41 protein-coding genes, 1 other RNA gene and 1 pseudogene are annotated in these 54,959 nt (G+C 72.0%); 17 read left to right on the top strand and 26 right to left on the bottom strand.

What is annotated here, in order from left to right; all coding sequences use genetic code 11:
* Positions 1-282: 282 nt before the first annotated feature.
* The 3 genes from ACWCPM_RS28755 to ACWCPM_RS28745 all read right to left on the bottom strand — a co-directional run bounded on the left by ACWCPM_RS28755 (position 283) and on the right by ACWCPM_RS28745 (position 4,209).
* Positions 283-1,443 carry a uroporphyrinogen-III synthase gene (locus ACWCPM_RS28755; protein WP_450979169.1) on the bottom strand — a complete coding sequence of 387 codons (1,161 nt, stop codon included), beginning with the start codon at positions 1,441-1,443 and terminating at the stop codon, positions 283-285.
* Between the two features lie 120 nt (positions 1,444-1,563).
* Positions 1,564-2,949, bottom strand: coding sequence for a nitrate/nitrite transporter (locus ACWCPM_RS28750; protein WP_450979168.1), 1,386 nt, complete (start codon positions 2,947-2,949; stop codon positions 1,564-1,566).
* Between the two features lie 294 nt (positions 2,950-3,243).
* Positions 3,244-4,209 (bottom strand): LysR family transcriptional regulator, encoded by a 966-nt coding sequence (locus ACWCPM_RS28745; RefSeq protein WP_450979167.1) that lies wholly within the window; start codon positions 4,207-4,209, stop codon positions 3,244-3,246.
* Between the two features lie 83 nt (positions 4,210-4,292).
* Between ACWCPM_RS28745 and ACWCPM_RS28740 the strand changes: the two genes are divergently transcribed.
* The gene (locus ACWCPM_RS28740; protein WP_450979166.1) at positions 4,293-5,552 is read left to right on the top strand and encodes an MFS transporter; all 1,260 of its coding nucleotides are present in this window, start codon (positions 4,293-4,295) and stop codon (positions 5,550-5,552) included.
* 94 nt (positions 5,553-5,646) lie between these two features.
* Here ACWCPM_RS28740 and ssrA read toward each other — a convergent pair.
* The 5 genes from ssrA to ftsE all read right to left on the bottom strand — a co-directional run bounded on the left by ssrA (position 5,647) and on the right by ftsE (position 9,582).
* Positions 5,647-6,015: a transfer-messenger RNA gene (gene ssrA, locus ACWCPM_RS28735) on the bottom strand.
* A 146-nt stretch (positions 6,016-6,161) separates the two neighbouring features.
* Entirely contained in the window at positions 6,162-6,641 is a 480-nt protein-coding gene (gene smpB, locus ACWCPM_RS28730) for an SsrA-binding protein SmpB (protein WP_450979165.1), read from the bottom strand.
* A gap of 62 nt (positions 6,642-6,703) precedes the next feature.
* The gene (locus ACWCPM_RS28725; protein WP_450979164.1) at positions 6,704-7,867 is read right to left on the bottom strand and encodes a S41 family peptidase; all 1,164 of its coding nucleotides are present in this window, start codon (positions 7,865-7,867) and stop codon (positions 6,704-6,706) included.
* A gap of 67 nt (positions 7,868-7,934) precedes the next feature.
* The gene (gene ftsX / locus ACWCPM_RS28720; protein ID WP_450979163.1) at positions 7,935-8,852 is read right to left on the bottom strand and encodes a permease-like cell division protein FtsX; all 918 of its coding nucleotides are present in this window, start codon (positions 8,850-8,852) and stop codon (positions 7,935-7,937) included.
* A 40-nt stretch (positions 8,853-8,892) separates the two neighbouring features.
* Positions 8,893-9,582 (bottom strand): cell division ATP-binding protein FtsE, encoded by a 690-nt coding sequence (gene ftsE / locus ACWCPM_RS28715; protein WP_450979162.1) that lies wholly within the window; start codon positions 9,580-9,582, stop codon positions 8,893-8,895.
* Positions 9,583-9,810: 228 nt separating this feature from the next.
* On the opposite strand from ftsE, the gene ACWCPM_RS28710 reads away from it, so the two are divergent.
* A complete protein-coding gene (locus ACWCPM_RS28710) occupies positions 9,811-10,002 on the top strand; it encodes a hypothetical protein (protein ID WP_450979161.1) in 192 nt (63 codons plus the stop codon).
* An 88-nt stretch (positions 10,003-10,090) separates the two neighbouring features.
* On the opposite strand, the gene ACWCPM_RS28705 is transcribed toward ACWCPM_RS28710, so the two are convergent.
* The 4 genes from ACWCPM_RS28705 to ACWCPM_RS28690 form a co-directional block, all read right to left on the bottom strand.
* Entirely contained in the window at positions 10,091-10,690 is a 600-nt protein-coding gene (locus tag ACWCPM_RS28705) for an LPXTG cell wall anchor domain-containing protein (protein WP_450979160.1), read from the bottom strand.
* A gap of 299 nt (positions 10,691-10,989) precedes the next feature.
* Entirely contained in the window at positions 10,990-12,096 is a 1,107-nt protein-coding gene (gene prfB, locus ACWCPM_RS28700; RefSeq protein ID WP_450979159.1) for a peptide chain release factor 2, read from the bottom strand.
* A gap of 194 nt (positions 12,097-12,290) precedes the next feature.
* The gene (locus ACWCPM_RS28695) at positions 12,291-13,523 is read right to left on the bottom strand and encodes a serine/threonine-protein kinase (RefSeq protein ID WP_450979158.1); all 1,233 of its coding nucleotides are present in this window, start codon (positions 13,521-13,523) and stop codon (positions 12,291-12,293) included.
* Between the two features lie 109 nt (positions 13,524-13,632).
* Complete coding sequence (locus tag ACWCPM_RS28690) at positions 13,633-15,333, bottom strand: serine/threonine-protein kinase (protein WP_450979157.1); 1,701 nt, start codon at positions 15,331-15,333, stop codon at positions 13,633-13,635.
* Positions 15,334-15,676: 343 nt separating this feature from the next.
* On the opposite strand from ACWCPM_RS28690, the gene ACWCPM_RS28685 reads away from it, so the two are divergent.
* Together ACWCPM_RS28685 and ACWCPM_RS28680 are read left to right on the top strand one after the other, a co-directional pair.
* On the top strand, positions 15,677-19,375 hold the full coding sequence (locus tag ACWCPM_RS28685) for an FHA domain-containing protein (protein WP_450979172.1): 3,699 nt from the start codon (positions 15,677-15,679) through the stop codon (positions 19,373-19,375).
* 500 nt (positions 19,376-19,875) lie between these two features.
* Positions 19,876-20,562, top strand: a pseudogene (locus ACWCPM_RS28680) (glycosyltransferase family 2 protein); the annotation flags it as partial.
* A 645-nt stretch (positions 20,563-21,207) separates the two neighbouring features.
* On the opposite strand, the gene ACWCPM_RS28675 reads toward ACWCPM_RS28680, so the two are convergent.
* Positions 21,208-21,621, bottom strand: coding sequence for an organic hydroperoxide resistance protein (locus ACWCPM_RS28675; protein WP_450979171.1), 414 nt, complete (start codon positions 21,619-21,621; stop codon positions 21,208-21,210).
* A gap of 121 nt (positions 21,622-21,742) precedes the next feature.
* On the opposite strand from ACWCPM_RS28675, the gene ACWCPM_RS28670 reads away from it, so the two are divergent.
* Positions 21,743-22,228, top strand: a complete 486-nt coding sequence (locus tag ACWCPM_RS28670) for a MarR family winged helix-turn-helix transcriptional regulator (protein ID WP_450979156.1) — start codon at positions 21,743-21,745, stop codon at positions 22,226-22,228.
* Between the two features lie 129 nt (positions 22,229-22,357).
* Positions 22,358-23,338 carry a UDP-glucose 4-epimerase GalE gene (gene galE, locus ACWCPM_RS28665; protein ID WP_450979155.1) on the top strand — a complete coding sequence of 327 codons (981 nt, stop codon included), beginning with the start codon at positions 22,358-22,360 and terminating at the stop codon, positions 23,336-23,338.
* Positions 23,339-23,386: 48 nt separating this feature from the next.
* On the opposite strand, the gene ACWCPM_RS28660 is transcribed toward galE, so the two are convergent.
* A complete protein-coding gene (locus ACWCPM_RS28660) occupies positions 23,387-24,013 on the bottom strand; it encodes a TetR/AcrR family transcriptional regulator (RefSeq protein ID WP_450979154.1) in 627 nt (208 codons plus the stop codon).
* Positions 24,014-24,192: 179 nt separating this feature from the next.
* Between ACWCPM_RS28660 and ACWCPM_RS28655 the strand changes: the two genes are divergently transcribed.
* Both ACWCPM_RS28655 and ACWCPM_RS28650 read left to right on the top strand, forming a co-directional pair.
* A complete protein-coding gene (locus ACWCPM_RS28655) occupies positions 24,193-25,122 on the top strand; it encodes an ABC transporter permease (protein WP_450979153.1) in 930 nt (309 codons plus the stop codon).
* Positions 25,115-25,972: an ABC transporter ATP-binding protein gene (locus ACWCPM_RS28650; RefSeq protein WP_450979152.1), complete on the top strand. Its 858-nt coding sequence runs from the start codon at positions 25,115-25,117 to the stop codon at positions 25,970-25,972. Before ACWCPM_RS28655 ends, ACWCPM_RS28650 begins: the two co-directional genes overlap by 8 nt.
* Positions 25,973-26,094: 122 nt before the next feature.
* On the opposite strand, the gene ACWCPM_RS28645 is transcribed toward ACWCPM_RS28650, so the two are convergent.
* On the bottom strand, positions 26,095-31,020 hold the full coding sequence (locus ACWCPM_RS28645; protein WP_450979151.1) for an NAD-glutamate dehydrogenase: 4,926 nt from the start codon (positions 31,018-31,020) through the stop codon (positions 26,095-26,097).
* A 576-nt stretch (positions 31,021-31,596) separates the two neighbouring features.
* On the opposite strand from ACWCPM_RS28645, the gene ACWCPM_RS28640 reads away from it, so the two are divergent.
* The gene (locus ACWCPM_RS28640; RefSeq protein WP_450979150.1) at positions 31,597-32,163 is read left to right on the top strand and encodes a DJ-1/PfpI family protein; all 567 of its coding nucleotides are present in this window, start codon (positions 31,597-31,599) and stop codon (positions 32,161-32,163) included.
* Positions 32,164-32,253: 90 nt separating this feature from the next.
* Here ACWCPM_RS28640 and ACWCPM_RS28635 read toward each other — a convergent pair whose 3' ends face one another.
* Positions 32,254-32,919, bottom strand: a complete 666-nt coding sequence (locus tag ACWCPM_RS28635) for an HAD family hydrolase (RefSeq protein ID WP_450979149.1) — start codon at positions 32,917-32,919, stop codon at positions 32,254-32,256.
* A gap of 304 nt (positions 32,920-33,223) precedes the next feature.
* Entirely contained in the window at positions 33,224-33,739 is a 516-nt protein-coding gene (locus ACWCPM_RS28630) for a DUF6912 family protein (RefSeq protein WP_450979148.1), read from the bottom strand.
* Positions 33,740-34,066: 327 nt separating this feature from the next.
* Between ACWCPM_RS28630 and ACWCPM_RS28625 the strand changes: the two genes are divergently transcribed.
* On the top strand, positions 34,067-34,561 hold the full coding sequence (locus tag ACWCPM_RS28625; protein WP_450979147.1) for an Rv3235 family protein: 495 nt from the start codon (positions 34,067-34,069) through the stop codon (positions 34,559-34,561).
* 111 nt (positions 34,562-34,672) lie between these two features.
* Here ACWCPM_RS28625 and secA read toward each other — a convergent pair whose 3' ends face one another.
* Positions 34,673-37,483, bottom strand: coding sequence for a preprotein translocase subunit SecA (secA, locus tag ACWCPM_RS28620; protein ID WP_450979146.1), 2,811 nt, complete (start codon positions 37,481-37,483; stop codon positions 34,673-34,675).
* Positions 37,484-37,833: 350 nt separating this feature from the next.
* Here secA and ACWCPM_RS28615 point away from each other — a divergent pair, with 350 nt between their 5' ends.
* Positions 37,834-38,412, top strand: coding sequence for a GNAT family N-acetyltransferase (locus ACWCPM_RS28615; RefSeq protein ID WP_450979145.1), 579 nt, complete (start codon positions 37,834-37,836; stop codon positions 38,410-38,412).
* 76 nt (positions 38,413-38,488) lie between these two features.
* Positions 38,489-39,691: a winged helix-turn-helix domain-containing protein gene (locus tag ACWCPM_RS28610; protein WP_450979144.1), complete on the top strand. Its 1,203-nt coding sequence runs from the start codon at positions 38,489-38,491 to the stop codon at positions 39,689-39,691.
* 91 nt (positions 39,692-39,782) lie between these two features.
* On the opposite strand, the gene ACWCPM_RS28605 is transcribed toward ACWCPM_RS28610, so the two are convergent.
* From ACWCPM_RS28605 to mtnA, 8 genes are all read right to left on the bottom strand, one after another.
* Positions 39,783-40,541: a response regulator gene (locus ACWCPM_RS28605; protein ID WP_450979143.1), complete on the bottom strand. Its 759-nt coding sequence runs from the start codon at positions 40,539-40,541 to the stop codon at positions 39,783-39,785.
* A 208-nt stretch (positions 40,542-40,749) separates the two neighbouring features.
* A complete protein-coding gene (gene hpf, locus ACWCPM_RS28600; protein ID WP_450979142.1) occupies positions 40,750-41,442 on the bottom strand; it encodes a ribosome hibernation-promoting factor, HPF/YfiA family in 693 nt (230 codons plus the stop codon).
* Positions 41,443-41,471: 29 nt separating this feature from the next.
* Positions 41,472-41,606, bottom strand: coding sequence for a hypothetical protein (locus ACWCPM_RS28595; protein WP_450979141.1), 135 nt, complete (start codon positions 41,604-41,606; stop codon positions 41,472-41,474).
* Positions 41,607-41,754: 148 nt separating this feature from the next.
* Positions 41,755-42,624 carry a ComF family protein gene (locus ACWCPM_RS28590; protein WP_450979140.1) on the bottom strand — a complete coding sequence of 290 codons (870 nt, stop codon included), beginning with the start codon at positions 42,622-42,624 and terminating at the stop codon, positions 41,755-41,757.
* 466 nt (positions 42,625-43,090) lie between these two features.
* A complete protein-coding gene (locus tag ACWCPM_RS28585; RefSeq protein WP_450979139.1) occupies positions 43,091-44,929 on the bottom strand; it encodes an LpqB family beta-propeller domain-containing protein in 1,839 nt (612 codons plus the stop codon).
* Positions 44,919-46,997: an MtrAB system histidine kinase MtrB gene (gene mtrB / locus ACWCPM_RS28580; RefSeq protein ID WP_450979138.1), complete on the bottom strand. Its 2,079-nt coding sequence runs from the start codon at positions 46,995-46,997 to the stop codon at positions 44,919-44,921. The genes ACWCPM_RS28585 and mtrB overlap by 11 nt, the downstream gene beginning before the upstream one ends.
* 1 nt (position 46,998) lies before the next feature.
* Positions 46,999-47,688 (bottom strand): two-component system response regulator MtrA, encoded by a 690-nt coding sequence (gene mtrA, locus ACWCPM_RS28575; RefSeq protein ID WP_218969519.1) that lies wholly within the window; start codon positions 47,686-47,688, stop codon positions 46,999-47,001.
* A gap of 185 nt (positions 47,689-47,873) precedes the next feature.
* On the bottom strand, positions 47,874-49,031 hold the full coding sequence (gene mtnA / locus ACWCPM_RS28570) for an S-methyl-5-thioribose-1-phosphate isomerase (protein WP_450979137.1): 1,158 nt from the start codon (positions 49,029-49,031) through the stop codon (positions 47,874-47,876).
* Between the two features lie 140 nt (positions 49,032-49,171).
* On the opposite strand from mtnA, the gene ACWCPM_RS28565 reads away from it, so the two are divergent.
* Genes ACWCPM_RS28565 through ACWCPM_RS28545 form a run of 5 tightly spaced genes read left to right on the top strand, consistent with a single transcriptional unit; the run spans position 49,172 to position 54,836 of the window.
* Complete coding sequence (locus tag ACWCPM_RS28565) at positions 49,172-50,527, top strand: glycerophosphoryl diester phosphodiesterase membrane domain-containing protein (protein ID WP_450979136.1); 1,356 nt, start codon at positions 49,172-49,174, stop codon at positions 50,525-50,527.
* Between the two features lie 4 nt (positions 50,528-50,531).
* Entirely contained in the window at positions 50,532-51,350 is an 819-nt protein-coding gene (locus tag ACWCPM_RS28560) for a DUF4129 domain-containing protein (protein ID WP_450979135.1), read from the top strand.
* Positions 51,347-52,537: a DUF4350 domain-containing protein gene (locus tag ACWCPM_RS28555; protein WP_450979134.1), complete on the top strand. Its 1,191-nt coding sequence runs from the start codon at positions 51,347-51,349 to the stop codon at positions 52,535-52,537. Before ACWCPM_RS28560 ends, ACWCPM_RS28555 begins: the two co-directional genes overlap by 4 nt.
* Positions 52,537-53,526, top strand: coding sequence for an AAA family ATPase (locus ACWCPM_RS28550; RefSeq protein ID WP_450979170.1), 990 nt, complete (start codon positions 52,537-52,539; stop codon positions 53,524-53,526). The genes ACWCPM_RS28555 and ACWCPM_RS28550 overlap by 1 nt, the downstream gene beginning before the upstream one ends.
* Positions 53,526-54,836, top strand: a complete 1,311-nt coding sequence (locus ACWCPM_RS28545) for a DUF58 domain-containing protein (protein ID WP_450979133.1) — start codon at positions 53,526-53,528, stop codon at positions 54,834-54,836. The genes ACWCPM_RS28550 and ACWCPM_RS28545 overlap by 1 nt, the downstream gene beginning before the upstream one ends.
* Positions 54,837-54,959: the final 123 nt, after the last annotated feature.

Raw genomic sequence — 54,959 nt, 5'->3', positions numbered from 1 at the left:
CGGGGGGTTCGGGTTACCTCGGTGGCGGGCTGGCGGGGGGGCTGCCGGGGGGCCCCCCCCCCGGGGAGGGGAGACGCCGTCGTGGGCGGGCACGCGCCTCACCTGGGGACTGCGAACCGGTCGGCGCTCATCCGCGGCGCCATCGGGGCCGATCGCGCGGTTCCCCGCGCCCCCAGGAGACGGCAGCGGACAAGCGTCGGCCGATCACCGCCCCCCAGGAGACGGCAGCGGACAGGCGTCGGCCGGTCGCCGCCCCCCCCCAGGAGACGGCGGCGGGCCGGGTCAGTCGTCGGCGTACTTGGCGTCGGCCGCCGGGTCCAGGGCGAGCCGGTAGCCGCGCTTGACCACGGTCTGGATCAGTTTCGGCGCGCCGAGGGCCGACCGCAGGCGGGCCATCGCCGTCTCCACGGCGTGTTCGTCCCGGCCGGCACCGGGCAGCGCCCGCAGCAGCTCGGACCGGGCGACCACCCAGCCGGGCCGGCGTGACAGTGCGCGCAGCAGCGACATACCGGCCGGCGGTACGGACTTGAGGTCGCCGTCCACGAGGACCGCGTGGCCCCGGATCTCCACCCGGTGCCCGGCGACGGGCAACGCACGGGCGCGGGCGGGCAGTTCCCGGCACAGGAGCTGGACGAGCGGACCGAGCCGGAAGCGTTCGGGCTGGACGGTGTCGACGCCGCGGGCCTGCAACGGCAGCGCGGTGACCGGGCCGACGCAGGCGGGCAGCACGTCGTGGCGGAGGGCGGCGAGCAGCTCGGCGAGCAGCCCCCGCTCCTCGGCGCGGGACAGCAAGGACGCGGCGGCGGGCGCGCTCGTGAAGGTCAGCGCGTCGACGCCGCGCGCCACCGTGGCGTCGAGCAACCGGTCCACGGGCGCCACGTCCTCCGGCGGCATCCACCGGTAGACGGGCACGCCGACCACCTCGGCGCCGCCCGCCCGCAGCGACTCCACGAACCCGGGCAGCGGCTCGCCGTGCAACTGCACGGCGATGCGCCGCCCGTCGACGCCCTCCTCCAACAGCCGGTCGAGCACCTCGGCCATGGACTCCGAGGACGGCGACCAGTCCTCGGTCAGCCCCGCCGCCCGGATCGCGCCCTTCACCTTCGGCCCACGGGCGAGGAGTTCCACGCCGCGCAGCCGGTCGAGCAGCGTCTCGCCGAGCCCCCAGCCGTCGGCGGCCTCGACCCAGCCCCGGAAGCCGATGGCGGTCGTCGCCACCACCACGTCCGGCACCCGGTCCAGAAGGTCCTCGGTGGCGGCCAGCAGCTCGCTGTCGTCGGCGAGGGGCACGATCCGCAGGGCCGGCGCGTGCAGCACCGCGGCGCCGCGCCGCTGGAGCAGCGCCCCCAGCTCGTCGGCCCGGCGGGCGGCCGTCACGCCCACGGTGAACCCGGCGAGGGGCCCGTGCTCCGCCTGATCCGGTCGCTGCTGTCGCTCGTGCATCACTGGCTCTCGTCCCGCACTCGAGTCGTTCCCGCCCTCATGTCGTCGCCCCTGGATGCCGATCGAGCCTGTCAACGACGCGTGACAGGCTCGGTTCGGTGCGATGTCGACGGTGTTACGTCACACCTCGGCGTAGCTGAGCTGCGGCTTCGCCTCCGTGGCGGCCCGGGTGGCGGGTTCCTGAGCGGCCGGGCGGCGAAGGTATACGGCCCAGGTGACCACGAAGCAGAGGCCGTAGAAGACCAGGAAGGCGACGAAGGCGGCGGTGCCGGAGCCCGCGCTCAGGAACGACTGCCGGAAGGCCAGGTTGATCCCGAGCCCGCCGAGCGCGCCCACCGCGCCGATGAGCCCCATGGAGGCGCCGGACAGCCGCCGTCCGTAGGCCGCGGCCTCCTCCCCTTCGAGTCCCATGGCGAGGGCCTTGTTGTGGAAGATGCCGGGGATCATCTTGTACGTCGACCCGTTGCCGAGCCCGCTCAGCACGAACAGCGCGATGAACGCGGCCGTGAACAGCGCCAGCGACTCCCCCATGCTCGCCAGCACGACCACGCCGGTCGCGGCGGCCATGCCGACGTAGTTCCACAGCGTGATCCTGGCGCCGCCGTAGCGGTCGGCGAGCGCGCCGCCCACCGGCCGGATCAGCGAGCCGAGCAGCGGGCCGACGAAGGTGACGTACGCGGCCTGCAGCGGCGTACGGCCGAACTGGGTCTGGAGGACCAGGCCGAAGGCGAAGCTGTAGCCGATGAACGAGCCGAAGGTGCCGATGTAGAGGAAGGACATGATCCAGGTGTCAGCGGCCCGTACGGTCTCCTTGGCGGCGCCCGAGTCGTTGCGCAGCGACGCGATGTTGTCCATGTACAGCGCGGCGAGCACCGCGGCGACGACGATCAGCGGGATGTAGATCCCGAGCAGTACCCGCGGGCCGCCGCTCGCGCCGATCACGGCGAGGCCGACGAGCTGCATCACCGGCACGCCGATGTTGCCGCCCCCGGCGTTCAGGCCGAGGGCCCAGCCCTTCTTCCGCAGCGGGAAGAAGGCGTTGATGTTGGTCATGGACGAGGCGAAGTTGCCCCCGCCGACACCGGCGAGCATCGCGCAGACCAGGAAGGTCGTGTACGAGGTCCCCGGCTCCATGACGAGGAAGGCGGCGACGGTGGGGACGAGCAGCAGACCCGCCGAGACGATCGTCCAGTTCCGGCCGCCGAAGACGGCGACCGCGAAGGTGTACGGCACACGGACCGCGGCGCCGACCAGCGTGGCCATCGAGACCAGGAAGAACTTGTCGGCCGGGGTGAGGCCGTACTCCGGGCCCATGAAGAGCACCATCACCGACCACAGGGTCCAGACGGAGAACCCGATGTGCTCGGAGAGCACGGAGAAGAGCAGATTGCGGCGGGCGACCCGCTCCCCGGTCTCCTGCCAGAAGGTCTCGTCCTCGGGATCCCAGTCCTCGATCCAGCGGCCTGACCCGCCGCCGGGTGCGGGGGGTGTACTCGGGGCTGTCATGACGCCTCCACGGTGCTCCGGGCTCGGTGGTGCCGCGCTGAGTGGCTGAGTCCCGAAGGTAGGGAGGGCGCGTTTCCGGTCTGTGGCGGTGGGTGACCGGAAGGGAACTTTGCTCTCACCCTGGGCGGGGGTGGGGTGAGAGGTCGCCCCGGGCCGGTCCGGGAACGGCTGCCCTTGAGCCCCCGCGCGGCACCGCCCGGCGCCGCGCCGTACGGTCCCGCCGCGAACGGATGTCCCGGCGTCGCGCCGCAGGGGCGGTCTTTTACAGGGGGCGCGTGCCGATTCCGCCCCGCCTCAGTCTCCGCGGGCGGCCCGGTCCGACGCCGGCAGCCAGGCGCCCTCGGGCAGCCGCAGCCATCCCTCCTCGGCCGCCATCTCGGCGGCCGCCCGCCACAGTGCCTGAAGCGCGGGATGCGTCAGCCCCTTGCGCCACACCATCGACACCGGCGACAGGGGAACGGGGTCGACCAAGGGCCGCCGTACCGTCCCGGGCATCGCCGGGAAGTCCACCACGGCGAGCACCGGGCACCGCGTCCTCGCCATCACCCGCTGGAACTCCTCGTCGCCCACCGCCATCGGCAGAGGCGGCGCCGGCTCGATCCCCCGTCCCTCGAACAGCCGCCGCGCGAGATCGGTCCACTCCGGCGTACGCGGGTTCCCGGCCCCGGCGTACACGCTCTCCCCCGCCAGCGCGGCCAGCGGCACCTCCGGCAGCGACGCGAGCCGGTGGTCCTCCGGCAGCACGACCGCCATCGGTTCGTAGCGGACGATCCGGTGCTCCAGCTGTCTGCGCAGCACGGCGTCCAGTCCCGCGAACCGCCCGAACGACACATCGATCCGGCCCGCCAGCAACTCCCCCGCCGCCCAGGTCAGCCCACTCTCGTAGCGGGCCATCAGCTCCTGCTCCGGGGCGAGCTCGCGGGCCCGGAGCAGCACCCGGCGCGGGGTGCCGAGGCCGGGCGAGTTCAGGTCCACCAGCAGGGGCCTGGCCTGCCCGAACGCCGCGAGCAGCGCCTCCTGCGCCGCGAGCACCCGGCGGGCGTGGGGCACCAGCCGCTCACCGTCCGCCGTCAGCGTCACCTGCCGGGTCGTGCGGACGAAGAGCTCGGCGCCCAGCTCCCGCTCCAGTCGGCGCACGTCCCGGCTCAGCGCCTGCTGGGCTACGTACAGCCGGGACGCGGCGCGGGTGAAGTGCAGTTCCTCGGCGACCGTGACGAAGGCGCGCAGGAGCCGCGGGTCGAGATGGGCGGGTGCGGACATGACGAGAACTTACAACAGAGGTGCGTGAATCGAGCCGGACAAAGTGTTGGACCTCTTGATCGTCCGTGGGTGACGGTTGCCCGATGCCGTACGCGACGTCCTCCCGCATACCGGGCCCCTACCGCCGTCTGTTCGCCCACCCCGGCACCCGCGCCTTCACGCTGGGCAACCTCGTCGCCCGCCTGCCGATGGGCATGTTCAGCGTCAGCGCGGTCATGATGATCGCCGGTTCCCGCGGCTCGTACGCCCTCGCCGGCGCCGTCACCGCGACCGGGCTCACCGCGACCGCCCTGGTCGCGCCCTGGGTCGCCCGCCTCGTCGACCGGCACGGCCAGGCCCGCGTCGCCGTTCCCGCCACCCTCGTGGCGGTCCTGGGCAGCCTGGGCCTCGTCCTCTGCCTGCACCACGACGCCCCGGTCTGGACCCTCTTCGCCGCCTACACCGCCACCGCGACCACCCCCAACATCGGCGGCATGTCGCGCGCCCGCTGGGCCCACCTGCTCCGGGGCGACCCCGACGCCCTGCACACCGCCAACTCCTTCGAACAGGCCGCCGACGAGCTGTGCTTCATGCTCGGCCCGGTGCTCGCGGCCCTCCTCTGCGGGACGCTCTTCCCGGAGGCCGGCACACTGACCGGGAGCGTGCTGCTGCTCACCGGCACGCTCCTGTTCACCGCCCAGCGCGCCACGGAACCGCCCGTGGCACCCCGCACGAAGGCCCCCTCTCCGCTGCGCTCCCCCGGTATGCCGGCGCTGCTGGCCGCGCTCCTGGCCACCGGAGCCGTGTTCGGCGCGACGGAGGTGGTGACGGTCGCCTTCGCGGACGCTCAGGGTCACCGCACGGCGGCGGGTGTCCTGCTCGCCCTCCAGGCGGCGGGCTCGTGCGCGGCGGGACTGGTCTTCGGCACGCTGAGGCTCAAGGCGCCGGCCGACCGCCGCCTGTCCTGGTGCCTGGCCGCGATGGCGGCCCTGCTGGTCCTCCCCCTGCTGGCCGCCACCGTCACCTCCTCCCTCCTCGCCCTCGCCCCCGCCCTGCTCCTCGCCGGGATGGCGACCGCCCCGACGATGGTCACCGGCATGGCACTCGTCCAGCGGCACACCCCCGCCGACCGCCTCAACGAAGGGATGACCCTCGCCGTGACCGCCCTCCTCGGCGGCGTCGCGGCAGGCAGCGCGCTCGGCGGCTGGACGGTGGAGCGGACGGCGACGGTGACCGGTTACGGCATACCGGTCACCGCCGCCGCCCTCGCCCTCGTCATCACCCTCGTGTCCCGCGCCGCCCGCGGCTCCCGAGGGGTGCCCGGAGTGCCTCAGCCGAGCCCCCAGGCGAGCCCCAGCCGGTAGGCGGCCGTGAACGACCCCTCGATATAGAGTCGGGCTCCATAAAAACGACCAGAGCCCGGTGGTTGGAAACCACCGGGCTCTGGTCGCATGGAGATTGTGGAGATGGCGGGAATCGAACCCGCGTCCAACGGTGCGGAATCAGGGCTTCTCCGTGTGCAGTCCGCTGCGCTTTTCTCAGCCCCGAAGATCACGCGGACAAGTCTCCGACGGGCTCAGTCACTGTTTGGTTTCCCTCTTCACCCCGTGACCGGGATCAAGGTTTAGTCCCCTAGCTGATGCCAGGATCCGGGTCGGGAACAGCCCCGGGCTGACACTTCGCAAGTCGCTACTTAGGCAGCGAGGGCGAAGGAATCGCGCTTGGTATCGGCGATTATTGGTTTCGGCCTGTGGTTTACGAGATCATGGCCGCTTCCTCGACACGCTTCCCCTGCTTCGACAGCCGCTGTCGAAACCGATCATCCCCATGTTGTTTTTTCAAACTGCCCACACCCTCTGTGGGGTGTGGATGCCATCGTACGGGATCACCCTCCGCCGATGCCACCGTTTTCCCAGCGGTCACCCCGCCGTCGTACCGGGTTCGGCGCGGCCCGGCGCCGGGGCCTTCCCCGCTCAGGCCCGCTGCTTGCGCCGCACCGCCGACATGGCCCGGTCGGCCTCGCGGCGGTCCTGCTTCTCCCGCAGGGTCTGCCGCTTGTCGTACTCCTTCTTGCCCTTGGCCAGCGCGATCTCGACCTTGGCGCGGCCGTCCTTGAAGTACAGGGCGAGGGGCACGACGGTATGACCCGTCTCTCCCGACTTGGACGCCAGCTTGTCGATCTCCTCGCGGTGCAGGAGCAGCTTGCGCTTGCGCCGGGCGCTGTGGTTGGTCCAGGTGCCCTGGCTGTACTCCGGCACATGCACGTTGTAGAGCCACGCCTCGTGGTCCTCCAGCTGGACGAAGCCGTCGACCAGCGAGGCCCGGCCCTGGCGCAGTGACTTCACCTCGGTGCCCATGAGGACCAGCCCGGCCTCGTAGGTGTCCAGGATGTGGTAGTCGTGCCGCGCCTTCTTGTTCTGCGCGATCAGCTTGCGCCCTTTTTCCTTAGCCATAGTGCCGCCCATTTTCGCACTACGAGGGGGGTGCGAGGGAAGCCGATTATCGCGCCGTGCCGCTACCGGCCCAGTCCGGCGAGGACCGTCCGGGCCCGGTCGAGCGCGCGTTCGCCGGCTTCCAGGTCGGGGGTGATGCCGCGGCCGTCGACACCACGGCCGGAGGGGGTGCGGTAGTGGCCGACGGTCAGCTCGGCCACGGAGCCGTCGGGCAGCCGGCTCGGCATCTGCACCGATCCCTTGCCGAACGTGCGGGAGCCCACGACGACCGCGCGACCGCGGTCCTGGAGGGCGCCGGTCAGCAGCTCGGCCGCGCTCATCGTGCCGCCGTCCACGAGCGCGACCAAGGGTCTGGCGGAATCGCCGCCGGGCTCGGCGTGCAGGGCGAGCTGATCGCCGTCGACGTCGTAGGTGGCGACCAGACCGCCGTCGAGGAAGGCGGAGGCGGCGGTGACGGCCTCGGTGACCAGGCCGCCGCTGTTGGCGCGCAGGTCGAGGACGACTCCCGAGGAGGCCGGGGCCCGCCGCACGGCCTCGCGGACCACCTCGCCGGAGCCCTTGGTGAAGGCGGCGATCCTGATGACGGTGGCGCCGTCGGTGAGCGTGCGGACGGTCACGGAGCCGGTGGACAGCCGGGCCCGGCGCAGCGTCTCGGTCCACGTGCGCGTGCCGCGCTCCACCCCGAGACGGACGGTCGTGCCGGCGTCCGCGTCGGTGGCGTCGCCGCGCAGCAGGGAGACCACCTCGGTGACCGGACGCCCGTCGACCTTCCGTCCGTCGACGCTGCGCAGCCGGTCCCCGGCGCGGATCCCGGCCTCGGCGGCGGGGGAGCCGTCGGCCACCCGCGTGACCTCGATGCGCCCGCCGCGCTCGCGGCGTGCGGAGAGGCCGACGCCGGTGTACTCGCCGTCGAGGGCCTCCTGGAACTCCTCGTACTCGCCCCGGGAGTAGACGGCGTCCCAGCGGTTGCCGCTGCGGCTCACGGCGCGCTCGGCGGCCTCGATGGGGGACTTGCCCTCGGCCATGGCCTCGGCGGCGGCGCGGGCGACCTCCTGCTGACTGCCGACGGGGGCCGCGGAGGGCGTCGCGCCGGACGTGGTCCCCTGTTCGTCGCCCGGCAGCGAGCCGGTCGCGGCGCCGGCGACGAGCACACTGGCGAACACCAAGGTCAGGGCGGCCCCGCGGCCGAAGCGGCGGGGCTGACAGAACAGGTCACGACCCGACATGCCGGTGAGTCTAGGACAACGCGAAGGGCCGTACGGTCGCTTGACCGTACGGCCCTCTTGGCATGTGTCACACCTTCAGGTACTTGCGCAACGCGAAGAACGCCGCCAAGGCAGGCATCAGGAGGCTCGTCGCGAGGATGAGCGGCAGCTTCGTGAGGACGGCGTCCCAGCCGATGAAGTTGATCAGGTTCAGCTTCTCGGACAGCGCCAGGCCGTTGTCGATGATGAAGTACCGCCCGAGCACCAGGAAACCGCACGCGAGGGTGCCGCCGATGAGCCCGGCGACCGCGGCCTCCATGATGAACGGCGCCTGGATGTAGAAGCCGGAGGCGCCGACCAGGCGCATGATCCCGGTCTCCCGCCGCCGGCTGAACGCCGAGACGCGCACGGTGTTGACGATCAGCATCAGCGCCACCACCAGCATCAGCGCCATGATCGCCCGCGCGGCCCAGTTCATGCCGTTGAGCAGCTCGAACAGGTTGTCCAGGATGCCCTTCTGGTCCTGCACCGACTGCACACCGTCCCGCCCGTTGAAGGCGGTCGCGATGACCTGGTACTTCTCCGGGTCCTTCAGCTTGATGCGGTACGACTCCTGCATCTGGTCCGGCGTGAGGGAGCTGGCCAGCGGGGAGTCGCCGAACTGCTCCTTGTAGTGCTTGTACGCCTGGTCCTGCGACTCGGTCGTCACGCTGTCGACGACCGACATCTTCTTGAGGTCGCCGAGGATCTGCTCCTTCTGCTCCCCGGTGACCGCGCCCTTGGCGCAGTTGGGGTCGGACTCGGCGTCGCTCTTGTTGCAGAGGAAGATCGAGACGTTGACCTTGTCGTACCAGTAGCCCTTCATGGTGTTCACCTGGTCGCTCATCAGCAGCGAACCGCCGAACAGGGCCAGGGACAGGGCGACCGAGACGATGACCGCGAAGGTCATCGTCAGATTGCGGCGGAGACCTACACCGATCTCCGACAGAACGAACTGGGCGCGCATGGCGTCTGCTTCAAGCCTTTCCGTGGATCTCGCTGGTGTCTCAGTGCTGGTAGCCGTAGACGCCGCGGGCCTGGTCGCGGACGAGGCGGCCCTTCTCCAGCTCGATGACGCGCTTGCGCATCTGGTCCACGATGTTCTGGTCGTGCGTGGCCATCACCACGGTCGTGCCCGTCCGGTTGATCCGGTCGAGCAGCTTCATGATGCCGACGGAGGTCTGCGGGTCGAGGTTGCCGGTGGGCTCGTCGGCGATCAGCAGCTTGGGCCGGTTGACGAAGGCCCGCGCGATGGCGACGCGCTGCTGCTCACCGCCGGACAGCTCGCCCGGCATCCGGTCCTCCTTGCCGCCGAGCCCGACCAGTTCGAGCACCTGCGGCACGGACTTGCGGATCTCGCCGCGCGATTTGCCGATGACCTCCTGCGCGAACGCGACGTTCTCGCCGACGGTCTTGTTCGGCAGCAGCCGGAAGTCCTGGAAGACCGTCCCCAACTGGCGCCGCATCTGCGGCACCTTCCAGTTGGAGAGGCGCGCGAGGTCCTTGCCCAGAACGTGCACCTGACCGTGGCTGCACCGCTCCTCGCGGAGGATCAGCCGCAGGAAGGTGGACTTTCCGGAGCCTGAGGACCCCACAAGGAAGATGAACTCACCCTTCTCCACCTCGAGGGAGACATCCCTGAGGGCGGGGTGGGTCTGCTTGGGGTAGACCTTGGACACGTTGTCGAATCGGATCACGGATGCACCACGGGTCGCCGGGGGTAGATGTGCGTGACCATACGCGACGCGGGTACGCAAGCGCAGGCGCAGGTAGCGGTTGTGCAATACTTGTGCACTTTTGTCCACCACAACCTTCTGAGAGCGCCCGCGCTCTTTCCGGGGGAACCTGGCAGAGTGGAGGGGGAACGTTTGCGTTCCCCCGGGCGTTGTAGCCACGAACCGGTACCGGTGCAAGGAGGCGAGCACATGACGTACGACCGGCTGGTGTGCGCGAACTGTGCCGCACCCGTGGCGGAGGGCCGTTGCCCCGTGTGCCGGGCCAACCGGGAGCGGCTCCAGCAGGAGAACCCCTTCACGGCTCTCAACCCGATGACTCTGATCGCCCTGCTGGCGGTGCTGATCGCGGCGGTGGCGCTCCTCGCGCACCAGACCGCGTAGGACGCGCGCCGCGCGGGACGGCGGGAGATGCGCCGAAGGGCCCGGAGCGGTTGCTCCGGGCCCTTCGGCGATCACGCTAGGCCACCGGTCAGGCAGCGGCTCCGCCGCGGCCGCCCGCCAGGCGCGGCAGCACCCGGAAGCCGATACCGCCGACGATCATCGTCGCGGCGCCGATCAGCAGGAAGGTGGTCTGCGCGGCACCCGTCTCGGCCAGCTCGTCGCCGCCGCCCTGGGCGGAGGCCGACGGGAGCTCCGAGCCGGTGTCCGTCAGGGACGAGGAGCCCTCGTCCTGCGGGGAGGTGCCGCCGTCGGGGTCGGTGTTGTCGCCGTCACCGGTGCCGGGGGCGGTGGTCTCGTCGTCCGAGGGCTCCTCGGAGGGGTCCTCGGTGGGCTCTTCGGGCTCCTCCGGCTCCGTGGGCTCCTCGGTCGGGTCGGTCGGCTCGCCCGTCGGAACGGTCGGCTCACCGGTCGGGATGGTGGGCTCGCCCGTCGGAACGGTCGGCTCACCGGTCGGGAGGGTCGGGTCCGGGTCCGGATCCGGGCTCGGCGAGCGGTCCTCGCACAGGATGCCGACGAAGCAGTCGCCCTCGGTGGCGGAGGCCGCACCCGCGGCGGTCAGCGAGGCGCCGGCCGCGATCACGGCGCCGGCCGCGAGGCGCGCTATGCGGACGCGCGTCTTGTTGGTCATATGGTTGCTACCCCCAGTAGCTCATCGTCATTGAGGCGGCGCTCGGGGCCGTGATCGACGGGAGTAGCTGATGTGGTGAAGCCCCCCGGTTCACATGCGCCCCGGAGATACGCATGCCACGCTTCACCCTTCCCATTTTTCAAAGCAACGTCAAGGCCGTTGCGTACGCGATGTCCAGGTACGGGTTCTTTGCCGTGCGTTGAAGCCTGTGAGTGTGATGTAAAACCCAGACATCCGGGAACAGAAAAGGCAACTGCCGCCCGGAGGACGGCAGTTGCCTTGTCGACAAAACGCTTCTCTTACTTCTCCTGCTGCTTGCGCCAGCGAATTCCGGCCTCCAGGAAGCCGTCGATCTCGCCGTTGAACACGGCCTCCGGGTTGCCGACCTCGTGCTCGGTGCGCAGGTCCTTGACCATCTGGTAGGGGTGCAGGACGTACGAACGCATCTGGTTGCCCCAGGAGTTGCCGCCGTCGCCCTTGAGGGCGTCCATCCTGGCCTGCTCCTCCTGGCGGCGCCGCTCCAGCAGCTTGGCCTGGAGGACGTTCATGGCGGTGGCCTTGTTCTGGATCTGCGACCGCTCGTTCTGGCAGGAGACGACGATCCCGGTGGGCAGGTGGGTGAGGCGCACCGCGGAGTCGGTGGTGTTCACGCCCTGGCCGCCGGGGCCGGAGGACCGGTAGACGTCCACCCGCAGTTCGGTCTCGTCGATCTCGACATGGTCGGTCTGCTCGACCACGGGCAGCACCTCGACACCGGCGAAGGAGGTCTGGCGGCGACCCTGGTTGTCGAAGGGCGAGATGCGCACCAGACGGTGCGTGCCCTGCTCGACGGAGAGGGTGCCGTAGGCGTACGGCACCTGCACCGCGAAGGTGGTGGACTTGATGCCCGCCTCCTCCGCGTACGAGGTCTCGTAGATCTCGGTCTTGTAGCCGCGCTGCTCGGCCCAGCGCAGGTACATCCGCTGGAGGCGCTCCGCGAAGTCGGCGGCGTCGACGCCACCGGCCTCGGCGCGGATGTTCACGAGCGCTTCCCGCGAGTCGTACTCACCGCTGAGGAGCGTCCGCACCTCCATCTCGTCGAGCGCCTTGCGGACGGCGCCGAGCTCGGACTCCGCCTCGGAGCGGGTGTCCGGGTCGTCCTCCTCCTCGGCCATCTCGAACAGCACCGCGAGGTCGTCGATCCGCCCGCGCAGTGCCTCCGCCTTCCTGACCTCGGCCTGGAGGTGGGAGAGCTTGCTGGTGATCTTCTGCGCCTCGTCCGGGTCGTCCCAGAGGGACGGCGCGGCCGCCTGCTCCTCGAGCACGGCGATGTCTGCCCTCAGCTTGTCGAGGTCCAGGACGGCCTCGATCGACTCCATGGTCGAGGAGAGGGACTTGAGCTCTTCGGATACATCGACGACTGCCACGCCTCCCAGCGTAACGGCTCCGCCGGAAAGCCCATGCAGGGCGATCCCCGGTCCCGCCGCGCCCGGCCTGGGTGCGGGCCGGCCGGAGGCGGCGCCCCCGCACCCCGCCACGGCCCCGGAGGGCCTTGCCCTCGGACGCCGGACGGACCGGACACGCCGGGCCGGAGCCGCTCGGGCCCGGCGGCCCGCGAGGGTCACGGGGACGCCGGGGCCGTGTTCTTCGTGTCCTGCGGGGAGCCCGCCTCGTCGTCCGACGTGGCCAGCCAGGCGCCGGTGCCCGCGGCGGCCGCCACGGCGACGGCCGCCGCCGCCAGGATCAGGCGGCGGCGTCGGGTGGTGGAGCGGTGGCGGGCCGAGCCGGGACGGGGGGTGCCCGCGGCGCGGGGCGCCCGTGCGGTGCCGCGCGCACCGCCGGCCAGCTCGTCCGGTGCCGGGACCCTCATCGACGTGTGGGTGTCGCGGTTGGAGTCCGGCTTCGCGCCGGGGACCAGCGGGACCGCGCCCCGGCGTACCCGTACCGGCGTCTCCTGCCGCCCGGCCGGGGGCGTCCGGGCGGGCTCGTCCGGCTCCGTGTCCGGCTCGTCCACGTCCAGCGGCGGCATCCCCCGCAGCACCGGGAGCTGCTCCCGCAGGCTTGCGGCCAGCTCGGACGCCCGCAGCCGCGACGCCGGCGCCTTCGCCAGGCACTGCACCAGCAGCTGCCACAGCTCCTCCGGGATTCCGGGGAGGGGGACGACCGTCTCCGTGACGTGCCGGCGCAGCACCGCGCCGGGGTGGCCGCCGCCGAAGGGGGTGAAGCCGGCCAGCAGCTCGTAGAGCACGGTCGCCAGCGCGTAGATGTCCACGGAGGCCCGGGGCGGGAGGCCCTCCACGATCTCCGGGGCCAAATAGTCCGGCGTGCCGATGATCTTCGTGGCGCGGGTGCGGCGCGGGGAGTCGATGAGCTTGGCGATGCCGAAGTCCGTCAGCAGGGCGCGGTGCGAGCCGCCCGGGCCGAGCGGGCCCTGCATGTCCAGCAGGACGTTCTCCGGCTTGACGTCGCGGTGCACCACCCCGGCCGCGTGCGCCGCCGCCAGCCCCTCCGCGACGTCCGCCGCGATCGCGACCGCCGCCTCGGGCGCCAGCCGCCGCTCCCGGTCCAGCCGGGTGCGCAGGTCCGTGCCGCGGACCAGGTCCATGACGAGCGCGAGATCGTTGCCGTCCACCACCAGGTCGCGTACGGAGACGACGTGGGGGTGCTCCAGGCCGAGCAGGGCCGTCCGCTCCTGGACGAAGCGCCCCACGAGCTCCTGGTCCGAGGCGAGGTCCTCGCGCAGCAGCTTGACGGCGACGGGCCCCTCGGGCCCCTCGCCCAGCCACACCGTGCCGGCGCTGCCCCGCCCCAGGATCTGGTTGGCGGTGTACCGGCTACCGATCTTCCGTGCCAAGGCTGCTCCTACAGACGCGTGTTGTCGCCAAAACTACGCGTCCGAGGAGGCGACCTTCACCGCGGAGGCGGAAATCACCCGCCAGGTGTCGACAAATCAACTGCCCCGTCTACTGCGTGGAGGAACCGGGACCCTCGGAGCCGCCCAGGTCCCCGATCCATCCGGTGACCGTGCTGAACCAGTCGGTGAGCTGGTCCCAGTAGCTCTTGCCGGTGCCGATCCACTCCTGGAGCGGGCTCAGCTCCCAGATCAGCCAGCCGGCCACGAACAGGATGACGATCGTGAACAGACAGCCCTTGAGGCAGCCGAGGCCCGGGATCCGCATCGGGTTGGCGGTGCGCTGGCGCGGCTGCCGCGGCTCGCGCGCGGGCCGCTGGGGCTCGGGCGTGGGCGGCGGGGCGTACCGCTGGGGCTGGTGCTGCGGCTGGTGCTGAGGCTGCGGGGCGTACTGCTGCGGCTGTTGCTGCTGCGGATAGCCGTAACCGGGCGGCGGTCCCTGCGGGGCACGCTGCTGCCGGCGCTGCTGGGGTCGCTGCGGCTGCGGCTGCTGCGGCTGCTGCTGGGGGCGGGCGACCTGCCGCTGCGGGCGGCGGCGCAGCGGGTCCTCGTCGGGGTCGAGGTACTGGACCTGCGTCTGCTCGTTGCGGTCGCGCGCGGCGCGCAGCTGGGTCTGCCAGGGGTGCGGCTGCTCGGGCTGCTGCCCGTGCGGCAGCACCTGCGTCTGGTCGGCACCGGCGGGGCCGGTGCTCGGCAGCACGGCGGTGGGGTCGGCCGCACCGGCCGGGCCCCCGGCGTGCGGCAGCACGCTGGTCGCCCCGTTCGGGTCGTAGCCGGGCGCCCCGTGCGGCAGCACCTGCGTCGGGTCGGACGCCCCGGGCATCCCCGGGACCGTGGCGGGTGCGGGGTCGGGGGCGAGGAGTACGGCCACGTTCTCGGCGGCGGCGATCTGCGCGGAGTTCGCGTGCACACCGACGCCCTCGGCGACGACCCGCAGCCCGCGCGCGAGGTTCTCGGCGCTGGGCCGCTCCGCCGGGTTCTTGCGCAGACAGCGCTCTATGACCGTCCACAGCGGTTCGGGGACCGTGGAGGGGCGGCGCGGCTCGGCGCTCAGGTGCTGGTGCAGGACCTCCAGGGCCGAGCTGCCGGAGAACGGCGGCCGGCCGGTGACCAGTTCGTACAGCAGGATGCCGGCGCCGTAGATGTCGACGGCGGAGGTCTGCGGGCGGCCCTCGGCGGACTCCGGCGCGACGTACGCGGGCGTGCCCACAAACTCGTGGGTGCGGGTCAGGCCGGGTGAGTCCGCGAGGCGTGCGATACCGAAGTCCGTCAGCATCGGGTGCATCTGACCGCCGCCCTGCATGAGCAGCACGTTCGCCGGCTTGAGGTCGCGGTGCACCACGCCGTCGGCGTGGCTGGCGGCCAGCGCGTCGGCGATCTGCGCGGTGAGCAGCGCGGCGCCGACCGGCGTGAAGGGGCCGTTCTCCCGCAGATGCCGGTGCAGGTCGGGGCCGTCGACGAGGTCCATGACCAGGGCCAGCAGATCGCCCTCGACGACCAGGTCGCGGACCCGGACGATGTTCGGATGCGTCAGTCGGAGCAGCACGGAGCGCTCGCGCAGGAACCGCATCACGATGTCCGGATCGCTCGCGAGCTCCTCCTTGAGGACCTTGATCGCGACGGTCTCACCGGGCTGCCCGGGCACGGCCGCCTCGGCCCCGGCGGTCTCCCGCTGGCGGGCGCGCCAGACGGTGCCTGTGGCGCCGCGCCCCAGCGGCTCCTCAAGGAGGTACTTGCTCCCTACCGGCCGCACGTCATGGCTCCCTGCTGCTTGCTTGCATCGTCCGCCCCACTGTAGTGCCGTGGGGGGCGGGGGCGGGCTGTGCTTCCCACGTACTTGTTCCCGCCCGCGTTCGAAGGAAAGACGCTCGCCTCGGTCTCGCGGTTGCCGCAAGCGGACGTGACCGATCTCAACCGGTCGCGGGCGCCGCCCTGGGCAGGCACTTTTACGGGCAGAGCCGACCAATCAAGATCACTTGTTCCGGAGCGGCGGGCGCGGTGTCGGCGGCAGGTGCGAGGATGCGTGCAGTACTGGCCGACGTGCTCGTGTGGGGTGGGGGATCTCCGCGCCCGTGCAGAAGGGACCGCTGACGGCGATGCAGATCCGGCTGACCGTCGTAGACCCGCTGGGCCCGCCCTCACCCGAGTTCCCCGCTCCCCCGGAGCAGGGGGGACCCCCGCCGCCGCGAGGCCGGGCCGCGAGCCGCGACGTGCTGGTCACGGCGCCGGCCGGCACGGCCCTGTCGGCGGTGGCCTCGGGCCTGGCCGCGGCGGTCTCCGGGGACGTCCCGTCGGGGCCCGTCGTCCTGTACGCCGGCGCGGAGCGGCTCGACCCGCAGCGCTGCACCCTGGGCGAACCGCCGCTGCTCGACGGCGCCGTGTTGTCTCTGGGCGGCCCGGCCGCTCCCGAGCCCCACCCGGAGATGGACGACGCCCCGGCCCGCCTCGACGTGATCGCCGGCCCCGACGCCGGCGGCGTCCATCTGCTGCACGGCGGCGAGATCCGCGTCGGCCGCTCCGCCGAGGCCGACGTCCCGCTCGACGACCCCGACGTCTCCCGTGTCCACTGCGCGGTGACGCTGAGCGCCGACGGCCGTGTCTCCGTCACCGACCTCGCGTCCACCAACGGCACCACGCTCGACGGCACGCGCGTGGACACCCGCCCGCAGCGCTTCGCGCCGGGCGCGCTGCTACGGATCGGCGAGTCCACGCTGCGGCTGGCACCGGCCGGAGGGCCGGGTCGGCGGGTCGGGACGGCGCCCGACGGCGAGGGATGTGTACGGGTCGGCGCGACGGGCGGCGGCTCGTCCGGGGCCGGGTCCCCGGGGGTGCGGGCGGGAGAACCGTCCGGGAGGACGGGGCACGCCTACGGGGCCGCCGGGAGCTGGGGAGTTCCGGGAGCCGCCTCGGCCGCCGCGGACGACACGGCGGCGGGCGCGGCCCGGGGGGACCGAGGGGCCGGCACGCCGGGCGCGGCGCACGACGCGGCGCCCCCGGACGAGGACCGGCAGCCGCAGGCAGGCACGGCCCACGCCGACCGGCACACGGGCCCGCCCGGACCCGAGCCCCACGCCAAGGAGCACCCGCCAGCAGCGCGGCCCCACGTGCCGGAGCAGGGCAAGGCACCCCGCATCGAGAGCCGCGGCACCGAACCGCGCGACCCCCACCCGGGCCCCGGCCCCGCCGCGCCCTCCGGCGACGGGACGCACGGAGGATCGCCCGGCACCGGCGCACCGGTCGCCGACGGGCTCGACACCCCCGCCGACTCGGCCACCGGCCGCCGCAAAGGCACGCCGCCGCCCAACACCGACGTATCGCAGGGCGTGCGCAGGCGGGGCGGGCTCACGGCGTGGGCGCGGCGGCTGGCCGGCGGGCGGGGCGCCGAGCAGGAGCCGGCCACGCCGGGAACCTACGACGACGGGCCGGCCGAGGGCGCGCCCGCCGTCCCGCGCCGCTCCGACGCGCAGGAGACCTGGCCGGACCCGGCCGCACTGCTGCTGACGGCGCTCGGCCCCGGACCCCGGCTGTGGGAGCGCGGGCCGGACCACCCCGAGGCACTCACCGTGCGGCTCGGCACGGCGGACCGGGCGGCACCGGACGGTTCGGGGCCGCTGCCCGCGGTGCCGGTCACCGCCGATCTGCGCGAGGCAGGCGCCCTGGGGCTGGCCGGTCCGCGCCCCCGCCTGGCCGGGCTCGCGCGCGCGGTCCTGGCCCAGCTCGCCGCGCTGCACTCGCCCGACACCCTGGAAATCGTCCTGATCAGCACGGACCGGGCGCGCGCCCTGGAGGAGCGCAGCGCGGAGTGGTCCTGGCTCGGCTGGCTGCCGCATCTGCGCCCGGCCCACGGCCAGGACTGCCGTCTCCTCCTCGCCCATGACCGCGAACAGGCCGCGGCCCGCACCGACGAGCTACTGCGCCGCCTGGACGACCATCTCGCGGACCGCGGCGACGCCAAGGAGACCCTTTCGGCTCCGGACCGGCGGTACCCCGAGAGCGCGGAGTCTCCTGCCCGCGACTCCGCCGCCCCGTCCCGTCGTCCGGCCTGGGCCCGCCCCGGGGAGGACGCGCGGCCCGGCGCGGCGGACGCCGCCGGTTTCGCCGGGCCCCGCACCGTCCTCGTCGTCGACGGCGACCCCGGCGGCACCGGTCTGCGCGAGGCAGTGGCACGTCTGGCCGTGGACGGCCCGCGGGCCGGCATCCATGTCGTCTGCCTCGCCGAGACCGCCTCGGCCTCCCCCGCCTCCCCGGTCGCCGAGACCTTCGAGGCCGCCTGCGCAGCGGCCCCGGCGTTCCGTGACTGCGGAGCCGTCGCCCTGCTCAGCGGCGACGTGGCGACGGCTCTGCGGCTGCTCCGTGTCGCCCGGGCCGGCGCGGGAGCCGCCCCCGCCGGGGCCACCACCACCGGGGCCACCACCACCGGGACCACCACCACCGAGGGCTCCTCCGCTCGGTCCGGAGCGGCGGCCGGCTCCGGTACGAGGCCCGGTCCCAGGTCCGGCTCCGACGACGCCCTGACCCACCCCGCCCCCGTGGGTCACGGAACGGTCGGCGTCGTGGACGCCGTCTCCCTTGCGTGGGCCGAGCGGTTCGCCCGTGCCCTCGCCCCCCTGCGTACGGACGCGTCCGCCACCGGCGGCCGGCTGGCGCGCGTGAGCGCTCCCCTCCCCCAGGCCGCCCGGCTGCTCGACGAGCTGGGCCTGGCGCGCGCCACCCCCGCCTCCCTCATGACCCGTTGGGCCGACGCCGCCGACGACACGGACGCCCTGGGCGGCCGGGCGCTCACCGTCCTCGGCGCCGGCCCCCGTGGCCCGGTCGCCGCCGACCTGGTCGTCGAGGGACCGCACCTGCTGGTCGAGGGCCCGCCCGGCAGCGGACGCACGGAGCTGCTGCGGGCCGTCGTCGCCTCGCTCGCCGCCGCCGAGCGCCCCGACCGGCTGAGCCTGGTGTTGATGGACGGCCGGGACAGCGTGGGCGCGGGCAGCGGGCACGGCGACGGACTTCACTCGTGCATGGACATCCCGCACGTCACCACGCACCTCCTCGCCAACGACCCGGTCCGGATGCGGGAGTTCGCCCAGTCCCTGTCGGGCGAGCTGAAGCGCCGGGCGGAGCTGCTCGGCCGCTCGCACTTCGCCGAGTGGCACACCGGGCGTGAGGTGTCGGGCCGTATGGTCAGCCAGCGCGCGGCACCCACGGCAGGGACCGGCGACCTCGACACCCCGACCGGCGCCACGCTGCGGCTGCGCCCGGCGGCCCCCCGCCGGGCGACGGACGACGTGCCCCCGCTGCCCCGTCTCGTCGTGGTCGTCGACGACCTGGACGCCCTGGTGTCCCCGCCGCTCGGCTCCCCGGGCCGGCCCGCGGCCGGGTCCGTGATGCGCGCGCTGGAGGCGGTGGCCCGCGAGGGCGAGCGGCTCGGCGTGCACCTGGTGGCCGCCGCCGGACCGGGGGGCCGTACGGCGGAGACCGAACCCGCCCGGCGGGCCTCTCTGCGCGTCACCCTCGACGCCCCCACGCCGGGACCCGACGAACCGGCGCCCGGCCGGGGTCGGTTGACGCGTCCCGACGGACGGATCACACCCTTCCAGGGCGGGCGGGTCACCGGCCGTATCCCGCGTACGGCGACGCTGCGGCCGACCGTGGTCCTGCTGGAGTGGCACCGGATGGGCGACCCGCCGGCCCGCCGCCCCGTCCGCGAACTGGGCAACGGCCCCACGGACCTGGCCCTGCTGGCGAGCGCTCTGGAGCGGGCGGCCCGGGAGGTGTCCGCCTCGGAGGTGCCGTCGCTGCTGTAGGCCCTCTCGCGACAGCGGCGTCCGCCGCTCCCGCCCGTCGAACAGTCACGACGCTTTCACGATCGCCGAGTTGACACGGCACGCGCTCTTGCCGACCCCCCGGACCCGGCGTGGACCGGTCCCACGGGACAGCGCTCGCACGTTCGACGAACACGAAGAACGGGGCCTTGACGTGCTCCCTGGCCTGAAGTCCAGGGATTCCGGCCCGGGTCGTCCGACCCTTCCGGGGGGCTTCCTGCTTCACCGCGCTGTGCGGGCACGTGTGCCCGTCTGACCGGCGCCCCACAGGTGTGCAGTGTCTCCGCCCGTCCGGCGGCGACGATTCGGCGTCCTTCGAATCAGGACGTTGCGGGCCGCGTTGTGGTCACGGTCGCCGAACTCTTCGGCGACATCGGGCCGTTCGGTTCGGCGGTCCGGACAGGGATCTCGGGGCGGGTCGGGAACGGCCCGCCCCGCGTGTTCGGGGCGACACGCCCCGCGGGCCGTACGCACCGTGACTGATGCGCCGCGTCCGCCGTTCCCGGGCAGAACGCCCGCGTGCCGCCCGTGATGCGGCAGCCGGTACCGTCGACCGCCGCATCAGGGGAGAAACACCCCGGCAGCCATCATTCCGCAACCTTCTGGTCACTTCACCGTCACCGAAAGCCACTGAGCGCCGTTTCACCTACCGGGAGTCCGCATGCCCCACTGCTCGTCGCGACCCACTCCGACACGACCGTCCACCCGGCGGCCGTCCGGACGGCCCGGCCGTTCCTCGCCCGGTCCGCGACGGGCCGCCCGGCGGGACCTCCGCGGCCCGAGGCGCGCGCCTCCCGCCGACGAGCAAGCATGACGAGGACGGAAAGAGACGCATGCCCCGTTTCAGCATCATCGTTCCCTCGCACGGGGTCGATGCCCTGCTGGCCCGGGCCCTGGAGTCGGTCCTGGCCCAGTCCTTCGGCGACTTCGAGCTGATCACGGTGTGCGACGACCCGGAGGCCCGGGCCGCCGCCGTCACGGCCGGGTACGCCGGGCGGGACAGCCGGCCGAGACCGGTGTACTCGCCGCCCACGGCCGGTCTGGGCGCGGCCCGCACGACCGGGCTGCGGGCGGCGTCGGGCGCGTACGTGCTGTTCCTCGACGGTGACGACGTCCTCGTCCCGGGGGCGCTGGCGGCGCTGGACGCCCGGCTGCGGGAAACGGGACCGGTGGACGTACTGCACTTCGCGCACGAGCGGATGCCGGCCGGGGCCGGGGCGGACGGGCCGGGCGCCCGGGTCGTCGCCCCGCCGGCCGCCCCGGCGGGGGCCTTCCACCCCGACGCCGCCCCCTGGCTCTCACTGGTGAACCGGCCCGTGTGGAGCGCCGCCTACCGGCGCGGCTTCCTGCGAATGCACCAACTCGCCTTCCCCTACGGCTGCTTCACCGATCTGGGCTGGGGCGCGATGGTGACGGTGCTGGCGGAGCGGGTGGCCGTGCTGCCGTCGGTGGTCGTCCGGCATCTGCCGCGGGCGCGAGGGAGCCTGCTCGACCACGCGGGCGAGCGCCGGCTCGATCTGCTGGACCAGATCGAGCCGGCGCTCTTCCAGGCGGGTGCCGCGCGGGTCTCGGCGGCGCGGTCGCGGGCCTTGTTCGACCAGCTGTTCGCCGTGGTGGTGGAGGTGGCGGCCGACACACACCGGCTCCCCGGACGCCGGCGGCGGGCCTTCTTCCGCCAGGCCGGCGCGCTCTACCGCCGCTATCTGCCCGGCGGGCACCGGCCCGCGGGGGTGCCGCTGCGGCTACTGGGGACCGGCGCCCGCACGGCGTTTCGCGCGTGGCGGGCGCTGTCGGGCCCGCGGTCCCGCGACCGGCTACTCGACGACGAGCTCGACCGGGATGTTGCCGCGGGTGGCGTGGGAGTAGGGGCAGACCTGGTGGGCCTGCTCGACGAGCTTGCGGCCGGTGGCGGCGTCCACGGTGTCGGGCAGCTCGACGCGGAGGGTGACGGCGAGCGCGAAGCCCTCGCCCTGCTTGCCGATGCCGACCTCGGCGGTGACGGCGGCCTCGCTCATATCGACCTTGGCGTGCCGGCCGACCAGGCCGAGGGCGCTGGCGAAACAGGCGGAGTAACCGGCGGCGAAGAGCTGCTCGGGGTTGGTGCCCTCGCCGTTGCCGCCCATCTCGGCCGGCAGGGCGAGCTGGAGGTCGAGCCGGCCGTCGGAGGAGACGGAACGCCCCTCGCGGCCGTGGGTGGAAGTGGCGACAGCGGTGTACAGCGCGTCCATGGGAAGAACCGTCCCTCTCGAGTCTTGTACCGGCAACCTGTCCGGCCGATCCGACACGAGCAGTAGAGCACACAATTAAATTGTGCACAACTTAATGACGCCCGGGGCTACCCTGGTGGGTATGACCACCACCCCGGCCGCGGACTGGCTCCGCCTCGACCAGCAGATCTGCTTCTCCCTGAACGCGGCCTCGCGCGCCTTCGGCGGGGTGTACCGCGTGGTCCTGAAGGACCTCGGGCTCACCTATCCGCAGTACCTGGTGATGCTGGTGCTCTGGGAGGACGGCGACCTGCCGGTCAAGAAACTGGGCGAACGTCTGCGCCTGGACTCCGGCACCCTGTCGCCGCTGCTCAAGCGCCTGGAGGCGGTCGGCCTGGTACGGCGTGAGCGCAGCGTGCGCGACGAGCGCTCGGTGGAGGTGCGGCTGACCGAGGAGGGGGGCGCGCTGCGCGAGCGCGCACTCGAGGTGCCGCGGCGGATCGCGGCGGCGACCGGGTTCGACGTCGACGAGATACGCGAACTAGGGGCGCACCTGAACCGGCTGACGACGGCGCTCGACGCCGCGGCGGTGGCGGAGGCCGAGGCGGCGGCCACCGAGACCCGCTGAGGCGGGCGCGTCCTGTGCCACTTGTGTCACGTTCGCGCGGAAAGCGACATGCGGACGGCCGGCGCCCGCTCACCTGCTTCACTGTGAGGCGGACTGCCACACGGGCAACGGACGAGGGGACTGCCGCGGATGACCTGGCTGATCACGGGCGGCGCCGGATACATCGGGGCACACGTCGTACGGGCGATGACCGAAGCGGGCGAGCGGACGGTGGTGTACGACGACCTGTCCACCGGCATCGCGGCCCGCGTCCCGGACGGCGTCCCCCTGGTGACCGGCTCGACCCTGGACGGCGAGCTGCTGCGCCGTGTGCTGGCCGAGCACCGGATCACCGGGGTCGTCCACCTGGCCGCGAAGAAGCAGGTCGGCGAATCGGTCGACCTCCCCCTGCACTACTACCGGGAGAACGTCGAGGGCCTGCGCGTCCTGCTCGAAGCGGTCACGGCGGCGGGGGTCCCGTCCTTCGTCCTCTCCTCCTCGGCCGCCGTGTACGGCATGCCGGACGTGGACCTGGTCACGGAGCAGACCCCGTGCGAGCCGATGAGCCCGTACGGCGAGACCAAGCTCGCGGGCGAGTGGCTCGTGCGGGCGACGGGCCGGGCGACCGGCATGGCCACGGCGTCCCTGCGCTACTTCAACGTGGCCGGCGCGGCGACCCCGGAGCTGGCGGATGTGGGCGTCTTCAACCTCGTCCCCATGGTCTTCGAGAAGCTCACCGAGGGCGCGCCCCCGCACATCTTCGGAGACGACTACGCGACCCCCGACGGCACCTGCGTCCGCGACTACATCCACGTGGTCGACCTGGCCGAGGCCCATGTCGCGGTCGCCCGCGCCCTGAGGGACTCGCCCGGCCGCGACCTCACCCTGAACATCGGCCGCGGCGAGGGCGTCTCGGTCCGCGACATGATCACCCGCATCCTCGCGACCACCGGCCATGACCTCGCCCCGATCGTCACCCCGCGCCGCCCGGGTGACCCGGCCCGCGTCGTGGCCTGCGCCGACCGCATCGCGACGGAACTGGGCTGGAAGGCCCGCCACGACGTCCAGGACATGATCACGTCGGCCTGGGAGGGCTGGCTGCACACCCGGGCGCGGGCCCCGCGGAACTGACGACGCGGACCCCGCCGGACCGACGTCCGACGGGTGAACCGCGGGCGGTCACAGGGCCTTGAGCGCCGCCGCCGTGGAACGGGCCAGGGATGCCAGGTAGCCCTTGGGGAGTCCGGGGTTGCGGATGACCACCGCGCGCCAGTAGAGCGGGCCGGAGATCAGATCGAGGGCGAGGTCGCGGTCGTGGTCCGGGCCGACCTCGCCCCGCTGCTGCGCCGCGGCCACGATCTTGCTGGCGACGCCCTCCTGGCCCTCGCGCAGCGCCTTCTGGAAGGCTTCGGCGATCTCGGGACTGCGGGCCGCCTCCGCCTGGAGGTCGGGGATGATCTGCGAGGCCACGGGGTGCCGCAGCGCCCGTGACGTCACCTCGTACAGCAGCCGCAGGTCCGCCTCCAGGGAGCCGGTGTCCGGCGCGGGCAGCCCCTGCACGGCGAGCGCCGAGACGACGTCCAGCACGAGGTGCAGTTTGGAGCGCCAGCGCCGGTACACCGCGGTCTTGCCGACCCCGGCCCGGCGGGCGATGCCCTCGATCGACATCCGCGCGTAGCCGACGGCCGCGAGCTCCTCGAAGACGGCCGCCCGGATGGCCTCCGTGACATCGGGGCGGAGCACGGCCGCCCCCGCGGGGGTCCGGCGGCGCGGTCGCGGCGGGGGCCCGTCGGCGTTCGTCGTCATACGGACCAGCATAGGGCGTGACGACGAAACGGTTGCGTTCCGACGTTCCTTGGGCCTACGCTCCCATTGCGACGATACGGTCCCGTCCCGACGTACGAGACATGCGCAGACACGCGGGAGAACGCCGGTGCGCATACCGGGACCCGCCGCGCCCCCACCCCCGACCGAAAGCAGCGGATGTGAGCCAGGTCCTCGACGCACCGCCCCCGACCACGGCCCGCGCCACGGCCCCCGCCGTCGACGACCTCGCGGCCCTCGCCGCCCGCCACGGCCTCACCGTCAGCGGCGCCCGCCCCTCCCTGCCCCAGTACGTCCGACAACTGTGGGCGCGGCGCCACTTCATCGCGGCGTTCTCGACGGCCAAGCTCACCGCCCAGTACAGCCAGGCGAAGCTCGGCCAGGTGTGGCAGGTCATGACGCCGCTGCTGAACGCGGCCGTCTACTACCTGATCTTCGGCGTGCTGCTGCAGACCAAGGAGGGCGTGCCGGACTACGTCCCGTTCCTGGTCACCGGCGTGTTCATCTGGACCTTCTCGCAGAGCTCGATCCTGGCCGGCACCCGCGCCATCTCCGGAAACCTCGGCCTCGTCCGCGCCCTGCACTTCCCGCGCGCGGCCCTGCCGATCTCCTTCTGCCTCCAGCAACTCCAGCAGCTGCTGTTCTCGATGGCCGCCCTGGCCGTCATCCTGCTCGTCTTCGGCGTCCCGGTCGCCGCGTCCTGGGTGCTGGCGATCCCGGCCCTGGTACTGCAGTTCACGTTCAACGCCGGCGTCTCGATGATCATGGCCCGGCTGGGCGCCAAGACACCGGACATCGCCCAGCTGATGCCGTTCGTGCTGCGCACCTGGATGTACGTCTCCGGCGTGATGTGGAGCATCGACCACCTGCTGAGCCGCCACAACGACCTGCCGGGCTGGGTCGGCCCCGTGCTCCAGGCCAACCCCGCCGCCGTCTACATCGACCTGATGCGCTTCGCGCTGATCGACAGCTTCAAGGCGAGCCAGCTGCCCGACCACGTCTGGATGCTCGCCACGGGCTGGGCCCTGCTGGCGGGCGTCGGCGGCTTCATCTACTTCTGGAAGGCTGAGGAGACGTACGGCCGTGGCTGAGAACCCCGACGGGACCACTCCCGACCCGATCCCCACCGTCGTCGCCGACCACGTCGACATCGTCTACCGCGTCAACGGCACCGGAGGAGGCCGCGGCTCCGCCACCGCCGCCCTCAACCGCATGCTGCGCCGCAAGAACGCCGAGACAACGGCCGGCACCCGCACGGTGCACGCTGTCCGGGACGTCTCCTTCGTCGCGTACCGGGGCGAGGCCATCGGCCTGATCGGTACCAACGGGTCCGGCAAGTCGACCCTGCTGAAGGCCGTCGCCGGCCTGCTCCCCGTGGAGAACGGCCGGATCCACACCGGCGGCCAGCCCTCCCTCCTGGGCGTCAACGCCGCCCTGATGAACGACCTGACCGGCGAGCGCAACGTCCACCTCGGCGGCCTCGCGATGGGCATGAGCCGTGAGCAGGTCAAGGAGCGCTACCAGGACATCGTCGACTTCTCGGGCATCAACGAGAAGGGCGACTTCATCACCCTGCCCATGCGCACGTACTCCTCCGGCATGGCCGCCCGCCTGAGGTTCTCCATCGCCGCCGCCAAGGACCACGACGTGCTGCTCATCGACGAGGCCCTCGCCACCGGCGACCGCTCCTTCCAGAAGCGGTCCGAGGCCCGCATCCGCGAGCTGCGCAAGCACGCCGGGACGGTCTTCCTGGTCAGCCACAACAACAAGTCCATCCGCGACACCTGCGAGCGCGTGCTGTGGCTGGAACGCGGTCAACTGCGCATGGACGGGCCCACGGAGGAGGTCATGAAGGAGTACGAGGCCTTCACCGGGGACAACAAGCCGAAGCCCAAGCCGAAGCCCAAGGCGACCGCGCCGCGGGTGCCCCAGCCGTCCTGACCCTCCGGCACAGGAGGCGGCACGCAGAGGCCGGCACGCAGGAGACCGGCACGCAGGAGGGCGCCCCGGGCCGTTCCAGGCCCGGGGCGCCCTCTTCTGTCGTTCCGGTGACGTTCCTGTGACTACGAGTGCGCCCGCAGCAGCGTGCGCATCGTCCGCATCGCCACCGACAGGTTCGCCAGGTCGAACGCGTCGGAACCCTGGATCTCCTCCAGCGTCGTCCGGGCCCGGCCCAGGATGGGCGCGTTCTTCTGCTCCCAGACCTTGAACCGCTGCTCGGGCGTCGCCGTGCCGTTGCCCGCCGCGAGGACGTCCGCCGTGACGGCCGCGTGGGCCGCGTACAGGTCCTCACGGATGGCCGCGCGGGCCATGGACTGCCAGCGGTCGGCGCGCGGCAGCTCGATGATGCGGTCCATCAGCTGGGTGATGCCGAGCCGGTCGGCGAGGTCGTAGTAGACCTCGGCCACCTCCAGCGGCTCCTTGCCCATGCGGTCGGCCACCGAGACGATGTCGAGCGCCGGGAAGGCCGAGGAGAACCCGGCCACGCGGGTGGCGAGCTCGTCCGGGACGCCGGCGTCGGTCAGCTCGTCGTGGATCTGCTGCCACCACTCGACGTCCGCGCCGCGCATCAGCTTGGGCAGCTGCGCCCAGACCTGCTCGACACGCTCGGCGAAGAAGTCGACCGTCTCGGCCAGCTGGAGCGGCTGCGGCCGGTTGTTGAGCAGCCAGCGCGTACCGCGCTCCACCAGACGCCGGGAGTGCAGCCGGATCCGGGTCTGGACCGTCGCGTCGACCTTGTTGTCGAGTGCCTCGACACCGTCCCACACCGTCGCGGACCGGAAGATCGCACGGGCCGCGGTCTGCGCCCGGACGATCTCCTCCAGCGACGCGCCCGTCTCCTCGCGCAGCCGGTGCAGATACGTCGTACCACCGGTGTTGACGGTGTCGTTGACCAGTACCGTCGTGGTGATCTCGCGGCGCAGCGGGTGGCTCTCGATCTGCTCCGGGAACTGCTCGCGCAGCGCGCTCGGGAAGTACGCGTAGAGCAGCCCGTGCAGATACGGGTCGTCCGGCAGCGAGGTGTGCAGCAGCTCCTCGGCGACCGTGATCTTCGTGTACGCCAGCAGGACGGCCGTCTCCGGGCTCGTCAGACCCTGGCCCTGGGCGAGCCGCTCGCGGATCTGGCGGTCGGTCGGCAGGAACTCCAGCGCCCGGTCGAGGTGCCCCTCGCGCACGAGGTGACGCAAGAAACGCTGCTGGGCGTGGAGCATGTCCTTGGACTGGGCCAGGGCGTTGGCGATCGCCGTGTTCTGCGCGTAGTTGTTGCGCAGCACCAGGCGGCCGACCTCGTCGGTCATCTCGGCGAGCAGCCGGTTGCGCTGCTTGACGGTCATGTCCCCGTCGGTGACCAGGCTGTTCAGCAGGATCTTGATGTTCACCTCGTGGTCGGAGGTGTCCACGCCGGCGCTGTTGTCGATGGCGTCGGTGTTGATCCGGCCGCCGTGCAGCGCGCACTCGATCCTGCCCAGCTGGGTCAGGCCGAGGTTGCCGCCCTCACCGACGACCTTGACCCGCAGGTCCTTGCCGTCGACCCGGATCGAGTCGTTGGCCTTGTCGCCGACATCCGCGTGGGTCTCGGTGGACGCCTTGACGTAGGTGCCGATGCCGCCGTTCCACAGCAGGTCCACCGGCGCCTTGAGGATCGCCCGCATCAGGTCGGCGGGCGTCAGCTTGGTGACCTTCTCCTCGATGCCGAGGGCCGCGCGGATGTGCGCGTTGACCGGGATCGACTTCGCGCTGCGCGGGAAGATCCCGCCGCCCGCCGACAGCAGGTCGGTGTTGTAGTCCTGCCACGACGAGCGCGGCAGCTCGAACAGACGGCGGCGCTCGGCGTACGAGGTCGCCGCGTCCGGGTCGGGGTCGATGACGATGTGCCGGTGGTCGAAGGCGGCGACCAGCCGGATGTGCTCGCTGAGCAGCATGCCGTTGCCGAACACGTCACCCGACATGTCGCCGATGCCGACGACCGTGAAGTCCTCGGTCTGCGTGTCGACGCCCAGTTCCCGGAAGTGCCGCTTGACGGACTCCCAGGCGCCGCGCGCGGTGATGCCCATGCCCTTGTGGTCGTAGCCCGCGCTGCCGCCGGAGGCGAAGGCGTCGCCCAGCCAGAAGTTGTACTGCTGGGCGACCTCGTTGGCGATGTCCGAGAAGGTCGCGGTGCCCTTGTCGGCGGCGACCACGAGGTAGGTGTCGTCCTCGTCGTGCCGGACGACGTCGGCGGGCGGGACGACCTCTCCGGCCACCATGTTGTCGGTGATGTCGAGCAGTGCCGAGATGAACGTCCGGTAGCTGGCGATGCCCTCCGCGAGCCACGCGTCCCGGTCCACGGACGGGTCCGGCAGCTGCTTGGCGACGAAGCCGCCCTTCGCGCCGACCGGCACGATGACGGTGTTCTTCACCATCTGCGCCTTGACCAGGCCGAGGATCTCGGTACGGAAGTCCTCACGGCGGTCCGACCAGCGCAGGCCACCGCGGGCGACCTTGCCGAAGCGCAGATGTACGCCCTCGACACGCGGCGAGTACACCCAGATCTCGAACGCCGGGCGCGGCGCGGGCAGGTCCGGGATGGCCTGCGGGTCGAACTTCATCGACACGTACTCGTGCGGGCGGCCGCCCCGCGCCTCCTGGAAGAAGTTCGTGCGCAGAGTGGCCTTGATGACGGTGAGGAAGGACCGCAGGATCCGGTCCTCGTCGAGGCTCGCGACCTGGTCGAGGGCGGCCTCCAGCTCCTCCAGCAGGGCGTCCACGATCTCGTGCCCGGCGCGCTGCCGCTCCGGGGACATCCGCGCCTCGAACAGGGAGACGAGGAGCCGGGTCGTGTGGACGTTGTTGCGGAGGGTGTCCTCCATGTAGTCCTGGCTGAACGTGGAGCTCGCCTGGCGCAGGTACTTCGCGTACGCCCGCAGCACCATCGCCTGCCGCCAGGTCAGCCCGGCGCTCAGCACGAGGGCGTTGAAGCCGTCGTTCTCGGCCTTGCCGGTCCAGCTGGCGGCGAACGCCTCCTGGAACCGCTCACGGGCGTCGTCGCCGTGGTAGTCCGCGCCGTGCTGCGCCTTGGGCATCCGCATGCCGAAGTCGTAGATCCAGGCGACGCTGCCGTCGGCGCAGCGCAGTTCGTAGGGCCGCTCGTCCATCACCTCGACGCCGAGCCGGTTGAGCACCGGCAGGACGCGGGACAGCGAGACGGCGTCACCCTTGCGGTAGATCTTCAAGCGGCGCTCGTCCGGGCCGGCACCCACCGGCTCGTACAGGCTGAGCGCGAAGTCGTTCTCCTCGGTGAGCCGTTCGAGATGGCCGAGGTCGGCGACCGCCGCGCGCGGGCTGTGGTCGGCCTTGTAGCCCTCCGGGAAGGCGTTGTGGTAGCTGCGCAGCAGCTCCGCCGCGCGCTCCTCGCCGACCTCGGCGTTCAGCGCCTCGGAGAACCCGTCCAGCCAGGAGCGGACGGCCTCGACCAGGCGGGCCTCGATGCGGTCCTTGTCGGCGTCCGACAGCTGCAGCAGCTCGGTGCCCTGCGGGACGCGGATGACGAAGTGCAGCCGCGAGAGGACCGACTCGGTGTTCCAGGCGGTGAAGTCGACGCTGGTGCCGCCGAGCTCCTCCTTGAGGAGGTCGATGATCCGCATCCGGACGCCGGTGGTGTAGCGGTCGCGGGGGAGGTAGACGAGGGCCGAGTAGTAGCGGCCGTATTCGTCCTGGCGCAGGTAGAGACGCAGCCGGCGCCGCTCCTGGAGGTACAGCACGGACGTGACGATGGTCTGCAGCTCGTCGACCGGGGTCTGGAAGAGCTCGTCGCGCGGGTACGTCTCCAGGATCTGGAGCAGGTCACGGCCGTCGTGGCTGTGGGGCGAGAACCCGGCGCGGCTCAGCACGTCCTCGACCTTGCGACGGATGACGGGCACCCGGCGCACGGACTCGGTGTAGGCGGCGGAGGAGAACAGGCCGAGGAAGCGCCGCTCCCCCACCACGTTGCCCTGTTCGTCGAACTTCTTGACGCCGATGTAGTCCAGGTACGACGGCCGGTGCACGGTCGACCGGCTGTTCGCCTTGGTCAGGACGAGCAGTTTGTGCTCACGGGCCTTGGCCCGGGCGTCGGCGGGCAGCCGCTCGAAGGACGGGCTGACGGGGTGGCTCTCACCGGTCTCGTGGTGCGGGTCCGAGCGCAGTATGCCGAGGCCCGTGCCGGGGACGGCACCGAGCGAGTCGTCGCGCAGCTCGTACTCGCGGTATCCCAGGAACGTGAAGTGGTCCGCGGCGAGCCAGCGCAGCAGCTCGCGGGCCTCCTCGATCTCCTCCGCCGGCAGATCGGCGGGGGCGGGCTCCTCGGACAGCTCCTCCGCGATCCGCAGCGCGCCCTCCCGCATCTTGCCCCAGTCCTCGACGGCCTCGCGGGCGTCGGACAGGACACGCAGCAGGTCGGCGGTGATCTGCTTCAGGTCCGAGCGGTCGGTCTCGCGGTCGATCTCGACGTGGATCCACGACTCGACGTGCGCGTCGTGCGGGAGCTCACCGGCGGGCGGCGTGCTGAGCACCTCGATGAGGTGTCCGGTGACATCGCGGCGCACCACGACCTGCGGGTGGATGACCACGTGGATGCCGCGGCCCTGCCGGGTCAGCTCGTTGGTGACGGAGTCGACCAGGAACGGCATGTCGTCCGTGACGACCTCGACCACCGAGTGGCTGCACGTCCAGCCGTTCTCCTCGACCGTCGGGGTGTGCACCCGGACGTTCGCCGTGCCCTGGGGGCGGTTCTCGGCCAGCCGGTAGTGCGAGTAGGCGGCGCCGAAGACGTCGACCGGGTCGCGGTCGGCGAGGTCCTCCGGCGCGGTGTGCAGGTAGTAGCGCTGGAGGAACGCGAGTACGGCTGCCCGGTCCGGGGTGCCGTGCTCCGTCTTCCCAGTCGGTAGGTGCCCCCCGACCGGGCTGTTCTCAGCTACCCGGGCGGCCCGATCGAGCAGCTCGGCCTTGGCTTCGTCCAGCTTGGTCTGCATTGTCCTCTGGCTCCTGTCGCGCGCCGTTGCGTGACGTAGAAGGAAGTACGGTCTCCGGCCTTCCGACACGACGTCGTGACGCGGGGTGTCCGGTCCGTTCCGACGCTATGCCGCAAGGTGAGATGAGCGGGGGGATATCAGCCATTTCCCACGCGCGCGGGGCATGCGACGCCGCTCTCGACGGCTTCGGCTCCCAGAATGCGCGCGCCGCCGCGGGGCTCTCGAAGGCCCCGCCCTGCCCGCGAGGACCAGCGACCGCCGCCCGGACACGGATGTCTTCCATGCTCTCCGGGCGCGGGGCAGGGGCACGGAGGCCCCCGCGAACTATCGCGCTGATCACCTCACAAGGCTATCGCTCCTTACCCGGGGCCCGTCATGAGCCGTATGTGTACAAAACCAGGGGTGGAACTTTGACAGTCTGCACAGGGGTGATAACGCGGGAGTCGTCGTAGCGGGCACACCACCACCGGACGAGTCGTCCCAAAACCGGCGCGTCCCCTAGGCAAGCCCGCGCCTCCGAGGCACGTTGGCAGGGAGACCGCTCCGACAAAGCCACCTCGAAGGGGAGCAACCCCCATGACCGCCAAGATCCTCATCCTCACGGGCGACGCGGCAGAGTCCCTCGAAGTGCTCTACCCCTACCAGCGCCTCCGTGAGGAGGGCTACGAGGTCCACATCGCCGCCCCCACCCGCAAGAAGCTCCGGTTCGTCGTCCACGACTTCGAACCCGGCTTCGACACCTACACCGAGAAGCCCGGCTACACCTGGGACGCCGATCTCGCGTTCTCGGAGGTCGACCCCGGCCAGTACGTCGCCGTGGTCGTCCCGGGCGGCCGCGCCCCTGAGTACCTCCGCAACGATCCCGAACTCCGCAAGATCCTCAAGTCCTTCTTCGACGCCGACAAGCCCGTGGCCCAGATCTGCCACGGCCCCCTCCTCACCGCCGCGATCGACAGCCTGCGCGGCCGGCGTGTCACCGCGTACCCCGCGCTGGAACTCGACATGCAGGCGGCCGGCGCCACCTTCCAGGACACCGAGGCGGTGGTCGACGGCACCCTGGTCTCGGCCCGTGCCTGGCCGGACCACCCGGCCTGGATGCGCGAGTTCCTCACGGTGCTGCGCGCCAAGGCGCCGGTGACCTGACAGCGGCGCACGTCGGCCGTCGGGGCGGGGCGGCGTCACGCCCGGCGCGGTCGCCTCCGCCCCTCCTGACCTGGCCTTCTCACGCCGCCCTCAGGCAGCCATCTCCTGTGCCAGGGCGACCGCTTCCCCCAGCGTGTCGACCACCGGCACTCCGGCCTCCTCCAGGCTGGCCCGGCCATGGGACCCCCCGGTGTAGAGCACGGCTCTGGCCCCCGCGTGCCGTGCCGCCACCGCGTCGTCCGCGGCGTCCCCGATCACGACCGTGCGAGCGGGGTCCACCCCTGTGAGCGCGGCCAGGTGCCGCACCATGTGCTCGGCCTTGCTGCCCCCGGACGGACCGGTCCGCCCGTCGACCCGTACGAAGTGCGTCTCGATCCCGAATCCGCGGACCAGCGGGACCAGTTCCTCGTGCCCGTACATGCTGAGAATCGACTGGCTCCGGCCGTCCGCCACCCAGTCCACCAGCAGTTGCTCGGCTCCCTCGGTGAGCGCGCACCGCACCCGGTGCTCCGCGTAGTACCGATGGAACACCTCGTCCATCACCAGCCACTCGGCTTCCGTCGGCAACCGCCCGAGCAGACGCTCGTAGAACTTCGGCACCGGCACGCAGTACAGCGCCCGGTACTGCTCCATCGTGATCGGCTCCAGCCCCAACTCGCCGAATGCCGCGTTCGTCGCCCCGATGATCGCGTCGTTGTCGTGGAACAGCGTGCCGTTCCAGTCCCACACAATGTGCGAAGCTCCCTGCGTCCCCATGACCGAAAACGGTACCCGCCCGCACCGACAATGGAGAGAATCGCAGGTCAGCGAGGTGGAAGGGTCGGCAGCAGGAGGCCGGACGAGCGACCCGACCGTACGTGGACCGCCCGCGGCCCGACCGTAGATGGACCGCCCGCGGCCCGACCCTAAGCGGACCGCCCACACCCCGGCCGTAGGTGGAGTACCCGCAGCCCGGCCGCACGTGGACCACCCGGTCCGTAGGTGGAGTGCTGCCCCCGGGCCGGCCGTACGTGGACCACCCTCGGCCCGGGCTTCGGGGATACGGACGGGCGGGACGCCCTCAGTTCCCGCGGCCCACCAGATTCGGGATCTCCTGCGTCGCGAACCACAGCAGCTCGTGGTCCTCGGCCATGTCCACGAGGTCCTGCGCCTCGTCGTCCCCGCCGTCCGCCGCCCGCACCGCCCCGGCCGCAGCGGCCACATCCGCCTCCGCGTCCGCCGAGTCGACATGCACCGACGCCACCTTGGCCAGCGGCACGGCCCCGGCGACCTCGACCTCACCCGGCGCGACCGGGCCGGGCCCCGTACCGGGGGCACCGCCCGCCTGCCCGTCGGGCACGTCGACGGCGACCACAACCCGACGACGCGGCGCGCCCTCGTCGGCCGCGAGCAACCGGAGCGAGGCCAGCGCGGCCCGGCCGAGCGCCGCGTACTCCAGCTCCTCCATGTCCTCCGAGACGTACCACTCGCGCAACGCGGGGGTGACGGCGTACGCGACGAGCGGCCCGGCCCCCACCTCTCCTGTCCGGAACGCCTCGGCGAGACCGGGGAGGGTCAGGGGGACGTAGACGCGCATGGCTGGCCGCTTTCGTGGTCGGAAGGCTGTCGCAGGGGCTCCACAAGCCCGTGTGAAGGGCTTTCAGGATACGGGTGGGGGTCCTCTTTCGAGTCCCTCCCCGCGCGCGGGGAGGCGTCCACCCCGCGCCACGGATTCACCCGGGCCGCCCGCCTGACGAGGGGCTCCCCTTCCCCTGCGTCACCCGGATAAGTGAAGTCTCCGGGCTCCTCGGCCCCGGCCCCGCCGGTTTGCCGCCCCGCGATTCCTCCCCGTACAAGATCCCCAACAGAAAGTTACTGCCCGGTACGGCGGCTGCCGACCGGTCCCAGCGACTCGGGGATCTCCATGAACAAGGTCATGACCAGGACCGTCCAGCACCACCCCGCCCACCGTCCCCCCACCCGTCGCGACACACGCCGTCCCGGCGGCAGCCCGCCTCGCGCCCCGGGTTCCGGCCCGACCCGCACGACGCCCTCCGCGACACGGCCCACGGCCGTCCCGCAGCCCCGACCGACCGACCTCTTCGCCGACCGCCTGCTCCTCGTCCTCAGCGGTCAGCGGCCCGTCCACGCCATGCTCGGCCACACCGCGGGACCCGCCTACGACGACCTCGCCCACCTCGCCGAGCACGGCCCCCTGCGCGCCCGTGGCCCGCGCCCCGTCATCCGCGACATCGGCTACTGCGAACCCCGCCCCGGCGCCATCGAGGCCTTCGTCCGCATCGGCACCGGCGACCGCCTGCGCGCCATGGCCTTCCGGCTCGAACTCGGCCGCGACCGCCGCTGGCGCTGCACGGCCGTGGAACTCGGCGGCGCCCGCGTCACGGCCCGGGACGCCTAGAGCCTGTCCAGCGGCGGCACGACGAAGGGCCGGGCACCCCTCGGGTGCTCCGGCCCTTCATCCGGCCACGGCGGCGCTGTGCGCGCCGGCCGCCGCTACTCCTTCCGGCGCCTACTTCTTCCGGCGCCGCCCGGCCTTCGCCTGCTTGCGGCGCTCCGCCCGCGTGAGACCGTCGGCCTCGGAGCGCACGGGCTCACCGTCCTCGGTGAAGTCGCCCTCGATGGTGCCGCCCTCGCCGTCCACGGTCGGCGCGGTGAAGTGCAGGTTCCGTCGCTGCGGGGCCTCCAGGCCCTTGGCGCGGATCTCGGGGCGGGGTCCGGCCTGCGCGGGCACCGCGTCCTGCTTCTCCAGGCTCGGCTTGGAGTCCTCGACGGGGACCTCCTCGACCTGCTGCTCGACCTGGACCTCCAGGTTGAACAGATAGCCGACGGACTCCTCCTTGATGCCCTCCATCATGGCGGTGAACATGTCGAAGCCCTCGCGCTGGTACTCGACCAGCGGGTCCTTCTGGGCCATGGCGCGCAGGCCGATGCCCTCCTGGAGGTAGTCCATCTCGTAGAGGTGCTCGCGCCACTTGCGGTCGAGGACCGACAGCACGACCCGGCGCTCCAGCTCACGCATGATCTCGGAGCCGAGCTGCCCCTCACGCGTCTCGTACTGGGCGTGGATGTCGTCCTTGATGGACTCCGAGATGAAGTCGGCGGTGAGCCCGGCCCGGTCACCGGCCGCCTCCTCCAGCTCCTCGATGGTGACCTTCACCGGGTAGAGCTGCTTGAAGGCGCCCCACAGCCGGTCCACGTCCCACTCCTCGGCGAAGCCCTCGGCGGTCTCCGCGGCGATGTACGCGTCGATCGTGCCGTCCATGAAGTGCTGGATCTGCTCGTGCAGGTCCTCGCCCTCCAGGACACGGCGCCGCTCACCGTAGATGACCTCACGCTGCCGGTTGAGGACCTCGTCGTACTTCAGGACGTTCTTACGGGTCTCGAAGTTCTGCTGCTCGACCTGCGACTGGGCGGACGCGATCGCGCGCGTGACCATCTTGTTCTCGATCGGCACGTCGTCGGGGACGTTGGCCATCGACATCACACGCTCGACCATCTGCGCCTTGAAGAGCCGCATCAGGTCGTCACCGAGGGACAGGTAGAAGCGGGACTCGCCCGGGTCGCCCTGACGGCCGGAACGACCGCGCAGCTGGTTGTCGATGCGCCGCGACTCGTGCCGCTCGGTGCCCAGCACGTACAGGCCGCCGAGGTCCTTGACCTCTTCGAACTCGGTGCGCACCGCCTTCTCGGCCCGCTCCAGGGCGGCGGGCAGCGCGGCGGCCCACTCCTCGATGTGCTCCTCCGGGTCGAGACCGCGCTGACGCAGCTCGGCCTCGGCGAGGTCGTCGGGGTTGCCGCCGAGCTTGATGTCCGTACCACGGCCGGCCATGTTGGTGGCCACGGTCACGGCGCCCCTGCGGCCGGCCTGGGCGACGATCGTCGCCTCACGGTCGTGCTGCTTGGCGTTGAGCACCTCGTGCTGGATGCCGCGCTTGCTCAGCTGCTGCGAGAGGTACTCGGACTTCTCGACCGAGGTGGTGCCGACCAGGATCGGCTGGCCCTTCTCGTGCTTCTCGGCGATGTCGTCGACGACCGCGTCGAACTTCGCGACCTCGGTGCGGTAGATCAGGTCGGACTGGTCCTTGCGGACCATCGGCCTGTTGGTCGGGATCGGGACGACGCCCAGCTTGTAGATCTGGTGGAACTCGGCGGCCTCGGTCATCGCCGTACCGGTCATGCCGGAGAGCTTGCCGTAGAGGCGGAAGAAGTTCTGGAGGGTGATCGTGGCGAGGGTCTGGTTCTCGTCCTTGATCGGCACCCCCTCCTTCGCCTCGATCGCCTGGTGCATGCCCTCGTTGTAACGGCGACCGGCGAGGATACGGCCGGTGTGCTCGTCGACGATCATGACCTCGCCGTCGATGACGACGTAGTCCTTGTCGTTCTTGAAGAGCTCCTTCGCCTTGATGGCGTTGTTCAGGTAGCCCACCAGCGGGGTGTTCACCGACTCGTAGAGGTTGTCGATGCCCAGCCAGTCCTCGACCTTCGAGACACCGGACTCGTGGATGGCGACCGTGCGCTTCTTCTCGTCGACGTCGTAGTCGCCGGTCTCCTCGATGCCCTTGAGCGGCTGGCCCGCCTCACCGCGCTTGAGACGCTTGACGAGCTTGGCGAAGTCGCCGTACCACTTGGTGGCCTGGTCGGCCGGGCCAGAGATGATCAGTGGCGTACGGGCCTCGTCGATGAGGATGGAGTCGACCTCGTCGACGATGGCGAAGTTGTGGCCCCGCTGGACCAGTTCGTCCTGCGACCACGCCATGTTGTCGCGGAGGTAGTCGAAGCCGAACTCGTTGTTCGTGCCGTAGGTGATGTCGAAGCCGTACTGCTCACGGCGCTGGGCCGGCGTCATGTTGGCCAGGATGCAGCCGACGGACAGACCCAGGAGCTTGTGGACGCGGCCCATCATCTCGGAGTCGCGCTCGGCCAGGTAGTCGTTGACCGTGATGAGGTGGACGCCGTCGCCGGACAGCGCGTTCAGATAGGCGGGCAGCGTGCCCACCAGGGTCTTGCCCTCACCGGTCTTCATCTCGGCGACATAGCCGAGGTGCAGGGCGGCGCCACCCATGATCTGCACGTCGTAGTGGCGCTGGCCCAGGACACGCTTGGCGGCCTCACGCACCGTGGCGAACGCCTCGGGGAGCAGGTCGTCCAGGGTCTCGCCGTCGGCGTAGCGCTGCCTGTACTCATCGGTGAGGGCCCGCAGCTCGGCGTCGGAGAGGTCGACGAAGTCCTCTTCGATGGAGTTGACCTGGTCCGCGATGCGGTGCAGCTTGCGCAGGATCTTGCCTTCGCCTGCACGCATGATCTTCGAGAGGACGGACACGGGGGTTGGTCTCCTTGCCGGTCGGGCCTGGCACGGTCGGTTTTCCTTCTGACGTACTGAGCAACGGCCATCGTATGCGAGGACCCGGCCACGCCGGGAGGCCTGCCGGACCATGACGGTCCGCAGTCGCGCTTCGGTGTCGGGTCCGCCGTCGACCTGTCCGGGAAAACCGCCTTCTCACGCCTGCGATCTGCCATGCGTCTGCCTTGGATCTGCCTTTCACCCGGGACAACGGACGGGAGTCCCGGATGGTGCCGCGGCACCACCGACGAATTGTGCGAATCGTGATCGCACCCTCACACACGGCAAAGACATGGCGTCTCCCGCGCTCCCCCGAGCAGAATCGGCCGATGGAGCCCGTCACGATCGCCACCTCCCGTCTGCTGCTGCGCACCGTGGGCCCGGACGACACCGTCGCCGTGTACACCGCGTGCCAGGACCCCGACATCCAGCGCTGGACGACGATCCCCTCGCCCTACCTCGCCGAACACGCCCGGAGCTTCACCGAGCACGACGTCGCCGACGGCTGGGCGAACGGCTCGATGTTCACCTTCGGCCTCTTCCTCCCCGACGGCGAACTGACGGGAATGCTCGGCATCACCATGCGCTCCCTCGGCGTCGCCGAGATCGGCTTCTGGCTGACCCGGCGCCACCGCGGCAACGGCTACATGGCCGAGGCCGCCCGCGCGGCCTCCCGCTGGGCCTTCGTCCACCAGTGCATCGACCGCCTGGAGTGGCGTGCCGAGGTGGGCAACACCGCCTCGCGCACGGTGGCCGAGAGCGTCGGCTTCACCATGGAGGGCACCCTGAGGGCCGCCCTCAACAACAACGGCGTACGCCGCGACTGCTGGATGGGCTCCCTGCTGCCGTCGGACCTCGGGCTGCCGTCGACGGCGCCCTACCTGCCGGCCCCGGCGCCCGCCAGGTGAGCCCACGCCGGGGCCCCGTTCCGCATCTGCCCGGCTCGGCCCGCGTTGTCAGTCCCACCCTCTATCGTGCGAAGGCATGACGACCCCGCGCCCGCGTCCCGCGGAACTCTCCGCAGCCGAAGCCCGCCGCATCGCCCTCCGCGCCCAGGGCTTCCTCGGCACGCCCGACCGCAAGGGCGGCGTGCGCGGCATGCTCCGCCACCTGGGCGCGGTGCAGCTCGACACCATCTCCGTCCTCGCCCGGTCCCACGAGCTCGTTCCCTACGCCCGCCTGGGCGCGGTCGGCCGCAAGACCGTCGAGGACGCGTACTGGAAGCCCACGGCGACGGGCGCGACCGCGCCCGGGCCGCACGCCTTCGAGTACTGGTCGCACGCCGCGTGCATCCTCCCCGTCGAGGAATGGCCCCACTTCGCCTTCCGCCGCCGCGCCTACCGCGCCCGCCCCCACTGGAACCACGAACTCCCGGACGGTGTCTACGAGCAGGTGATCAAGCAGCTTCGCGCCGAGGGCCCGCTCACGGCCACGGAGCTGGGCGGCGCCAAGCGCACCAGTGAGTGGTGGGACTGGTCCGGCACGAAGGTCGCCGTCGAACGCGCCCTGATGTACGGCGAGGTGGTCTGCGTGGAGCGCCGCGGCTGGAAGCGCGTCTACGACCTCGCCGAGCGCGCCGTCCCCCCGTCCCTGCTGCACGACGAGCTCGACGACGCCGAGTGCCTGCGCCGTCTGGTCCGCCTCGCGGGCCGGTCGCTCGGCGTCGGCACCCGCGCGGACATCGCCGACTACCACCGCCTCAAGGGCGAGCAGGTCGACTCGGCGATCGCCGACTCGGGCCTGGTCCCGGTCACCGTCGAGGGCTGGGGCAAGCCGGCCTGGGCGGACCCGGCGGCCCTGGAGACGCCCCCGCGCGGCCGTCACCGCACCACTCTGCTGTCCCCCTTCGACTCCCTGATCTGGGAGCGGGCCCGCACCGAGCGCGTCTTCGGCTTCACCCACCGCCTAGAGGCCTACGTCCCGAAGCCGAAGCGGGTGTACGGCTACTTCGCGATGCCCGTCCTCGCCGGTGGCCGTCTCGTGGGCCGCGTCGACCCCGCCCGTGAGGGCCGCACCCTCGTGGCCAAGCAGGTCACCCTGGAGGGCCCGAAGGCGGTCCAGGCGGTGGCGGAGGCACTGATCGAGGCGGCGAGCTGGGTGGACTGCACGAACGTGCGCGTCGAGCGGGTGGACGCGCCGGATCTGCGCGACCCGCTCGCAAGGGAACTCGCCCGCGCGCTGGCCTGACCGCGACGGCGCGCTCTCGGCCCGGTCCGAGGCTCAGCGGATCTCGCCTCGCCGGATGCCGCCACAGCGGAATTCCCCTCAGCGGTTCGCGTCAGCGGATTTCGAGGATCTTCTCCCGCATCGCGTACACCACCGCTTCCATCCTGGAGTGCAGCTGCAGCTTCTCCAGGATGTTGCGCACATGGTTCTTCACGGTGTTCTCGGAGATGAACAACTCCTTGGCGATGTCCCGGTTGTTCATCCCCGTGGCGACCAGCTTGAGCACCTCCAGCTCACGGTCGGTCAGCCGCGGGGCGGGCACCAGCCGCCGCTCGTCCGTGCGTTGGATCATCGACTTGAACTCGGTGAGCAGCTTCGACGCCATGGACGGACTGATCTGCGACTGCCCGTCGGCCACGGCGCGAATCGCCGTGGCCACCTCGTCCGTGGAGATCTCCTTGAGGAGATATCCGGTCGCCCCCGCCTTGATGGCCTCGTAGAGGTCCGCTTCCTCGTCGCTGATCGTCAGCATGATGATCTTCGCGCTGGGCGCCACCTCCTTGATGGAGGTGCATGCCTCGATCCCGCCCCGCTTCGGCATGCGCACATCCATCAGGATGATGTCCGGAAGCAGATCGGCGGCCTTCTCCACTGCCTCGGCACCGTCGCCCGCCTCGCCGACGACCTGGATGTCCTCCTCCGCCGCCAGCACGATCTCCAGACCACGGCGGAAGAGAGCGTGGTCGTCCACCACCAGGACACGAATCGGTTCTTGGCGTGAGGAGTCCCCGTCCGAGCCACTGTCCGAGCCCATGCCGACCACGCCGTCGCCGGCGTCCTCGTCCCGCATCGGTCCGAAGCTGTCCGCCATCGTTCCTCCCCCTGAAGGCTGTGGCCTGTGTCCTGTGCCATCGCCAACCCAAGGCAACGGTCCACCGGTTGGGCCGTTGCGGCCATGATTCCATGCCCGGACGACACTCCGGTGACCGAGCGACGGGTGAAGTGGTCGCACACAGGTGCCCCTGGGAGCGCGCGCACGCGCTCCAGGGGCACCCGGATCAGCTGTCGTCCGGATCAGGTCAGCCGCCCAGCGGGCCCCCCGCGTCGGGGGAGGGCGTGTGGGTGACCATGGTGTCCGTGCTGAGGTGGATCACGCCGTAGTCGTATGCGTGCCGCCGGTAGACGACACTCGGTTCCTTCGTCTCGGAGTCGACGAACAGATAGAAGTCGTGCCCGACCAGCTCCATCTCGTAGAGAGCCTGGTCGAGGGTCATGGGTGCTGCGACGTGAGTCTTCTCGCGGACCACCAGGGGGCCGTCGCCCTGTACTTCCAGCGAGCCGATCTTCTTGGTGGGTACCGAGTTCGGCTCGTCCGCCTCGAAGGCGCTGCCGTCGCCGTTGAGCGTCGCCGCGCCCGGAACGTGGTCGGCGACCTCGGCTGCCGTCAGCCGGCGCACTCCCCGGCGCGTGTGGCGCTTGTCGTGCTCCCTGCGCAGCCGTGCGTCCAGCTTCTCGGCGGCGAGGTCGAGCGCCGCGTACGGGTCGTTGGCCGCTGCCTCCGCCCGGATCACCGGACCGCGGGAGCGGAGGGTGATCTCCACTCGGTCGCAACGGTCGGCCTGCCGGGGGTTGGGCTCCTTGGACACCTCGACGTCGAGGCTGATCACCTTGCCATCGAGCTTCTGGATCTTGTCCAGCTTCAGCTTCTCGGCCACGTGCTTTCGGAACCGCTCGGGCACCTCGGTCTTGCGGCCCTTGACGACGATGTCCACGCAGAACTCCGTTCCCGGATCGCTCCGCTTCAGCGGCGGAGCATCTCCCTTGTGCACCAGGTCCCGGTGAGCCCCGGGACCGCGGACTCGGTGACGTCCACCTCCTCCCCCATGGGCGAGATCTCCACCCGGCCGTTCTGGGTGATTGCGAAAAACCACGGCACGGCATTCGGATAAGCGAGGTCTGGCCTGCGGCCTTTCCCTCACAACCGAACATATCTCGCCGGGACGGATGTCGTCACCCTCTACTGCCGCGTACCTCCATTCCGGTGAATTGACCCTCTCACTACCTGCAACGATGTGACTTCGCAGTCAGTTCCGGTTTATTTCGAAAGAATCCGGCGGCGCAGCGATCACCGCGGCACAGATCACCGGCTCGTCACTCCTCGTCTTTCCCCGCACGGCCCCCTCGCGGTCCGCGCTCCCTTCCATTGCCCCCGTCATCCGTTCCCCTCTCCTTTCCCCGATGACTCCCCCGTACACAGCCGTCACCACATCTGCGCGCGTCGCAGATGCCGCACCCCCGTAACCAGCCGTTTCCTCCGCCGGCGTCGCCCGTACGGCCCGCGCCGCCTCCGTCAACGACGCACCCGTCGTCATCACGTCGTCCACCAGCACCACCCGCCCCTCACGCAACAGCCGGGCCCCACCGGCGGCCACCGACAGCGCCCCGGCGAGGTTCTCCAGGCGCCCTGGTGCGTCGAGCCCCGTCTGGTCGGCGACCGGGCGCCGCTGCCGCAGCACCGCGAGTACCCGCGCGGACGTCCCCGAACGGCGTAGTTCGGCCGCCGCCGCGAGCGCGATCCGCCGGGCCGGATCATGCCCACGCGCCCGCACGGCGCCGCGGCCCGACGGCACGGGAACGAGCAGCACCGGCCCGCCGCGCACCCCGGCGATCCCTTCTCGCACGGCGCCCGCGAGCGCGACCCCGAGCGGCCGGGCGAGCGGGAGCGCACCCCGCTCCTTGTGGGCCAGCAGCACGGCGCGCACCGCGCCGCCGTACGGTGCCGCCGCGTGCACGACCGGCAGCCCGCGCGGCTCGGGCACCGGTCGCACCCGGCGCGGCGCGGCCCCGCTCAGGGCGGCACGGCACTCCGGGCAGAGCACCGTGCGAGGCCTGCCACAGCCTCCGCACTCGGCCGGCAGCACCAGATCGCTGAGGTCCCGCCACCACCCCCGCATGCCCACCACTGTGCCAACGCCGCCCCCAGCCTCGCCACCCCTGTGGACAACTTCTGTGGACAACTGGCCGCAAGCCCCTGACAAGCACAAACTGCCGCTTCCGCCAGGCTCCTGCCCAGCGAGAGCGGCCGTCGGACACGACGGACCCTGAAACGAAGGACCGGGAACCGGCCCGCCCCGGGGCGACCACACCGGCTCGCCCCGCAACCGGGACGCCCCGACAGCAGGACCGACCCGCGCCGCCCCGGCACCGACCCGCCCCCGGCCCGAACTCCACCGTCGTACGGACCCTGGCCGAGGCGCCGCCACCACGACACCGTCACGCCCCGCGCCGGCCCCGGACCACCCCGCACCGACCCAAAGCGCCGACCCCACCAGCTACCCCAGGCACCGGCCCAAGACACCGACCCCGCCCACTACCCCAGGTACCGACCCCACCGACTACCCCAGGCACCGACCCCACCGACTACCCCGGATAGACCGGCGCGGACCCGTCCTTCACCACCGTCTGCCACTGCGCCCCGTCCGGCAGCCGCACGATCCCGTCCACCGAGTACGCCACCAGCGGCAGCCGGTCGTCCTCGGAGGCGGCGATCTCCTTCACCCCGGTGAGCGCGTCGGGCGCCGGTACCTCCGGCGTCGAGCCGTCGACCTGGACGTACCGCATCTGCTGCACGCCCCCCTCCTCGCGCCCGACCACCACGAGCCGGCAGTCACCCGCCCAGGACATGGTGGTGACCTCCTCCAACTGCGGAGCGGCGGAACGCAGTTCGAGCACGGAGACACCGGCGGTGCCGGTCACCTGGCCCTTCTCGCCGCGTTCGATCCGGCCGACCTGCAACGACTGCTTGCCGTCCTTCTCCACCACCAGCGCGATCCGGACGCCGTCGGCGGCGACCCGCACGGACTGGATCCGCCCGTCCAGCCGCGGCACCTGCACCTCCACCGGCTGCCCCTTGCCCTCCGGGAACACGAGCAGCCGCGGGTCCTGCGGATTGCGGTCGGCCACCCACAGGTCGCCTCGCGTGTCCCAACTGGGCGTGGTCAGCCGGTCCTTCTCCGTCCGGCCCGTGCTGCGCACCAGCGGTTCCCCGAGCGAGCCGCCCGACGCGAGCGAACCGACGTACAGCGCCTTGCCGTCAAGGGCGACCCCGGCCGCGCTGTGCTCCTCCCGCGACACCGCCGCCGAGCGCAGCGCCAGCACGCCCTGGCCCAGCTCTCCCGGCACGGGTTCGCCCCTCGCGCTCCGGCTGCCGGCCGGAATCCGGACGAGCCGGTGCTCGCCGTCGACGAAGTACAGGTAGTCGGCGCGCCGGGCCGGCCCGTGGGCGGCGACGGCCGCCGCCCCGTCCTCGCTGAGCACGCACAGCTGCGCACCGCCCGCCTGCAGCTCGATCTCGTCGACCGCGGGTGTGAGGTTCTGGAGCGTGAACAGCAGCTGGGCCGCCATCTCGCTGCACTTGGCCGGCCCGACCCGGGCGGCCTTGTCGTTCAGCGGCACGGTCAGCCGGTTCCGGTCGTCGGGCGTCAGCGCGCCGACGCCCTTGCGCAGCGCGACACCGGTGGGGAAGCTCGACCTGACCACGGGACCCAGCCAGGTCGTCGGCCCGTTGAGCAGGGAGCGCACGATCTGCGTCATGGGGTCCACGCGCCGGCGTACGTAGACGGGGTCGGCGACCGCCGCCGGCTGCGAGGACGCGCCCACCACGGTCTCGGAGGCGAAGTAGTACTTGTTGACGGACATGTAGTTGCGCTGGAAGTCCGACTGCCCGAGGACGACGCCCTGCGGCAGCCCGTCGATGCGCCACTGCTCGCTCTTCTTGTCCCGCGTGAGGTGCACCGGCTTGGTGTAGGAGCCCTCGGTCGGCGTGTACGACTGCTGGGCGTCCACCAACGCGACCTTGGTGCCGGTCAGCATGAACGAGAAGTCGCCCCCGTCCTGCGGGCTCCCCCCGGAGCTCACCTGGGCGTCCGGGCCGTCCGCGAGCACGGTGGTCGACAGCTCCGGCTGCCACGTCTTCGCGGCCGCCGCCGTCAGATACTGCTTCGCCGTCGCATAGTGCGGGTCGTCGCTGGTCAGCGCCTCGAGAAAACCCTGCACGATCTCGGAAGGCGGGGCGTCCTCCCGCGGCGGCATGGGGAAGACCCGTACCTGAGTCTCCTGGCGCGGAGTGGACTCCACGCCGCGCAGGTCTCCGCTGTCGGGCATCGAGGCGCACCCTGACAGCAGTACGACGCCACAGGCGACGTACGCCACCGCGCGTCCCGGCGTGCGCCGGGAGCCCCCCTCGCGGTCAGCGCCCACGAAATGCCTCCCCTTGATCGTTCGACCCCTCCGGCCCGGCGTCCGAGGCACCTCCCGGGGCGCCGCTGAGCGCCGTCCCGCCCGCCGGCCTGCCCGCCTGCACCGCGGTCCCTCCCGTGGGCCTGGGCACCACTCGCGCGCCGCTGCCGGGCAACGCCGTCGGATCGGCCGTCGGGGCCACCGCGGCCGGCCAGGACGGGATCGGGTCGCGCGCCGCCGGCTGACCGCTGCCCGTGGCCTGGGCCGGCACGGTCGCGGTCTTCTCCACGCCGCCACGCGGCAGCCCAGCGTCGTCGAGGCCGCGGTTGCGGCGGGAATCCTTGGGCTCCAGCGGTATGGGCGAGCCCCGGAGCGGCTCGTCCGCGGTACGCGGCAACGTCAGCCGGAACTGCGAGCCACCGCCGGGCTCACCCCACGCCTGCAGCCAGCCCCCGTGCAGGCGCGCGTCCTCCAGGGCGATCGACAGCCCGAGGCCGGTGCCACCCGTCGTCCGCGCGCGTGCGGGGTCGGCCCGCCAGAAGCGGCTGAAGACCCGCGTCGCCTCCCCGGGCTTGAGCCCGACGCCGTAGTCGCGCACCCCGACCGCGACCGCCCCGCCCGCCGCGGCGAGCTTGACGACGACGTCCCTGCCCTCGCCGTGCTCCACGGCGTTGACGACGAGGTTGCGCAGCACCCGCTCCACGCGCCGGGCATCGGCCTCGGCGACGACGGGCTGCTGGTCGCCCACGACACGTATGCGTGTGCCCTTGCGCTCGGCGAGGGGCTCGGCGCCAATGACCACGCGCCGCACGACCTCCCTGAGATCTATCGGCTCGGCCTCCAGCGCCGCGGCACCCGCGTCGAAGCGGCTGATCTCCAGCAGGTCCGCCAGCAGCGACTCGAAGCGGTCGAGCTGGTCGGCGAGCAACTCCGCCGACCGCGCGGTCACCGGATCGAAGTCCACCCGCGCCTCATGGATGACGTCGGCCGCCATCCGGACGGTCGTCAGCGGTGTCCGCAGCTCGTGCGAGACGTCGGAGACGAAACGCCGCTGCATCCGCGACAGGTCCTCCAGCTGCTGGATCTTCAGCTGAAGGTTCTGCGCCATCTTGTTGAAGGCCTCGCCCAGGCGCGCGATGTCGTCCTCGCCGGTGACCTTCATCCGCTCCTGCAGCCGTCCGGCGGACAGCCGCTCGGCGATCCCGGCCGCCATCCGCACCGGCGTCACGACCTGCCGCACCACCAGCCAGGCGATGGCCCCGAGGAGCACGACGACGAACAGACCCGCCGTCGCCAAGGTGCCCTTCACCAGGCTCAGCGACTTCTCCTCCTGCGTGAGCGGGAAGAGGTAGTACAGCTGGTAGGGGTCACCGTTGGGGTCGTTGACCTCCTTGCCGATGACCAGCGCGGGCTGTGAGCCCTTGCCGCCGCTGTAGACGATGCGGGTGTAGCTCTGCGCGGCCGTCGGACTGCTGTTGACGCGCTCGCGCAGAGCCTCCGGCACGCTCGTGTTCGGGTCGACACCACCGGAGGCACGCGGTCCGCGCCCTCCGCCGCTGTTGTCCCCGGCGGGCAGCGTCACCACGTCGAAGGCGCCCTGACCACCGCTGGAGAGCGAGGAGACGAGATCGCTCATCCACTGGATGACGTTCTGCGACGACCGCCCGTCCACCACCGTGGACGGGTCCTCACGGGTACCGCTCGCCGCCTCGTCCGCCCGCTGCTTGGCCACCGCGAAGCCGCCCGTGGCCTGGCTCTGCGACGCCTTCACCTTGGCGTCCAGCAACCCGTTGCGCACCTGGCCGATGACCACGAAACCGAGCAGCAGCACGACACCCAGCGACATCAGCAGGGTCGTCACCACGACCTTGAGCTGGATGTTCCGCCGCCACAGCCGCATGACGGGCAGCAGCGGACGCCGTATCCAGCGCATGAAGAGCCGGAAGACCGGGCTGCCCTGGACTCCGCCCTGGAGCAGCCCGCTCTCCAGGAGCCGGCCCCAGCGGGAACCCGCCGCCCTCGGGCCGACAGGCCGCCCCGCGCGGGCCCCGGACCGGCCGGGCGCCGAAGCGGCACTGTCCTTGGACATGTCAGCTCGGTCCGGCCTTGTAACCGACTCCTCGGACGGTCACTACGATCTCCGGCCGCTCCGGGTCCTTCTCGACCTTGGAGCGCAGCCGCTGCACATGCACGTTGACCAGCCGTGTGTCCGCAGCGTGGCGGTAGCCCCACACCTGCTCCAGGAGCACCTCCCGGGTGAACACCTGCCACGGCTTGCGAGCCAGCGCCACCAGCAGATCGAACTCCAGCGGTGTCAGCGCGATCGACTGCCCCTCACGCTTCACCGAGTGCCCGGCCACGTCGATGACCAGGTCACCGATGGCGAGCTGCTCCGGCGCGGGCTCCTCCGACCGGCGAAGCCGCGCCCGGATACGGGCCACGAGCTCCTTGGGCTTGAACGGCTTCACGATGTAGTCGTCGGCCCCGGACTCGAGTCCCACGACGACGTCGACGGTGTCGCTCTTCGCCGTGAGCATGACGATCGGCACCCCGGACTCCGCCCGGATCAGCCGGCACACCTCGATGCCGTCCCGTCCGGGCAGCATCAGGTCGAGGAGCACCAGATCGGGCTTCACCTCCCGGAACGCTGCCAGCGCCTTGTCGCCGTCGGCCACGAAAGACGGCTCAAAACCTTCACCACGCAGCACAATGCCGAGCATCTCGGCCAGTGCGGTGTCGTCGTCGACGACAAGGACTCGTCCCTTCATAAACGACATCATCCCATTCTCATAACGGTGAAGGAGGCGCAGGTGAGCAGGCTCACTGGCCAGTGACGATAGTCGTATCTGGTCACTACTGTCTGCCTTCGATCAGATGTCACCGGCCCCTCACCCCGCACAGCTCGGCGGACCGAGGGGCCCGAGACCGTTGATCAGGCCGACAACAGGCCGACAACAGGCCAAGATCAGGGCACTGTCGGCCCCTGACGGACCGCCGCACCCCGCCCCCGGCCACACATCTCCGCCAGCGCCTCAGCCGTCACAGGCGACACCGCACCCTCCTCCGTGACGATCGCCGTGATCAGCTCCGGCGGCGTCACGTCGAACGCCGGGTTGTACGCCTGCGTCCCCAGCGGCGCCACCGGCACCCCACCACCGGCGCCCGTCACCGGCACGTGGGGCGCCGCGACCTCGGTCACCTCGTACCCGGGCCGCTGCTCCACCTCGATGGACGCCCCGTCCGGGGTCTCCGGATCGACCGTCGTCAACGGCGCCACCACGATGAAGGGCACATGGTGGTACCGCGCCAGCACGGCGAGCGGATAGGTGCCGACCTTGTTGGCCACCGAGCCGTCGGCCGCGATGCGATCCGCCCCGACCAGCACCGCGTCCACCTCCCCCGCCGCGAACAGCGAACCCGCCGCGTTGTCGGTGAGCAGCGTGTACGCCATCCCGTTGCGCGCCGCCTCGTACGCCGTGAGCCGGGCACCCTGCAGAAGCGGACGTGTCTCGTCCACCCACAGCCGTCGCAGCTGCCCCACCCGGTGCGCGGCGAGCGCCACGGCGAACGCCGTACCCTCCCCGCCCGACACCAGCGCCCCGGTGTTGCAGTGCGTGAGGATCCGGTGCCCGCCGCCCGGCAGCAGCTCGTCCAGCAGCGCCAGCCCGTGCTCGGCCATCCGCGCGCTGGCCTCGGCGTCCTCCCGGTGCAGCTGCCGCGCGGCCGCCAGCGCCGCCTCGGCGGCCCCCTCGGTACCGGCCCCGCCGGCGAGCGCGGCATCGTACGCCGCCTGTGCCCGGCGCACGCCGACGGAGAGGTTCACCGCGGTGGGCCGGGCGCCTTCCAGCGCGAGGGCGGCCTCGTCCACGCCGAAGCCGCGCGCGGCGGCGAGCGCGACGCCGTACGCGCCCGCGATGCCGAGCAGCGGCGCCCCGCGCACGGCGAGCGAACGGATCGCCTCCACCAGGGCGGAAGCGTCCGTACAGACCAGTTCGACCTCCTCGGCGGGCAACCGCGTCTGATCGAGAAGGACCACGACCGGCCCTTCGGGGGGTTCGTCCCAGCGGATCGCCGGACTACCGGTGGACTTGTCCTCGCCGGATTGCGCGTACTGATCAGCCATGCCGTCAGTCTGCCCGTTCCACGACGGACAATTGAAGGTGTGGCACCCATACCTCGGCCGGTCCCTGGGTGAACGCCCCATGGCACGATGTCTGCCAACCTGCCGCCGCGACAGCGGACGGGCACTGTGAAGGAGCGACGATGAACGACACTCCGGGCTGGGCCTCGCCCGGATCCGCCCCGTCCGACGGGCAGGAGCCCGGCACGTCCGGCCCCGAGCGGGCCGACCGGCCCGGCCCCGCGCAGTCCTCGCACCCCTCGCAGCCTTCGCCTCCCGAGGACCAGCCAGGCCCCCAGGCGCCGGAAACCGGCGCGAAGTGGTCCAAGGAACAGCCGCCACCCGCCCAGTGGTCCGCCCCCACCGGTGCGTCCACCCCCGGTGCGACTCCCCCGCCCCCACCGCCCGGACCCGGCTGGGGCGGCAGCCGGCCCCCCGGCGGCCACGGCGGCGGGTACGGCAACTGGCAGGGCCCCGGCGGCGGTTGGGGCGGCCAGTGGGGCGCCCCGCCGCCCGCGGCCAAGCCCGGCGTGATCCCGCTCCGCCCGCTCGGCGTCGGCGAGATCCTCGACGGCGCCGTCTCCACCATGCGCACCTACTGGCGCACCGTGCTCGGCATCGCCCTCACCGTCGCGGTCTTCACAGAGATCATCGTCATCCTGCTCCAGGGCCTGGTCCTGAACGAGCGGACCAGCCCCGAGGCCCTCGAAGACCCCGACGCCACCCTCGGCGAACTCGGCCGCGCCCTCGGCGACGCGCTGCTCAGCTCCGGGGTCATCTTCCTGATCTCCCTGATCGGCACCGTCGCGGCGACCGCGCTGCTCACCACCGTCACCAGCCGCGCCGTCCTCGGTAAGCCGGTCACCACCCGCGAGGCCTGGCACGACGCCCGCCCGCGCGTGCTGAGGCTGTTCGGCCTGATCTTCCTGCTGCTCCTGATCGCCCTGGGCGTCGCCGTCGTGGGCGCCGTGCCCGGCATCCTGGTGACCCTGGCCGGAGGTGGCGCCGCCGGCGCCGCACTCACCGTCCTGGGCAGCCTGTGCACCGCGCTCCTCGCCCTGTGGCTGATGGTCCGCTTCTCCCTGGCCTCCCCGGCCCTGATGCTGGAGAAGCAGGGCATCCTGAAGGCGATGAGCCGCTCCGCGCGGCTCGTCCGCGGCTCCTGGTGGCGCGTCTTCGGCATCCAGCTGCTCGCCACGATCATCGCCAACTTCGTCGCGGCGATCATCGTCATCCCCTTCACGTTCCTCGCCGCGGCCGTCGGAGGTGACGGCGTCAGCGGATTCCTCGAAGGCACCGGCGACTTCGGCTGGACGTTCCTGATCATCAGCGGCATCGGCTCGGTGATCGGAGCCATGATCACCTTGCCGATCGCGGCCGGGGTCACCGTGCTCCTCTACATCGACCAGCGCATCCGCCGCGAGGCCCTCGACCTCGAACTGGCCCGCGCCGCCGGCGTCCAGGACCACGGCACCTCCCACCCCTCCCCGGGGAGCTGATGCGGTGAGCCTCGCCGGGGGAGTCCTCTCAGCCGTGCCACCACTGCCACGCGCCGGCGAAGCCGTCGTCCGCGCCTGGCTGCGCGCGGGCGACCTGACCGCACGCCCGCCGCACCGCACCGACGGCGCCTCCGTGCTGTCCCTGCCCGGCTCCGACGACGAACCGCCGCTCACGATCCCCCGCGACCCCGCGCGGGAGGCGGCCCGCCGCGAGCTCTCCAAACGCATGTACCACGAGGACGACCCCGGCCTCTTCCAACGCCTCCTCGACGCCTTCTGGGAGTGGCTCGGCAAACTGCTCCGCCTCGCGTCCGACGCCACCCCCGGAGGCACGCTCGGCCTCCTCGTCGTCCTCGCGGTCGTCCTCGCGGTCCTGGGCGCCCTGTGGTGGCGCCTGGGCACCCCACGCCGCCGGCCCACCTCCTCCGCCGCCCTGTTCAACGACCGCCCCCGCAGCGCCGCCGAACACCGCGCGGCCGCCGAGGCCCACGCCGCCCAAGGCCACTGGAACCAGGCCGTCCAGGAACGCATGCGCGCCATCGTCCGCTCGCTCGAGGAACGCGCCCTTCTCGACGCACGCCCCGGCCGCACCGCCGACGAGGCAGCCACCGAAGCCGGCCGCGCCCTGCCCACCCACGCGGACCGGCTGCGCACCGCCGCCCGTGATTTCGACGACGTCACATACGGAGGCCGCACGGCCGTCGAACCGTCATACCGCCGCATCGCCGAACTCGATCGCGACCTCGAACGCACCAAACCCCAGCTGACCAGCAGCAGCGCCCACAGCGCGGACCACACCACCCGCCGGGGAGCCGCCGGATGACGACCGAGGCCAAGCTCCCCACCACCTCGGCCTCGCGCACCCCCCGCCAGGTGTGGACCCGCACCCGAGGCATCGCGCTCGCCCTCGTCGTCCTGATGGCCGCAGCGGCCGTGATCGCCCTGCTCCGCTCCGACACCAACCGCGGCAGCCTCGATCCGCGTTCCACGGCTCCCGAGGGCAGCCGCGCCGTCGCCGAACTCCTCGCCGACCGCGGCGTGTCCACCCGCGTGGTCACCACCCTCGACGCGGCACGCGCTGCGGCCGCCCCCGACACCACTCTCCTGGTCGCCGTCCCCGACCTCCTGACGGGCCCTCAGAAGACCCGGCTGCGCGCCACGATGGCCGAGTCCGGAGGCCGCACCGTCCTCGTAGCCGCCGGCAGCTCCTCCGTCGAGCAACTCGCCCCCGGCGTCACCGCGGACCCCGCCACCAGCCTCCGGTCCACGCTCGAACCCGACTGCGACTTCCCGCCCGCCCGGCGCGCCGGCGCCGCCGACACCGGCGGCCTCCGCTACACCGCCCTCCACCTCGAAGCCGACGAGTGCTACCCGAGCCAGCGCCTGGCCGGCCTGATCCGCCTCCCCGAGGCATCCGGGAGCGGCGACACCGTCGTCCTCGGCGCGCCCGACATCCTCTTCAACGACCGCCTCGGCGAGCAGGGCAACGCCTCGCTCGCACTCCAACTCCTCGGTTCGCGCCCCCATCTGGTCTGGTACCTCCCCTCACTGGCCGACGCCTCCACCTCGGACGAGGAGCGCGGCATCTTCGACCTGCTGCCCTCCGGCTGGCTCTGGGGCACCCTGCAGCTCTTCATCGCCGCAGCCCTCGCCGCCCTGTGGAGGGCACGCCGACTCGGCCCCCTCGTGCCCGAAAAACTCCCCGTGGCGATCCGCGCCTCCGAAACCGCCGAAGGCCGCGCCCGCCTCTACCGCAAAGCCAACGCCCGCGACCGCGCGGCCGCCGCTCTTCGCTCCACCACCCGCACCCGCCTCGCCCCCCTCGTAGGCGTCCCCGTCGCCCAGGCGCACACGCCCGAAGCCCTGCTCCCCGCACTGTCCGCCCACCTCAACGGCGACGGCCAGTCACTGCAGCCCCTCCTCTTCGGCCCGCCGCCCGGTGACGACGCGGCCCTCATCTCCCTCGCCGACCAACTCGACGCCCTCGAAAGAGAGGTACGCCGTCCATGATGGACCCGACCACTGACAACGCCGGGCAGACCGGGGACGCGGACAACGCCCGAGCCGCCCTGGAAGCCTTGCGCGCCGAGATCGCCAAGGCCGTGGTCGGTCAGGACCCCGCCGTGACGGGCCTCGTCGTCGCGCTCCTGTGCCGCGGACACGTCCTCCTCGAAGGAGTCCCCGGCGTCGCGAAGACGCTGCTCGTCCGCGCCCTCGCCTCCGCCCTCGAACTCGACACCAAACGCGTCCAGTTCACCCCCGACCTCATGCCGAGCGACGTCACCGGCTCTCTGGTCTACGACGCCCGCACCGCCGAGTTCTCCTTCCAACCCGGCCCGGTCTTCACCAACCTCCTCCTGGCCGACGAGATCAACCGCACGCCCCCGAAGACCCAGTCGTCCCTCCTGGAAGCCATGGAGGAACGCCAGGTGACGGTCGACGGCACCCCTCGGCCCCTCCCCGACCCGTTCCTGGTCGCCGCGACCCAGAACCCGGTCGAGTACGAGGGCACCTACCCCCTCCCCGAAGCCCAGCTGGACCGCTTCCTCCTCAAGCTCACCATCCCTCTCCCCTCCCGCCAGGACGAGATCGACGTCCTCACCCGGCACGCCGAGGGTTTCAACCCACGCGATCTGCGCGCCGCCGGCCTACGCCCCGTCGCGGACGCCGCCGTGCTGGAGGCCGCCCGCGCAGCCGTCGCCAAGACCACGGTCTCCCCCGAGATCACGGCCTACGTGGTCGACATCTGCCGAGCCACCCGCGAGTCGCCGTCCCTCACCCTGGGCGTGTCCCCACGCGGCGCCACCGCCCTGCTCGCCACATCCCGCGCGTGGGCATGGCTCACCGGCCGCGACTACGTCACCCCCGACGACGTCAAAGCCCTGGCCCTCCCGACCCTGCGCCACCGGGTCCAGCTCCGCCCCGAAGCCGAGATGGAAGGCGTGACGGCAGACTCCGTCATCAACGCCGTCCTCGCCCACGTCCCCGTCCCGCGCTGATGGCACTCACCGGACGCGCCGCCCTCCTCGCGGCCCTCGGCTCCCTCCCCGTAGGGCTGTGGGAGCCCAGCTGGACCGGAATCCTGGCCGTGAACGGCCCCCTCGCCCTCGCCTGTGCCTGCGACTACGCCCTCGCGGCGCCGGTACGGCACCTGGGCCTCACCCGCTCCGGTGACACGTCCGCACGTCTGGGCGAAACGGCGGACGTCACCCTCACCGTCACCAACCCCTCCCGCCGCACCCTGCGCGCCCAGCTCCGCGACGCCTGGCCCCCCAGCAGCTGGCAACCGGGCACCGAGTTCACCGCCTCCCGCCACCGCTTGACGATCCCGGCAGGCGAACGCCGCCGCATCACGACCCGCCTGCGCCCCACCCGTCGCGGCGACCGCCAGGCCGACCGCGTGACGATCCGCTCCTACGGTCCCCTGGGCCTCCTCGCCCGCCAAGGCACGCACAAAGTCCCCTGGACGGTCCGCGTGCTGCCGCCGTTCACCAGCCGCAAGCACCTCCCGTCGAAACTCGCCCGCCTCCGCGAACTCGACGGCCGCACAAGCGTCCTACAGCGAGGCGAGGGAACTGAATTCGACAGTCTGCGCGAGTACGTCCCCGGCGACGACACCCGGTCCATCGACTGGCGCGCCACCGCCCGCCAGACGACGGTCGCCGTACGCACCTGGCGCCCCGAGCGCGACCGCCACATCCTTCTGGTCCTCGACACCGGCCGCACCTCCGCGGGCCGCGTGGGAGACGCCCCCCGCCTCGACGCGTCCATGGACGCCGCCCTGCTCCTGGCCGCCCTGGCCTCCCGCGCCGGCGACCGCGTCGACCTTCTGGCCTACGACCGACGAGTACGCGCGTCGGTCCAGGGACGCACAGCAGGCGACCTCCTGCCCTCCCTCGTCAACGCCATGGCGACACTCGCACCCGAGCTCATCGAGACGGACGCCCGCGGTCTCGCCGCGACCGCGCTTCGAGCGGCCCCCCGCCGCTCTCTGATCGTCCTTCTCACCACCCTCGACGCGGCCCCGATGGAAGAAGGCCTGCTGCCCGTCCTCCCGCAGCTCACCCAACGCCACACAGTGCTCGTGGCCTCAGTCGCGGACCCTCATATCGCCGCCATGTCGACGTCACGCGGGACCACGGAGTCCGTCTACAACGCGGCAGCAGCAGCCCAAGCCCAGTCCGAACGTCACCGCACCGCCGAAAAGCTCCGCCGACACGGCGTGACGGTGGTGGACGCGACCCCGGAGAACTTGGCGCCGGCGTTGGCGGACGCCTATCTGGCACTCAAGACGACAGGCCGCCTCTGATATCTGCGCGGGGCGGCCCGCGACTGCCCCCTAAACGCAGAAAACCCCGCATCCGAAGATGCGGGGTTTCCTTCAATATTTGTTCGGCGGCGTCCTACTCTCCCACAGGGTCCCCCCTGCAGT

Source organism: Streptomyces sp. NPDC002309 (genome assembly GCF_053593375.1).
This window is presented reverse-complemented; position numbering and strand designations above follow the sequence as displayed.

What these genes read in the sequence shown, in the direction of transcription:
- ACWCPM_RS28755 (WP_450979169.1), bottom strand. Translation starts at nt 1,443, where the DNA reads ATGCACGAGCGACAGCAGCGACCGGATCAGGCGGAGCACGGGCCCCTC.
- ACWCPM_RS28750 (WP_450979168.1), bottom strand. Translation starts at nt 2,949, where the DNA reads ATGACAGCCCCGAGTACACCCCCCGCACCCGGCGGCGGGTCAGGCCGC.
- ACWCPM_RS28745 (WP_450979167.1), bottom strand. Translation starts at nt 4,209, where the DNA reads ATGTCCGCACCCGCCCATCTCGACCCGCGGCTCCTGCGCGCCTTCGTC.
- ACWCPM_RS28740 (WP_450979166.1), top strand. Translation starts at nt 4,293, where the DNA reads ATGCCGTACGCGACGTCCTCCCGCATACCGGGCCCCTACCGCCGTCTG.
- smpB (WP_450979165.1), bottom strand. Translation starts at nt 6,641, where the DNA reads ATGGCTAAGGAAAAAGGGCGCAAGCTGATCGCGCAGAACAAGAAGGCG.
- ACWCPM_RS28725 (WP_450979164.1), bottom strand. Translation starts at nt 7,867, where the DNA reads ATGTCGGGTCGTGACCTGTTCTGTCAGCCCCGCCGCTTCGGCCGCGGG.
- ftsX (WP_450979163.1), bottom strand. Translation starts at nt 8,852, where the DNA reads ATGCGCGCCCAGTTCGTTCTGTCGGAGATCGGTGTAGGTCTCCGCCGC.
- ACWCPM_RS28710 (WP_450979161.1), top strand. Translation starts at nt 9,811, where the DNA reads ATGACGTACGACCGGCTGGTGTGCGCGAACTGTGCCGCACCCGTGGCG.
- ACWCPM_RS28705 (WP_450979160.1), bottom strand. Translation starts at nt 10,690, where the DNA reads ATGACCAACAAGACGCGCGTCCGCATAGCGCGCCTCGCGGCCGGCGCC.
- ACWCPM_RS28685 (WP_450979172.1), top strand. Translation starts at nt 15,677, where the DNA reads ATGCAGATCCGGCTGACCGTCGTAGACCCGCTGGGCCCGCCCTCACCC.
- ACWCPM_RS28675 (WP_450979171.1), bottom strand. Translation starts at nt 21,621, where the DNA reads ATGGACGCGCTGTACACCGCTGTCGCCACTTCCACCCACGGCCGCGAG.
- ACWCPM_RS28670 (WP_450979156.1), top strand. Translation starts at nt 21,743, where the DNA reads ATGACCACCACCCCGGCCGCGGACTGGCTCCGCCTCGACCAGCAGATC.
- galE (WP_450979155.1), top strand. Translation starts at nt 22,358, where the DNA reads ATGACCTGGCTGATCACGGGCGGCGCCGGATACATCGGGGCACACGTC.
- ACWCPM_RS28660 (WP_450979154.1), bottom strand. Translation starts at nt 24,013, where the DNA reads ATGACGACGAACGCCGACGGGCCCCCGCCGCGACCGCGCCGCCGGACC.
- ACWCPM_RS28645 (WP_450979151.1), bottom strand. Translation starts at nt 31,020, where the DNA reads ATGCAGACCAAGCTGGACGAAGCCAAGGCCGAGCTGCTCGATCGGGCC.
- ACWCPM_RS28640 (WP_450979150.1), top strand. Translation starts at nt 31,597, where the DNA reads ATGACCGCCAAGATCCTCATCCTCACGGGCGACGCGGCAGAGTCCCTC.
- ACWCPM_RS28635 (WP_450979149.1), bottom strand. Translation starts at nt 32,919, where the DNA reads ATGGGGACGCAGGGAGCTTCGCACATTGTGTGGGACTGGAACGGCACG.
- ACWCPM_RS28630 (WP_450979148.1), bottom strand. Translation starts at nt 33,739, where the DNA reads ATGCGCGTCTACGTCCCCCTGACCCTCCCCGGTCTCGCCGAGGCGTTC.
- ACWCPM_RS28625 (WP_450979147.1), top strand. Translation starts at nt 34,067, where the DNA reads ATGAACAAGGTCATGACCAGGACCGTCCAGCACCACCCCGCCCACCGT.
- ACWCPM_RS28615 (WP_450979145.1), top strand. Translation starts at nt 37,834, where the DNA reads ATGGAGCCCGTCACGATCGCCACCTCCCGTCTGCTGCTGCGCACCGTG.
- ACWCPM_RS28610 (WP_450979144.1), top strand. Translation starts at nt 38,489, where the DNA reads ATGACGACCCCGCGCCCGCGTCCCGCGGAACTCTCCGCAGCCGAAGCC.
- ACWCPM_RS28605 (WP_450979143.1), bottom strand. Translation starts at nt 40,541, where the DNA reads ATGGCGGACAGCTTCGGACCGATGCGGGACGAGGACGCCGGCGACGGC.
- ACWCPM_RS28590 (WP_450979140.1), bottom strand. Translation starts at nt 42,624, where the DNA reads ATGCGGGGGTGGTGGCGGGACCTCAGCGATCTGGTGCTGCCGGCCGAG.
- mtrB (WP_450979138.1), bottom strand. Translation starts at nt 46,997, where the DNA reads ATGTCCAAGGACAGTGCCGCTTCGGCGCCCGGCCGGTCCGGGGCCCGC.
- mtrA (WP_218969519.1), bottom strand. Translation starts at nt 47,688, where the DNA reads ATGATGTCGTTTATGAAGGGACGAGTCCTTGTCGTCGACGACGACACC.
- mtnA (WP_450979137.1), bottom strand. Translation starts at nt 49,031, where the DNA reads ATGGCTGATCAGTACGCGCAATCCGGCGAGGACAAGTCCACCGGTAGT.
- ACWCPM_RS28565 (WP_450979136.1), top strand. Translation starts at nt 49,172, where the DNA reads ATGAACGACACTCCGGGCTGGGCCTCGCCCGGATCCGCCCCGTCCGAC.
- ACWCPM_RS28555 (WP_450979134.1), top strand. Translation starts at nt 51,347, where the DNA reads ATGACGACCGAGGCCAAGCTCCCCACCACCTCGGCCTCGCGCACCCCC.
- ACWCPM_RS28550 (WP_450979170.1), top strand. Translation starts at nt 52,537, where the DNA reads ATGGACCCGACCACTGACAACGCCGGGCAGACCGGGGACGCGGACAAC.
- ACWCPM_RS28545 (WP_450979133.1), top strand. Translation starts at nt 53,526, where the DNA reads ATGGCACTCACCGGACGCGCCGCCCTCCTCGCGGCCCTCGGCTCCCTC.